The following is a 57,671-nucleotide window of genomic DNA, read 5'->3' as shown; positions in this document are numbered from 1 at the left end:
AAAGTCACTTCACAGCTTGTCAGAACACTTATTTTTGATGCTACATACTCACACCGTTTAGAAAAGAGCAGCTCGCTGGACTCGCCGCTACTCGAAAACAGATTTTCATGGGAGTCATCAGGTAAAAGATGGCTTGACCAATTTATAGAATCAATTTTTTCAAAAATACTTAATTCATTACTGTATGGATTGATAACTCTAGAAATATTTAGTTTTGAATATTCATATTGACTCTCAAAAATTGATGAATAGAACTTGGCGTTCTTAATTTTATTATGAGAAAAGTCCAACTCCTCGCCAAAAATAGTTTTACTGGGGTTTTCTTTGTTTAACAATAAAGCAAAGGTAGTACTAGTGGCGTTTCTTAAGTTAAATTTATCAAAGAGCAACTGTGATATATCAATTCTTTTTGATTCAAAAAGTCTTTCAATTTTCCCACTAGAAAAAGCCCTAACTGTTGATAAATCTTGGGTTATTTGACCAGTGTTAGAAGTACCATAATATCTAGTAACTGATGTAAACCAGAACCATTGTTTTATATGTTCAATATTATTTAAATTGACGTTATCGAGCAACCTAAACATTTCGCAAAGAAAAGTGAACTGCAAACCGTATGGAACAAAACTAAAATCGTAAACACCAATTTCAGATTTTAGAAAATTAACCGCTTTATCAATAGCTTTCCTAGTGTCATCGCAAGCAACCTTTAGTGCTTCTGGTGATTTATCACGTAATTTTCTGATATCGTCTTTATTGACTCCCAAACCAGCAGATGCAGAAATAGATCTTAAAATAATACTGCTATCAACATCATCAAACCCAAGATAATTAGCTACTTCAGTTATTTTCTCAATTTCATTTGAAAGATCAAAGCCGTTACTCCATGTTGCAGCCATCATAAGATCTACGATTGTTAGTTTACGTCCAGTACTGTTAATTCTTTCAAAAATTGGTGCCACCTCTTCTATTGTCATGTCTCCAATTTTTACAACTGCAATTTTATAGTCCTTTATTGATTTTAGAAGCCTCTCTGCATTTCGATATAAACGATCCTTACTTTTACTACTCTCAAATTTCATGCATTGCTTTATGAAATCGCTCGTATTGATCAGCTTATTTAGAGGAAAAAATCTCTCGTCAACAACTAAATCTTTTCCGTTTATGAACTTTTCATCTAGCAAGTCAAATACAATATTCCAGCTACTAGATTTTTCTTTACCATTCCAAAATAGAGCGCCACACAGAGTTGTTAGCCTCTGTTGCCCATCTAGTAAGTAGTTTGTTGGATAAAAATCTGAAAGCGATGTGTCAATTTCAAGATCTAGGATACTTCTCTCACTGATGAGCTTCTGAGAACTGTTCCAAAGTAATAAGCTTCCTATCGGATATCCTTTGTAAATACTGTCAAGCAAGTTGAGCATGTCACTTTGTCGCCAGACAAAAGGTCTCTGAAATTTAGGTAGCTTTATGTCACCTAATTTCACTTGCTGAGCAAGTTCCTCAAGTCTCATAATTTCAGGCTTTGGATCCTTAAGCGACATTTTGGCACCCTTTTTTGAATATATTCATATGGCTTTGGTGGAATACACTTTTAGAATTCATATTTCTTATAATGTCATATTTATGTAAAAGATATCTCATTTTGGATGAATCAAATCCAGCCTGAGCTCCATTAGAGGATTCATATTCCAGTAAACAGTTATAGAAAACAAAGACAAGTTCAATATCAGATATTTGAGAAGCCATGAAAGAGATGTACTCTTTTTTGTTTTTCTCGCTGATAACAGTACTTTCATCAACAAAAAGAACAATATTGTAAAAACTTCTTAAGTAATGAGAAAATGCAAAAAAACCTTCTTTTGATGCATGTATATAAGCTTTTCTAACTTTACGTTCATGAAGGTCAATGCTGTCATCAAGGTAGTTATCAAAGCTTTTATTTCCATTTTTGATGCATTCTTCTATATTTGCTGCATCACTAGAGCTCAGTAGAAGATGAAAATCTTGTGTCGATTTTTCACCGGATTTTAGATCCCTTAAATCTTCTCTACCTAATTTATTAAACGCAAAAAATGCTGAAAAATCTTGATCTGATCGTTTAAAAAATTCAACAAACGAGTTTAGAGCATCTCTTCCGTCCTGCCCTTTAAACTTGAGTTTTTCAGTTGTTTCCATATGTAATTTTAACAACTGAAAAAATGTATTATTAAATCTTTCATGTTTCATGGCGCTTTGAGTTTCTTTCAGATCAGCTCTTTGAATAAGTAATGTGATAATTATTCCGCAAAAAGCCATACCAGAAAATAATGCGTTAACCGCACCAAACTTATCGCCAAAAGAACCTCGTAATGCTTCCAGATTTACCTGAGATTCACTTTCCACTAAAACGTTAGTATCTATCCAATACCAACCAAAACCCCAAATAATAATAGTCAGCAAAAAAACTATTATTATTGTAAAAATCATCTTCATTCGGCATCCTTCAAGCTCAAGTTAAAATTTGTTTTCACTTGCTTGTTAAAAGTTTATTTCAACTACATGTGTAAAATAAGCCAAGCAGAACGTAAAGCAAAGCATTTTCTGGTACAGGAGTGAGCTCAAAATAAAAAGCCTCGCTGTGCGAGGCTTTTTATTTTGAGGTAAAGTTGGGGGTTTACTCCACCGTTACACTCTTCGCCAAATTACGAGGCTGGTCTACGTCGGTGCCTTTGATAATGGCAACGTAGTAGCTTAGCAATTGCAGCGGTATAGTGTAGATAATAGGTGCAATCAGCGGGTGTACGTGCGGTACATTAACCACACGCTGGGTAGCGTCGGATTTGAAGTGGGCGTCGATGTCGGCGAACACATATAAAATACCACCGCGGGCCCGCACTTCTTCCACGTTAGACTGCAGCTTTTCCAGCAATTCATTGTTAGGCGCTACCACAATAATTGGCATCTCAGCATCAATCAGCGCCAGCGGGCCGTGTTTTAACTCGCCAGCTGCATAGGCTTCAGCGTGAATGTAAGAGATTTCCTTCAGCTTTAATGCCCCTTCCATCGCAATCGGGTATTGATCGCCCCGGCCTAAAAACAACGAATGTTGCTTATCGGCAAACTCTTCTGCCAGGTTTTCAATGTCACCGGCCAGTTGCAGGGTTTCTTCCAGCTTGGCTGGCAGCGATTTAAGTGCTGCCACCATGTCTTTCTGGGCTGCCGCGCTTAAGCCATTATATTTACCAATAGCCAGAGTCAGCATCGCCAGACCCACCAGCTGGGTGGTAAAGGCTTTAGTAGAGGCCACGCCAATCTCGGCGCCGGCCCGGGTCATAAAGGCTAAGTCGGATTCACGCACCAGGGATGAACCGGCGACGTTACAAATGGTTAAGCTACCAACGTAGCCCGCTTCTTTTGCTAAGCGCAGTGCAGCTAAGGTATCGGCCGTTTCACCCGACTGGGAAATGCTAACCAGCAGGCTGTTTGGCTGCACGAACGATTTGCGATAGCGAAATTCTGAGGCAATTTCGACATTACAGGAAATGCCACCTAACGACTCTAACCAATAGCGCGCCACCATACCAGAGTGATAGCTGGTACCACAGGCCACAATTTGCACATGCTTAACCTGTTTAAACAGCTCAGCTGCGCCATTGCCAAAGGTTTCGTCCAGTACGCTATCATCGTTTAAGCGACCTTCCAGAGTGTTATTAATCGCATGCGGCTGCTCGTAAATTTCTTTCAGCATAAAGTGGCGATACTGGCCTTTGTCGCCAGCGTCATAGCTAACGGTAGACTCATGTACTTCGCGCTCTATTGCATTGCCATCTTTATCAAAAATGCTGACGCTGTGGCGGGTAATTTCTGCGACATCGCCTTCTTCTAAAAAGATAAAGCGGCGGGTAACCGGCAACAATGCCAGTTGATCAGAAGCAATAAAGTTTTCACCGATACCTAAGCCAATTACCAGCGGGCTGCCTGAACGGGCAACTACAACCCGGCTGCTATCGGTTTTATCCAGCAGCACCGTGCCATAAGCGCCATGCAGCTGTTTTACTGATTTTTGTACCGCGGCCAATAATGAGCCGGCACTTTTCAGCTCTTCTTCTACCAGGTGGGCGATAACTTCAGTGTCGGTATCGGAGGTAAAAATATAGCCTTTGGCTTTTAACGCGTCACGCAGCGGGTTATGGTTTTCAATAATACCGTTATGCACCACGATAATATTGCTGGAAACGTGGGGGTGGGCGTTACGCTCGCTTGGCTCGCCATGGGTGGCCCAGCGGGTATGAGCAATGCCGGTACCGCCCGGAGTGGGCGTTAACGCAACCGCATCCGCCAGCTCTTTTACTTTACCCAGACGACGTAGCCGGGTCAGCTCGCCTGCTGCATTAACTACTGCAACACCGGCCGAGTCATAACCGCGGTACTCCAGGCGGCGCAGGCCTTCAACCAGAATATCCACCACATCACGTTGCGCCACGGCGCCGACGATTCCACACATAATTTGTCTCCATTATTCTGTTAAAATTCAGCTTTATATCAGCGGGTTAATCAGGCATTAACCCTGATAACTTTCACGCCTTGTTCGGTTATTCTGGCCGCCGCGTCGTCGCTTAAACCGTCGTCGCTAATCAGCACTTTAATCATGCTCCAGGGCAATTCCAGATTATGAATTTTCCGTCCCAGTTTGTCAGACTCCAGCATAACAATCACTTCGCGGGCACATTCAGCCATCACCCGGCTCAAACTGTATAATTCATTGTAAGTGGTGGTGCCGCGGGTCAGATCGATACCATCAGCACCAATAAATAACTGATCGAAATCATAAGCCCGTAATACCTGCTCGGCCAGCTGGCCCTGAAACGCCTCGGATTGCGGGTCCCAGCTGCCACCGGTCATCAATAAGGTTGGCTCGTTCTCCAGCTCACGCAGGGCATTGGCAATGCCCAGTGAGTTAGTCATAACCACCAGCCCTTGTTTACCCGCCAGCTCTGGTAGCAAGGCTGCGGTAGTGCGGCCGCTGTCGATAATAATCCGGTAGTGGTCTTTAATCAGATCGGCAGCAGCTTTAGCAATTGCCAGCTTTCGCTTTGAAACTTTTTCAAAACTGGAATCAGCAATAAAATCCTGCGGCACCGGCACAGCACCACCATAGCGACGCAACAGCAAACCCGCTTGCTCCAACACCGTTAAATCTTTACGAATGGTGACTTCTGACGTCTGGAAGCGCTCTGCTAGTTGCTCTACAGACAATTCGCCTTGTTGTTGTAATTGGCTGACGATAAGATGGCGTCGCTGCTGAGTATTGCGTTTATTCATTGGCTTCGCTAATTATCTTTTTAAAGTGATTATTCTTTCGGCTAAGTTTCGAATCGAAAGGTATTTTAGAGATCTGGTAGCAGATTGCAAGCAACTGCTGCAAATTCAAGCAAAAAAAGCTACAACAGAACCGCGCTTCTTAATGATAATTATTTGCATTTAAGGAAGGAGTGGTTTATAGTCTGCCTCGTCATGGACTGACACAGACTGGGCCCCGGAAGGGCCGTCTCTGGTCGTTGTTTTAGTTGTCTTGCACTTTGGGGTGGCTCACGCTACCCCGTTTTTTAATCCTGCAGTGTTTATTTTAATTGCCGCTCGGGCTAAACGTCAGTTTGCCATCCTGCACTGCCATATTTACCGGCACTGCAGTCAGTAATCTTATTGTTGGGTTAGTCTGGTCCAGCCGGTATACCGGATTCGAGGCCAGATAACCATTAACCAGTTGCAACAGTTCATTGCTTACCGGCGCTAAGTTACCGCGATAACCTGCCGCTTCAATACTAGAGTCAAGCAGCTTTACCGAGCGGATAAAAATGGCTTTCTCCGTCGCGTCATAATAAGGCGCACCTTCTATCTGTAACTGTAAACTCGCCGGGTAACTTAAGCCAAACAACGACAGCACCGCTGACGCATCGGTATTAATCCGCACCAGATCACTGCTATCCGGGCCAATATCAACCTGCATTTTTTCTACCGCCATTTTCAGCGGAATACCAGCCACATTCGCCTGGCGCGTCAGTTTCGGTAATTGCGATGTCAGCATCTGCTCCAAATCCGCCTCGCTGACGTTGTAAGTTGATAGCGACCCCAGCTGGGCACAGCCTGCCAGCAACAGAACCAATATTAAACCAATTAAACGATGCATAAGTTATCCCTGTTAAACAAATATCCGGCTAACACAGTACCGGTTGAAGCTTAGTATAACCTGAATAACAGCATGTTAAGCCCTCTGCGGCAAAATGGGATGTGATGCCAGTGTTATTTTTGTTGCAAACTAGCTTGTTCCCAGAATAAACTGTATTGGTGTATTAATACAGTTTATCTGGAGACAGGGATATGCCCGATATTGTTGAAATAACTAACTTGTATCGCAGTTACAAAAATAAAACGATACTGCAAAATATAACTGCCGATGCAAAACAGGGAGATGTAATCGCGTTATTGGGGAAAAATGGGGCGGGTAAAACCACCTTACTGGAAACACTGCTTGGTTTTGCCGTACCTGAACAGGGTGAAGTAACACTATTTGGGACACCAAGTACAGAAATTGACGCCAAAGAAAAGCAAAGGATTGGCTTTGTGCCGCAACAGGACGAGCTACTGGAACAGCTCTCTGCGTCTGAGCATCTGGAATTATTTGGACGCTTTCAACCAAACTGGGATCAGACATTGTGTGACCGGCTTTGCCAAAGCTGGCAAATTCCGCTGACAACCAGGATCAGCAAGTTATCAGTGGGGCAACGCCAGAAACTGGCAATTATTCTGGCGCTTTGTCACAAACCGCAATTACTTATTCTCGACGAACCGGTCGCCAGTCTCGATCCAATAGCCCGGCGCCTGTTTTTAACTGAGTTGGTTAATATTGCTGCCGATCAGCAGAGCGTTATTATCTTCTCTTCTCATATCGTGTTCGATATGGAGCGGGTTGCCAGTAAAGTATGGCTGTTAAAAGACCATCAACTTGCCTGGCAAAGCGAGCTTGACGCCCTGAAAGGGTCAGTGGTACGACTGCATATCAGTGCCTCGCAGTTACTACCTAACCCGTTGACTTTTGCAAATATATTACGCCAACGGGTACAGGCAAGGAACGCAACAATAACAGTGCAAAACTGGCAGGAAGCTCAGTTGGCCATCCTAGAGCAGCAATTACAGGCAAAAATTAGGGTTGAACGCTTAAATCTGGAAGATATTTTTCTGGAAATGCATGAATGTTAAGGATGGCTTGCAATGACGCTGTTTAAAGTGCCGATTTTATTTATTCAACTTGGCCGGATGTTAACCATCCTTGAAATGAGTGTTGGCTGGTGGTTTTTTATCGCCTTTTTCTGGTTCTTCGGGTTTGCCAGCAATGCCAGCTTGTATATCGCAAATATTGTTCTGTTCATGTATTACTATGCGCGCTTATTGCCGGCCATAGCCGCTTTTATGACAGGCAGCTATGGCCGGCTGTTGCTAAGTAAGTCACAATCAGCACTTATCCCTTTTCTACTGATAAGTGTTATTACCTTGCTTACCTCGCCGGGCGTAGTTCAATATACGGCGCTGTTGTATCCACAGGCATTACTAACCTTATTTTGCAGCCATCTGTTGCTACATACTGTTGTATTTGCTGATAAAGGCCGCAGCTCCGCTTCCGGGCTGGTTATCTTTCCGGTATGGCTGGTTCTGTTTAATCCGCAATGGTTTTTACAAACCAATTGGTTAATCCCCATAGTTCAGCCATTACCAATGATCCTGTTTTACACGCTTAGCTTGTTCGCGGCAGTTTATTTGCCAAAACTTTCCGAGCTGCGGCGCTTCGCTGGACAACAACCTGATTATTTCTGGTATTTCCGCTGGCGCGCTATCCCTAAATTTCAGCCTACATTGGCGGCCAGCTATCTGTTTCGGTTTAATGCCCGGCCTTACGCCCGCCTGCTGATGTTTTCAGCTGTTTGCGCCGCCGTGCCATTGCTGCAAAGTGCGGTACATTACTGGTATAACGGCAGTTGGCAGTGGTTTCCTGAACTTGACGACTGGAAAGTGCTGAACCAATTTCTGTTTCTGGTACCTTTGATTTACTGGCTTTATACTATTGATTCTGCAACTGGCAGAACTAAAGCAGCCTGGCTGTATCTGCCTGAATCCAGAAATAAACTGTTCTATTTGTATGAGCGCCATTTTTCAGGCCAGTTCGTTATTTTCACTCTGCCTGTGCTGGTGCTGCTTTACTGTTGGCAACCGCAAAATCCTGTTTTTTTTATAAGTAGCGCTCTCCTGTTGAGTAAGCTTTTATGTGTCACCTACCTGATGCTGTGCTTCCCGAACAATACCAAAAGTGGTTTTATCCTGACCTTTTTATATTACAGTTTATCCGCACATCAGCTGTTTGCAGCCTCACAGCAGGTGCAAATTTACAGTGCAATCTGTCTGTTGCTTGCTGCCCTGGCACTGCGATACTTCGCCATAAATCGCTGGAAAATGTTTGATTACAGCCAGAAAAGGACAAACATAGGGCAGCGTCATGTTTAGTATAAACCCGAGTAGTGGCGAACCTATTTACCGCCAGCTTACCGAGCAAATTAAACGAATGGTGGCAGGCGGTCAGCTAAAAACCGGTGATGAACTGCCATCAGTAAGAGATTTGGCATCGCAGTATGCGGTAAACCCGATGACCATTTCCAAGGCTTACAGTTTATTGGAAACGGAAGGTGTACTGGAACGTCAACGCGGCAAACCAATGACAATTGCCAGCCAGGCTGCATCAGATCAAAGCGAGACGATCCGATTACAGCAACTGTCATCCCAATTAGAGCAGCTAACGTTAGCAGCTAAGCAGTTGCAGCTGCCGAAACAATCGGTATTATTAGCGCTTTCCGACGTATTTGACAGGATGTCTGATGTTTCAACTAAACCCTGACCACTGGCTAAGGCTTAAATCGTTTTATTTTCAATATCCTGGCCGCTGCTATGGAGCATTGTTAGCTTTAGCCGTCGGCGTCTGGTTTGTCACGCAGCAGAATTATATGTCGGCATTGATCATGCTCGGTGTGATAGTTCAGTGCCTTACTTCTCATAAAAGTCAGCAACAATGGCTGAATCAGCATCTGCCATTGTCCCAAATTATCCAATAGCCAGGCGGGCCAATTCACACTGGCTATACCAGCAGGCACAGCCCAATCAGCAAAAGTTATGGTATGCTCAGCCCGCTAAATCAAGATCTGTATAACAGCTAATAAAAAACGAGAACCCACTATGCAACTGATCCTGAAACTGATTGCCGGTATTGTGCTGGGCATGCTGCTAGGCTTATATGCGCCGCATTGGCTGACCCAGGTTTTAATCACCTTTAAAGCCCTATTCGGCCAGTTATTATTTTTTACCATTCCACTACTGATTTTATTCTTTATTACCAGTGGTATTGCTGCCTTGCCACAAAAATCTGGCAAATTACTGGGCCGAACCTTAGGCATTGCTTATTTATCAACAATTTTAGCCGGCACCCTGGCATTTTTGGTCGCGGCAATTGTAGTGCCCATGCTGGCCCCGGCTGGTGAAGCAACATCAACCGGCGTGGTAGCCAATTTAACACCCTATATTGAAATGAATATTCCGCCGGTATTTGGCATTATGACCGCGCTGGCGCTGGCCTTTATTTTTGGTTTAGGTATTGCCGCAACTCAGGCGCAGCAGCTTAAGCAGTTATCCGATCAGGGCCGCGATATCATTCAGCTGCTATTGTTAAAAGTTATTATCCCACTGTTGCCATTCTACATTGCCGGGGTATTTGCCCAGTTAGCCGCAGCCGGTACCGTGTTTCAGACACTGCAAACCTTTGGCGTAGTGCTTATTCTGGCGATTCTGCTGCACTGGCTGTGGATTATTGCACTGTACAGCATGGCTGGGGTTAAAGCCGGCAAATCACCGTTTTTGCTGATTAAAAATATGCTACCGGCCTACTTTACCGCGTTGGGTACCATGTCGAGCGCCGCCACCATTCCGGTATCACTGCAGGCGACTAAAGCCAATGGTGTAAAACCTAATATTGCCGATTTTACTGTGCCGCTGTGTGCAACAACCCATTTGGCCGGCTCTACTATCACTATTGTCAGCTGCGCCGTAGCGGTAATGGTTATGCAGAATGGCCTGGAAATTCCGTCACTGCTTACCATGCTGCCGTTCATTTTAACCTTAGGTGTCGTGATGCTGGCCGCCCCTGGCGTTCCCGGCGGCGCGGTGATGTCGGCCGTCGGCCTGCTGGGCTCCATGCTTGGCTTTGGCGAAGCGGCAGTGGCGATGATGATAGCCTTGTATATGGCGCAGGACAGCTTTGGCACCGCGTGTAATGTAACCGGCGATGGTGCTATTGCGGTGTTGGTGGATAAAGCAGAATAGTCTTGAGAAAGGCTGACAGGTTGCAACTCCCGTTCCGGCTCGCCACAGCAACTCGCCCTTTGCCTGCGGCAGGGCTCAGACACTCTGTAGCGCCCGATCCGGGATTCCAACCCGCAGCCTGACATAGCCTATGTTTTCTATACAGTCCGTTAATAAAACAGCCCGCATTTGCGGGCTGTTTTATTACTAAGTTCAGGCGTTACTTTTTAATCTTAACCGGCCGTTGCCAGCCTTCGATATGCCGCTGTTTAGCACGGGCTACCACTAACTCGCCATCGGCGGCATCCCGGGTCAGCACACTACCCGCTCCAACCGTAGCATTAACACCTACCGTTACCGGCGCCACTAACGAGCTGTTAGAACCAATAAAGGCACCATCGTGAATGGTAGTAACGAACTTATTGGCACCGTCGTAGTTACAGGTAATGGTACCGGCACCAACATTCACCTTGCTGCCAATTACCGCATCGCCCAGATACGTTAAATGGTTAGCTTTGGAGCCTTTACCCAGGGTGGTTTTTTTCATTTCGACAAAGTTGCCGACATGGCTGTCGTCCAGCATAACGCTGTCTGGCCGCAAGCGGGCATAAGGCCCGACTGAGCAGTCGCTGCCCACCGTGGCTTTTTCAATCATTGAGTTCGGCTTTATTTCGGTGTTATCACCAACAGTACAGTCTTTTAAAATGCAATTAGCGCCAATGGTTACGCCTTTACCCAGCACCACCTTGCCTTCAAAAATAACGTTAATATCGATCATCACATCGTTACCGACCTCAACCGTACCACGAATATCCAGGCGGGCCGGATCACGCAAATTAGCACCTGAGAGCATTAGCTCAGCGGCCTTTCGCTGCTGATAGGCTCGTTCCAGCGCAGCCAGTTGTACGCGATTATTGGCGCCTTCCACTTCCATTGCATCTTGTGGCTGGGCGGTAGCAATCTCAACACCTTCACGGTGTGCCATGGCAATAATATCGGTTAAGTAGTACTCGCCCTGAGCATTGCTATTAGATAGCCGGCCAAGCCAGCTTTTTAACTGCTTACCCGGCAGCGCCATAATGCCGCTGTTTACTTCACTAATCAGCAACTGTTCTGGATTAGCATCTTTTTGTTCGACAATACCGACAACCTTACCGCTATTATTTTCACCAGCGCGCATAATCCGGCCATAGCCGGTCGGATTAGCTAAGTTAACCGTTAAAATCGCCAGGCCATTGGCCGGTTTAACCGCTAATAATTGCTGCAGGGTTGTTAGTCGGGTTAAGGGTACATCGCCATACAGCACCAGCACCGTATCGTCATCAGCAATATTCGGGTTGGCCTGCGCTACTGCGTGGCCGGTGCCTAACTGCTCGGCCTGTAATACCCAATGCAGTGGTTGGTCAGCCAGTGCAGCTTTTAACGCATCCGCACCATAGCCATACACCAATTGCGGTTTAGCAGCGCCAAGCGCACGAGCGGTATCAATAACATGCTGCACCATGGGTCGTTCAGCTACTTTGTGCAACACCTTGGGTAAGTCTGATTTCATCCGTGTGCCTTTACCGGCCGCCAGAATCACTACATTTAATGCCATAAAATAAATCCCTGTAATCGTGTCTCGTCGATAGTGCGCTTATTCGAATAGGTACTTATTCTAATAGATCTTGAAGCAGATTACAGGGCTGGGGTGAAGTTTTGCTGAATGAAAAACGCCACCCGGAGGTGGCGTGAAGTATTACAGAATCTTTAACTTTAGTTTTTTTCGGTTTCACCAATATATTTGTCAAAGAAAGCCAGCATTTTCTGCCAACGTTCTACGTTGTTTTCCGGTTTATAAAAACCATGGCCTTCTTTTTCTTTTACCAGCCACTCATAAGGATGATTACGTTTTTCCAGCTCGTCTCTTAATACTTCAGCCTGAATCAAGGGTACCCGTTGGTCTTCGGTGCCGTGAATGATAAAGATGGGCGCCTTTAACTTGTCCAGATTTTTAATCGCAGACTGGGCATCTAACCGTGCTTTATCGCGGCCAATATACATCTCCAGTGTGTTTAAGCCACCCTGTGACTCTGTAGTATCTCCATATTCATACATCAGGTTAAGGTCTGACATGCCGACAAAACTAACAGCACATTTGTATAAATCAGGCTCGCGCACAGCACTCATTAACGCTGCATAGCCACCGTATGAGGCACCATAAATACAAACCCGGCTTTTATCGACAATACCCTGTTCAACTAAATGCAAAACGCCATCGGTCATATCGTCAATCATGCTCGTGCCCCAGTTAAGGTAGCCCATTTGCAAGAACTCTCGCCCAAAGCCACCAGAACCGCGGAAATTAGGTTGCAACACTGCATAGCCGTGCTGAGCCAGCACTTTGGCATCCGGATTGATTTCAAGTAAATCTCGTGGACCGTGTGGTCCGCCATGGGGCAGCATTATCAGAGGCAGATTTTTTGCTTCCTGGCCTTTGGGTAAAGTAATAATGGCATGGATATCTAAACCATCACGACTTTTGTAAATAATCGCTTTAGTTTCCGCTAGTAACTCAGGCTTTAACCAAGGCCGTCCGTTAAGCAAAAAGCTCAGTTGATTATTTTTGGTATCGAACAGATAAAACTCTGGTGGATGATTGGCTGAGCGTGCAGTCAGAACTAATATGCTGTTATCCCGAGTTGCAGAACTAATGGTAACTTTTTTATCAGGAAAGGCGGCTTGTAAGCTCTGAATGTAATTGCTAAATGTTTTATCTTTAACATCAGCAAAAAAAACTTCTTCATGTTTATCATATTCATAAGAAGCACCAATTACTTCTTTTAAGAAGCCAGCTTCAATACTAAACATTGGCGCCACATCCACTTTAGGGTGATGTGCCAGCACCTGTTCATTACCGGTTTCAGGATCCATGATACTGATTGCTTTGGTATCAGTTTTGGTGTCACTTAAACCCACGACCCGCTTATTGTCAGGCAAAAATGCGATAGGTGTGAAACTACCATCACGCTGGCCGTAGCGACGCAGGGTTTGCCAGTCTGACTTTTCATCTTTGCGATACATCATGATCATTTCATTGTCATTTTCCTGGTCTACCCCAATAGACATCCGAGCGACGCCATCATTGTCGGTAATCATGCCAGAGGAGCGCATTGGCGCCCGGGCAATTTGCCGGGTGCGGCCATTCTCAATGTTTAACCGTTTAACCAGGCTAAAAGAACCCCGCCGGCTCGGCGTGCTGGTGACAATAAGTACAAACTTATCTTCTTCTGGTAAATAATTTATTACCTGAGCCGCATCCTTTTCATTCTCGGAGCGATATCCGGTAAGCATTCTGGCGTTTGAACCATCGGCATCTACAGCAAAAATCTCACCGGTACCGACAGGCTGCTCCAAGGCACCAATATCGCGTACCAATGTAATAAGCAGTCGTTCACTATTAGCCCAATTAATAGAGCCAATCGAGTCTCGACCAGTAAAGTTTCTGACACTGATTATTTTATTTGATTTTATATCAATAACATTGAGGTAAACATTACCCTCTTCACTACGGCTGGTCGCAGCCAGATATTTGCCAGTTGGCGAAATTTCAATGTCCAGAAACTGGGATGGCCTGGCATAGTCCTCCAGGGTCAGCTCTGCTGCCTGTGCACCAAAAAAGGCCAGAAAAAGCCAACTAAACAATATTACTCTCATAGGTTGTTACCTCTTTAACCGACTGCATTTAGCACGTCTGGCTGTTCAATTATTATTTATTATTGTTATACAAGTATCAGTGGTGCTAACCAGCCAATGGATGCTGCAATAGTAAAAAGTGCAACAACAGCCAGCTACCGAACCAAAACAAGCCCCAGCCCAACACACGGGCTGGTTCAGGCTTATTTAACAACTTAAACATTACCGCTTTCCTTACTTATTCACAACTGTTCAGTGTTGTAAAAGCGGCAGTTCATTGTTCTGAAGTGATTTCTCTGTCAGCGCTTTGTGCGCATTGTTATAGCTGTCCTGTTTGAGCTGAAGCTGTAATTGAACCAGTGTCTGGTTAAGCTCCTGCTTAACGTCAACAATATCTAATGCCATCATCAGCTGTTGGTTAGGATCAACATTGGTATGGACGGTGATCTCAGCCTTAGCAATGCCAGACGACAACAATAAAGACCCCGCTACCAACATAGTAATAAAGGTGTTTTTCTTAGCTTGCATGGTTGCCTCCTGCGGCGTTGTTATGCGACAGGGCAAACTTTAGTCAGCCGCCAGAGAAACAGCGATAACGGCTTTGCGACTTTACTGTGATGAAATAAGCACTTTAGTTATAACCAGAGTTATAACCATTTAAGCTTATGAAATTAAATTACTTTTCCAAGGTTAACGATGCGATCGTTATTACGTTGAATATTAAAATACAAAACTTTATTACCATCAGGGCTAATTGACAACCGCGGATCAATCTCATTGCGCGGCAAAATTTGCTGCGATAAACCTGGTTGTTGTGCACTGAACTGCCACAGAAAAGTATCAGCCATTTGCATATTACTAAACAGCAGCGTGTTGCCATGAATATTTACCTGATAAGGTACATCAAACATCATTTTGGCATCTTGCTTCACGACTTGCTGTAAAGTGCTGTCCACCCTGTAAAACTGGCCCTGAGGTTCAACTGCCAGGTATTCATTAGCAAATGGGATAAATAGCCGGTAGTTCTGAGTAAATCGTTCTGTTGTCTGGGCAGCTATCAGGTATCGATTAACCAACCAGCGACCAGCCTCATTTTCTGTAAAAAGAATGTGCTGGCTATCTGCACTAAAAAAACCTGACTCGACCACCTGTGTTTGGGCCGTAATAGGCTTCAGCTGGTTATTACTTAACTGCAGCAACCAGAGCCGTTTTTTCATTTTAAGCAGCAAATACTGCTGATCCGGGCTTTGCCCAAGTAGCTGAAAATCACTGTCCAGAATTAGCACTTGCTGCTGTTGCTGACTATTGATGTCGTACAAAAGCAGCTGATATTCGTCACCTTGGCGCAGAGTTAACCAAAGCTTCTGCGGATCCGGGCTATAAGCCAGGTCATGTGGCGGGTTACTAAAGCGATAGAATTGCTGTGTTTGTCTGTCGGGCCAGCTTGCTTCAATATAACTCCGTTCAACAACAGGTCGAACAATAGCCAGCAATTGCTGCTCAGAAGATATAAACAAGCGACGGATGCGGTTCTTACCATCCAAGGTTATTTCGCTAAGCTGCTGGTTGCTTAACTGATAACGCCAGGCAGCGCCTGCCTGATCTAATAACACCAGCTGATCAGCGCTAATCCACTGTATTTGCGTCGCCCGGACAGGCAGTGCAGTTTCCTGCAACAGCTGCTTGCTTGCCAGCTGATATATCTGCAACCGGAACTCATCGTGCTGACCGCGATATCGTACCATCGCCAGTTGTTGTTGATCGGGAGACAGACTGCCTCCAATGTCCACTATCATCGATGCAGCGCTAAAGGTGAGTTGCTGCACCTTGCCACTGGCTAAATCATAACTGTAGTAGTAGCCATTATCACCCTGATGTGCAGTAGCATTAAAAATAAGCCGGTCCAGCGCACTTTGATAAATGACATTTCCCATTGAAAACTGTTGATCTACCAGTAGCTGTGGTTGCGCATTTTCTTTCAAATCCAGCAAATACAAGCGACAGCGCTCGCCAGCTATGTCAATGTAGACCACAGCGCTGTCACTGCGAATAAAACTCAGGGTCGTTACGGCATGACTGCCAATGGTTGGCAGAGGTTTAATCTGGCCGCTAAGGCGGTCATGCAGAAATAACTGCCAACTGCCATGTCCTTTTATACTGGCACTAAATGCCAGAAAACGGCCATCAGCCGACAGGGCCAAATCAACCTTCTCGCCTGGTATATCAATCAGGCTTTCGCCAGCAGCAAGCGCTACAGATGCAAGTGCACTTTGCTGTGGGCTTAGCGGCCTGATACTAAATTGATACCAGCTAATCCCAAGTGAAATAAGTAGCAAAACCATCAAAAAAAACATTACAGGGCCAGGAAAACGCCGCTTTACTAACAGCTTTGCAGCAGGAATGCCTGCGCTAGCCGCTGCAGAACTTAAGGTTTTCTCAGCCGGTTTATCTATCACCACCGGGTTGATAACTAAGGCATAACCCCGCTTCATTTGCGATTTAACAAAGCGTGGGTTGGCGCTATCGGTATCACTCAGTGCCTGTCGCAACTTGCTTATGGTGCGTCTTACTGCGGTATCACTAACCACGCGACCCTGCCACACTTGCTGATGCAACTGCTCGAGGGTAACAAAACGGGGATACTCCTGAATGAGAAGCACTAAAACAGCGAAAACCTTGGGTTCCAGCGGTATGGTTTTGCCATTGAACAGCAGACTATAATTACCGGTATCAAGTGTATATTCAGCCAGCGCATACTTTGCCGGATGTGAAGTAACCAATAGTCAGTCCATTGTGCCAATAAATTAGCTATCGATTATACTCATTTGTAACTAAGAAGAAACCAGCTTGTTTGTATAACGGTTGTAAATGGCTTATATCCTGCCAATAAAAAAGCCACCCTCAGGTGGCTTTTTAACAAGCTTAAACTTACTTTTTGCGCAGTTTCTGAATTACCCGCAGCTGAGCAATGGCTTCGGCCAGTTGCGCTGCTGCTTCAGCGTAATTGAAATCTGCACCGGCGTGTTGCATCGCTTCGGTTGCCCGTTTCTGGGCATCTAACGCAGCCTGCTCATCCAAGTCTTCGCCACGTACCGCAATATCAGCCAGCACGGTAATGCTGTCGGGTTGTACTTCAAGTACGCCACCGGCCACATAAATTACGTGCTCTTCACCGAACTGCTTCACGATACGGACCATGCCAGGTTTCAGAGGAGTCAGTAACGGGGCGTGAAAAGGTAAAATACCTAACTCGCCCTCACTGCCTGTGACCTGCACGGACTCGACAAGGCCAGAGAATATTTTCTCTTCAGCACTTACTACATCCAGTTGCACTGTCATCGCCATTTCGCTCTCCTAAAGCCTGGTTGCTTAAAGCTTTTTCGCTTTTTCGATCGCTTCGTCGATAGAGCCTACCATGTAAAAAGCCTGCTCTGGCATGTGATCATATTCACCTTCCAGAATGCCTTTAAAACCACGGATAGTTTCTTTCAGCGGTACGTACTTACCTGGCGAACCAGTGAATACTTCAGCAACGAAGAACGGCTGAGACAGGAACCGCTGAATTTTCCGCGCACGGTAAACTAAGGTCCGGTCTTCATCAGACAGCTCGTCCATCCCTAAGATGGCGATAATGTCTTTCAGTTCTTTGTAACGTTGCAGTACCGTTTGTACACCACGGGCTACGTCATAATGCTCTTTACCGATAACCAGCGGATCTAACTGCCGTGAGGTAGAATCCAGTGGGTCGATTGCCGGGTAAATACCCAGTGAAGCGATGTTCCGGCTCAGTACTACTGTCGCATCTAAGTGCGAGAAGGTAGTGGCTGGTGATGGGTCAGTTAAGTCATCCGCAGGAACGTATACCGCCTGAATTGACGTGATAGAGCCTGTTTTAGTAGAGGTGATACGCTCTTGCAACGCACCCATCTCTTCAGCCAATGTTGGCTGATAACCTACTGCTGATGGCATCCGGCCTAACAAGGCTGATACTTCAGTACCGGCCAGGGTATAACGATAGATGTTATCCACGAAAAACAGTACGTCACGGCCTTCTTCCCGGAACTTCTCTGCCATGGTTAAGCCGGTTAGCGCTACGCGTAAACGGTTACCTGGTGGCTCGTTCATCTGACCATATACTAACGATACTTTATCCAGAACGTTAGAGTCTTTCATTTCATGATAGAAATCGTTACCCTCACGGGTACGCTCACCCACACCGGCGAATACGGAGTAACCGCTGTGCTCGATCGCGATGTTGCGGATCAATTCCATCATGTTTACGGTTTTACCTACACCGGCACCACCGAACAAACCAACTTTACCACCTTTGGCAAACGGGCATACTAAGTCGATAACTTTAATACCCGTTTCCAACAAGGCGTTTGATGCGGCCTGCTCTTCGTATGAAGGCGCAGCGCGGTGGATTGACCAGCGCTCTTCTTCACCGATAGGGCCCGCTTCGTCAATCGGGTTACCTAATACGTCCATAATACGACCTAAGGTCGCTTTACCGACAGGAACCTGAATGGCTTTGCCTGAATTTCCAACCTGAGCGCCACGACGTAACCCGTCAGTGGTACCCATTGCGATAGTACGAACTGTACCGCCACCCAGCTGTTGCTGCACTTCCAGCACTAACCCAGCCAGATCACCGTCAGTCACGTTTAACGCGTCATAGATGCTAGGTACCGCTTCTTGTGGAAAATCGATATCCACAACGGCGCCAATGATTTGGACGACCTTACCTTGACTCATGATGTTTCCTCAAATTTCTCAAAACTGTTCACCTTAGCCTACAGCTGCCGCACCTGCGACAATTTCGCTGAGCTCTTGGGTAATAGCGGCCTGACGTGCTTTGTTATACACCAGCTTCAGGTCATCCATTAAATTACCGGCGTTGTCGGTAGCGGCTTTCATTGCCACCATACGTGCAGCGTGTTCGCTGGCAACGTTTTCAACAACACCCTGGTAAACCTGTGACTCGATGTAGCGGTCCAGCAACATATCTAAAATAGGTTGCGGGTCCGGCTCGTACAGGTAATCCCAGTTATGCTCTTTTGGCGAAACTTCTGTTTGCGGCAAAGGTAAGAGTTGATCGATCACTGGCTCTTGCTTCATGGTATTAACAAAAGTGTTATATACCAGGAATAAGCGGTCAATACGGCCTTCCAGGTAAGCTTGCAGCATTACCTTAACCGTACCAATCACATCAGCCAAACGTGGTACGTCACCTGAACCCGTTTGTTGTGCTACAACTTTGCCGCCGAAACGCTTAAAAAACGCCGTGGCTTTGTTACCGATAACGGCAAACTCCGCTTCAACGTTCTGGTTTTTCCAGCTTTTCATTTCCAGCACAACTTTCTTAAACTCGTTGGTATTCAGGCCACCGCAAAGACCGCGATCGGTTGAAATAATGATATAGCCAACCCGTTTCACGTCACGCTCCGATAGATACGGATGACGATACTCGATGTTGCCCTGAGCAATATTACCGATAACTTTGCGCATACCTTCAGCGTATGGGCGGGTTGCAGCTACGCGCTCCTGCGCTTTGCGCATTTTGCTGACCGCAACTTTTTCCATAGCACTGGTGATCTTGCGAGTATTATTAATACTCCCGATCTTACTTTTTATCTCTTTACCACCGGCCATGACTGTATCTCCGTTTCATTCAACGAACGGGGTGGCCGTAACCACCCGCGTAATTTACCAAGTCTGAGTTGCTTTAAACTTCTCAATGGCCGCTTTTAGCGACGACTCGATTTGATCGTTGTAGTTACCGGTTTTCGCGATATCAGCCATCAGCTCGGCATGTTCGGCTTTCATATAGCTGATTAAAGCAGTTTCAAAATCTAAGATTTTGGCTACTTCAATATCTTTCAGAAAACCTTTTTCAATAGCGAAAATTGACACACCCATTTCGCCAACGCTCATTGGGCTGTACTGCAGCTGTTTCATCAGCTCAGTAACCTTCTGACCGTGCTCTAACTGGGCGCGGGTTGCTTCATCTAAGTCAGACGCAAACTGCGCAAACGCTGCCAGTTCAGAGTACTGGGCTAATGCCAGACGAATACCACCACCTAATTTCTTGATGATCTTGGTTTGCGCTGCACCACCAACCCGCGATACCGAAATACCGGCGTTAACCGCAGGGCGGATACCAGCATTAAATAAATCAGATTCTAAGAAGATCTGACCATCAGTAATCGAAATTACGTTGGTAGGTACGAACGCAGATACGTCACCGGCCTGAGTTTCAATAATTGGCAATGCGGTTAAAGAACCGGTTTTGCCTTTTACTTCACCATTGGTTAAGCGCTCAACATAGTCGGCATTAACCCGTGATGCCCGCTCAAGCAGACGTGAGTGAAGATAAAATACGTCACCCGGGTAAGCTTCACGGCCTGGCGGACGGCGTAACAGCAATGAAATTTGACGGTAAGCAACAGCTTGCTTAGACAAATCATCGTATACAATCAGCGCATCTTCACCGCGGTCACGGAAGTATTCACCCATGGTACAGCCAGAGTATGGCGCCAGGAATTGCAGGGCAGCCGCTTCAGAAGCAGAAGCAACCACTACAATGGTATTGGCCAGTGCACCGTGTTCTTCCAACTTGCGTACTACGTTGGCAATGGTAGAAGCTTTCTGACCAATGGCAACATAAACACATTTAATACCGGTGTTTTTCTGGTTGATAATGGCATCGATTGCTAAGGCGGTTTTACCGGTCTGACGGTCACCGATTAACAATTCACGCTGACCACGACCGATAGGGATCATGGCATCAACCGACTTGTAACCGGTTTGCATCGGCTGGTCGACTGACTGACGGTCAATTACGCCAGGCGCAATTTTCTCTACTGGCGCGTAGCCTGCAGCTTCAATCGGGCCTTTACCATCAATAGGCGCACCTAAGGTATTTACCACACGGCCTAACAGCTGTGGGCCTACCGGTACTTCTAAAATACGGCCGGTACTTTTAACTTTAGTGCCTTCGGTTAAGTCCGCATACGGACCCATTACTACGGCACCAACAGAATTGCGCTCTAAGTTCAACGCGATAGCATAACGATTGCCAGGAAGCTCGATCATCTCACCTTGCATACAATCAGCAAGGCCATTAATCCGGATAATACCGTCAGTTACCTGAACAATAGTACCTTCGTTACGAGCTTCACTGACCACTTCAAACTGAGCAATACGACTTTTGATCAGTTCTGAGATTTCAGTGGAATTCAGTTGCATACTCTATTCCCCAATTACGACTGCAGCGCAGTTGCTAAACGATCCAGCTTACCGCGGACCGAGCCATCAATTACCATGTCACCTGCTTTGATCAGCATGCCGCCGACCATGTCAGGATTGACGCTACAGTTCAATTTAACTTTGCGTGCCAAACGTTGCGATAATGCAGCTATCAGCTTTTCTTGTTGAGCTTTATCCAGGGCGGTAGCAGAAACTACGTCTACGGTAATTTCTTTTTCATACGCCGCTTTATGTTCAACAAAAGCAACCAATACTTCAGGCAACGCCAACAAGCGGTGATTTTCTGCCAGTACTTTTATAAAGTTCTGGCCCTGCTCATTGAGTTGCTCACCACATACCTGAAGAAACAGGTCGGCTTGCTTTTCAGCAACACCAGAAGTACGCAGTAATGCTGCAACCTGGTCGTTTTCTGCTACTTGAGCAGCAAAAGCCAGCATTTGCAGCCAGGCATCTAACGCATTTTGCTCTACAGCAAAATCGAAAGCCGCCTTAGCGTACGGACGAGCGATATTCGTCAAATCAGACATAGCTCATCCCCATTACAGTTCTTGTACCAGTTTTTCCAGAATGTCGCTGTGAGCAGCTTCGTCGATAGAACGTTGCAGAATACGTTCTGCACCGGCTACCGCTAAGGCAGCTACCTGCTTGCGTAAATCTTCGCGTAAACGGTTTCGTTCCGCTTCAACTTCGGCTTTGGTCTGCGCCAGGATCGTATCCCGCTCAGCATTCGCTTTGTGTGCCGCTTCTTCAATCATTTTCGCTTCGCGTTTTCTCGCTTGCTCAATAATTTCAGCAGCTTGTGCTTTAGCATCTTTTAACTGATCTTTAGCTTTGTCCTGGGCTAGTGCCAGGTCTTTTTCAGCCCGATCAGAAGCCGCTAAACCGTCAGCAATTTTTTGCTGGCGCGCTTCGATGGCATTCATCAATGGCGGCCATACAAACTTCATACAAAAAAGTACGAAGACGGCAAAAGCGATTAATTCACCTAACAGAGTGGCGTTTAAGTTCACGTCCGCTCCTCCTTATTTAGTTGTTCGACGAATAAAAACCTTCAATTACATTGCGAACAACATGTACATGGCGATACCAACACCGATCATAGCAACGGCATCGATAAGACCAGCAAGGATGAACATTTTTACTTGCAGTGAAGGAGCCAGTTCTGGCTGACGGGCACACGCTTCTAAGAACTTACCACCCATGTTACCGAAACCCAGTGCTGTACCGATAGCACCAAAACCGATTAATAACGCTACAGCGATTAATTTGATAGCTACTGCAATTTCCATTTTTATCTCCGATATTTCTATAGTTAAAGTTAAAGTTAAAGTAAAAAATTAATGGTTATCCGAACTGGCCATACTTAAGTACACAATGGTCAGCATCATAAACACGAACGCCTGTAATACAATGACCAGAATATGGAACACAGCCCAGACAAAGTGCAACGGCAGTTGCATCAGGCCCACAGCGCCAATAAGAATAAAGATCATTTCACCGGCATACAGGTTACCAAATAACCGCAATGCCAAAGAAAATGGCTTAGCGACCAAGGCTATGGTTTCCAACAGTAAATTGGCTGGGATCAAGATAATTTGTAACACTACATTTTTGCTGCTAAACGGGTGCAGGGTCAGTTCTTTTACAAAACCCATTACACCTTTTATCCGGATAGAGTAACCGATCATCAAAATAAACACGCCAATGGCCAGCGCGGCGGTCATATTGATATCAGTGGTAGGAACAATCTTCATATAGACATCGTGCGAGTCCATACCAAAAAAGGTAGCACCAACCCAACCAGCAAAAGCGGGCAGGAAATCAACCGGCACTAAGTCCATCAGGTTCATTAAAAACACCCAGACAAAAATAGTTAATGCCAGTGGTGCGATTAATTTACTTTTACCATGAAAAGTGTCTCTGACGTTGGTCGCAACAAGCTCAACCACCATTTCGACAAAGCATTGAAGTTTCCCTGGTACACCAACCGTAGCTTTATTCGCCACACTGCGGAATATCCACAAGAATAATATCCCCAGGCCGATCGACCACGCCAGGGTATCAATATGCCATGTCCAGAACCCAGCCTCGCTACACGCTTTGTTAAATGCGACACTGCCATCGACAGTACACATTTTTGCGTTAGTAAGGTGGTGCTGAATATGGCCAGACAGTGTTAACTCTTCACCTGCAGCCATGTTTCATCCCAATAGTTTAAAGTTTAAAGAAAAACGGTGCTGTCCATTGTGTCAGCAGGGTGATCAGGAAACCAGTAATAAACGCCTCTGGCACTAAATGCTCCTGTTGTAACACCACTGCGCACAATATAACAGTTAACAAAACTTTTAAGCTGTGGCCGCGCATCAACGCTGCCGCTACTCGTTGAGCCTGCTCTGCGCCACTGTATCGAAACGCAAAGAAAGCGAAAACAAAATTTGGTACTGCTGCCGCTAAGCCACCTTTAAAGGCTGATTTCGCTGCGATACTGTCAGCCAGCAAAAAAAACGCCAGTGCGATACAACCGGCGACTACCACCTGAGCCAGCACGGCGAAATACGCTGATTTCCTGGCCTGAGCTACAATATTTTCTGCCACTGTACCCCTCGTTGTAATAGCCCATACAGGGGTAGAAAAAACTTGCGAAAGTATACTTATTTGCCCCCGATTTGCAACAAAAAGCGGTTTTAGTCGCAGGTTGTCCTTATCTTGGCTAAATAAAATGCTTAATCCTGCTCGCTTAATTGCATTTTGGCTAAAATACCGTCCAGCTCAGCCAGGCTACTGTAATTAATTACCAGGTTACCCTTACCTTTTTTGTTATACATAATTTGCACCGGCGCCGCAAAACGCTCACTCAAACGTTGCTCTAAGGCATCGACATCAGGGTCTTTAGCCTTAGATGCTGCCGGGGCTTTTGGTTCCAGTATGCGCCGGACCAGGCTTTCAGTTTCGCGCACCGTTAATTGCTTATGCGCCACCAACCGCGCGGTTTCAGACTGGCTGTCATCGGTTAATGCCAGTAACGCCCGGGCGTGGCCCATTTCAATATCGCCGTGTTCCAGCAATACCTTAACATCGTCGTTAAGGGCATTTAAACGCAGTAAATTGGTTACCGTCGCCCGGGATTTGCCTACGGCATCGGCCACTTGCTGATGGGTGAGTTCAAATTCGGTCAATAACCTATCCAACGCCACAGCTTCTTCCATCGCATTCAGATCTTCGCGCTGAATGTTTTCAATTAACGCTATCGCCACCGCTGCTTCGTCGGGCACGTTTTTAATCAGGCAGGGTACTTCTGATAGCCTTGCCAACTGAGCTGCGCGCCAGCGCCGTTCACCGGCGATAATCTCATAACTATTATCGCTAACAGCACGCACCACGATTGGTTGAATAACGCCCTGGGCCCGGATTGAACTGGCTAAATCTTCCAGTGCATCCTGCGACATATCTTTGCGTGGTTGATATTTGCCAGGCCGTAAAAATTCGACAGGTAATTTTTGCAGTTCAGCCGACTGCTGATTGGCACTGTTTTGCTCCGTCGTTTTATTCGACGTAAGTAAAGCATCTAAGCCCCGGCCTAAACCGCGTTTTTTCACCGACATGCGCAAAAATATCCTTTAACTTATCGTGGTTATGCTGAGGTGGCCTTGCCACTGGTTTTTTTTTCTGAGCGGCGCAGAATTTCACCGGCTAATGCCAGATATGCTTTGGCGCCGGTTGAATTTTTATCGTAGTACATGACCGGTGTGCCAAAACTTGGCGCTTCGGCAAGGCGGACATTGCGTGGGATCACAGCGCGGTACACTTTGTCACCAAAATGTTGTTTTAACTGCTCCGACACATCGTTTGCCAGGCGGTTACGGGGGTCGTACATGGTCCGCAAAATACCTTCAATTTTTAAGTCAGCATTTATCACCGCCGCCAGCTTATTGATGGTATCAACCAGCGCCGTAAGGCCTTCCAATGCAAAATACTCACACTGCATGGGAACCAGTACCGTATCAGCAGCTGCCATGGCATTAACGGTTAACATATTTAGTGAGGGTGGGCAGTCGATAAAGATAAAATCATAGCTACTACGATAGTCTTTTAAGGCAGTTCGTAAGCGAAGCTCTCTGGCAAACACATCCATTAATCGCACTTCGGCAGCAGTGACATCAGAATTGGCAGCAACCAGATGATAACCCCCGGTAGTTTCTTTTACCACAACCTCCAGCAAGGGTTTCTGCTCGATCAGCAATTCATACGCAGTGGCGTGTACTTCATATTTATCAACGCCGCTCCCCATAGTCGCGTTACCCTGCGGATCCAGGTCTATCAACAGCACTTTGCGCTTAGTAGCCGCCATTGACGCCGCTAAGTTAACAGCGGTGGTGGTTTTTCCTACTCCACCTTTCTGATTAGCAATGGCGATGATTTTACCCACAAGGCTCCCTCATTATGGTTAAGTGCTGGTCATGATAACCAGATGCCGGCTGGCATCAAGTTCTGGTACCTGCAATGGTATAACTGCGCTTACTTTAACAAAATCCGGCAAAGCTGCAATTTCTTCTTGCACTGCGGCGCCTTTCATTGCGTAAAAGCTACCCGTAGCGGCCGGTAAATGCCGGCACCATTGCAGCATATCAGCAGTAGATGCAAACGCCCGGCTTATCACGCCATCATATTGTTGTATCGGCTGATGCTGCTCAACCCGGCTTTGCAGAGGATGAATATTGGTTAGACCAAGCTGCAATTTTACCTGATTTAAAAAACGGATCCGTTTGCCCAGGCTATCAAGCAGGGTAAAATGTTTTTGTGGGTAGTAAATAGCCAGCAACACACCTGGTAGTCCGGGCCCGGTGCCAACATCAATAAAATGTTCCCCTTGCAGATGGGGAGCCACAACCAGACTATCCAGTACGTGCTTAACCAGCATGTCGGCTGGATCGCGAACCGAGGTTAAATTGTATGCACTGTTCCATTTATGGAGTAGCTGCACATAATCAATGCACTGTTGCAGCTGTGTGTCGCTTAATTGCAAGCTGGTCTGTGCTACCAGCTGGCGCAGTTTATCAAGCATATCGATCCTTTCAGGCTCATTTATGTCTGGTTAAGCAGATTTTCGAAGTAAACCCTGTTTTTTCAGGTAAACCAGAAGCAATGAAATCGCGGCAGGGGTAATACCCGATATACGTGATGCCTGACCCACGGTAGCCGGCTGGTGTTGATTTAATTTCATAATTACTTCGTTCGATAATCCTTTGACCGAACTGTAATCAAAAGAACCAGGTAATTTAGTCGCTTCATTACGCTGTTGCTTAGCAATTTCATCCTGCTGACGGTTAATATAACCTTCATACTTAATTTGAATTTCTACCTGTTCGGCAGCAATAGGATCTGCTAGTGCCGGGCCCAAATCTGCAATATTGACCAATTGTTGATAAGTCATTTCCGGGCGGCGTACTAATTCTTCTAAGCTGGCCTCACGGCTTAGCGGTTTTTTCAGCAGCTGATTTACCGCAGCTAATGCCGGATGCTGGAGATTGATCCAACTTTGCCGCAAGCGCTGCCGCTCCAGCTCGATTTTTTCCATTTTTTCGTTAAATGCCTGCCAGCGTTGTTCATCAACCAGTCCCAGCTCATGTCCTTTTGCTGTTAAGCGGGCATCGGCGTTATCTTCACGCAGCATTAAACGGTACTCAGCACGGCTGGTAAACATCCGGTAAGGCTCTTTAGTGCCCTGAGTAGTTAAATCATCAACCAGTACCCCTAAATAGGCCTGGTCGCGGCTTGGTGCCCAGGCGTCACGCTCAGTGGCAAACAGGCCAGCATTTAGTCCTGCCAGTAATCCCTGGGCCCCGGCTTCTTCGTAACCGGTAGTACCATTGATTTGACCGGCAAAAAACAGGCCTTTAATAAATTTAGTTTGCAAAGAACTGGTGAGATCGCGCGGATCAAAAAAGTCGTATTCGATGGCGTAGCCTGGCCGGGTTATATGGGCATTTTCCATGCCTTTAATAGACCGTACTATTGAAAGCTGAACATCAAAAGGCAGACTGGTAGAAATACCGTTAGGATACAATTCATGAGTCGTCAGGCCTTCTGGTTCAATAAAGATTTGGTGTTTATCTTTGTCGGCGAAACGCATCACTTTATCTTCAATAGACGGGCAATAACGTGGACCTATACCTTCAATTACCCCGGTATACATTGGCGAGCGATCCAGATTATCCCGGATAACCTGATGAGTGTGCTCATTGGTGTATGTGATGTAGCAGGGAATTTGTGGCGGATGATCGCTGTGCCGGCCTAAAAACGAAAATACCGGGGTAGGGTTATCACCGGGTTGCGCCTGCATTGCTGAAAAATCGACTGTTCTGGCATCTATTCGCGGTGGAGTACCGGTTTTTAAGCGATCGACCCTGAATGGTAATTCCCGTAACCGTTTTGCTAACGCAATTGATGGTGGATCGCCGGCTCTGCCTCCGGAGAACTGTTCTAAACCAATATGAATTTGGCCGCCTAAAAAGGTACCTACAGTAAGTACTACCGCTTTGGCGCGAAATTTTAAACCCATTTGGGTAATTACGCCTTTTACTTGATCGTTTTCAACTATCAGATCGTCACACGCTTGTTGAAAGATCCGCAAATTAGGCTGATTTTCCAGGGTTTGCCTAATTGCAGCCCGGTATAGCTGGCGGTCAGCTTGTGCCCTTGTTGCCCGCACGGCCGGTCCTTTTGAACTATTCAGCGTGCGAAATTGAATGCCGCCTTTATCAGCCGCTATTGCCATAGCACCGCCGAGTGCATCAATTTCTTTAACCAGATGGCCTTTGCCAATTCCGCCAATAGCCGGATTACACGACATCTGACCCAAAGTTTCCAGGTTATGAGTTAACAATAATGTCTGTAAGCCCATACGGGCAGCAGCCAAAGCAGCTTCGGTGCCAGCATGGCCACCACCGACAACGATCACATCAAAGGATTCTTGATACAACATATCTGCCTCAACTCTGGCTAAAAAGCCGCTTAAAAATAGGGCACGTATTGTAGCGCGATCCAGCCATTTGTGAAACGTCTAAAACGGATCTGGATCGCGCTAATATATATAAGATCTTTTTAAAGATCTTTTTATTACTACTACTATTAAGCACGCTGTTTTCGGTGGATAAGCAATTATTACAATATGGGATCAATGGCTTAAATAAGATCAGATCCTGTGATCAAGGTTGGATCAACCCTGGTTGAACAGGTGGACAATTGTGCTACTTATGCACAGGTCTCGGCAATATTTTTTTTATTCAGGGTATAAATACAGGTTAATAACCGGATTAAACCATAGTTATACACATTTCAATTTTTTAATTTTAAACATTGTTGATAACATGAGGATAAAGATCTTATCTTAAAACGTATTGATCTGCGTTATAGCTGCATTTTATCAACGCTTTATCATAAGAATGTTAAGCCGGTTATGGCATAGCAAGGTAGAGTGGCCCCTGGTTGGTTTTATTGCTGAGGTCAACCGGGAGCAGTGATTTGTTTATCTGTTCTTCCTGAGATACTTGTGTTTTGGCGAGTGGTGATCACTCGCCTTTTTTTATGCTGTTAACCAATTGTGGTAACCATGCCAGTGCCTGTTCTTCAGGTAAATCAGCAGCTAATACATCAATTTCCAGGTTTTCGATTAAAGGTTTTGCACCGTGTTGCTGTAAAAGCTGACGGAGTGTTTTACCGGCATAACAAAAAGTATCGTAACTGGAGTCACCTAAAGTGATCACGGCGAAAGAAAGTGTGGTAAGATCACACCGATCTTGTGCTAATTGATCCGCAAAGGGTTGAATATTATCAGGCAGATCTCCTGCGCCATAGGTGGATGTGATCACTAACCAGACTTTAGTCGGGCTTAGCTGATCCAAATCGGGTTGAAGATGAAGTTTTGTTTCATATCCCGCTTGTACCAGTGTTTCAGCAACTTGTTCTGCCACATATTCCGCTGCGCCCATTTGGCTGCCAACGAGGATTTCTATCATGGATTCCTCCAGGTGGTAAATGTTTGGCTATACTACTGGAATAAAATCGGGGAAAGCTATGTCTTTTGCCCGTTTTCGTGTTTTTACTGCATTGCAGGCCAGGTAAAAACAACAATAGCACTTACCAACAAGCCTGCGTGTGATTGAGGTTATAACAACGTATGTCTGAAACTTTGTCTTTTTCCCAGCTAATGCTGCCGGAACCGCTGGTTCGCGCGGTCACTGAACTTGGTTACGAAACTCCATCGCCTATTCAGGCGGCGGCTATTCCAAAACTATTAGCTGGTGAAGACGTGTTAGGCCAGGCGCAAACAGGTACCGGTAAAACCGGCGCTTTTGCCCTGCCTTTACTTGCGCGGCTAGACCCTGCGCAAAATGATCCACAAATTCTGGTGCTGGCACCTACCCGCGAGCTGGCTATTCAGGTAGCTGAGGCCTTTCAGGCTTATGCGCGCTATATGCCGGCGTTTCATGTGTTGCCTTTATACGGCGGTCAGAGTTATACCAATCAGCTTAAATCACTGAAGCGAGGTTCTCAGGTTATTGTCGGTACCCCCGGCCGGATACTTGATCACTTAGACCGCGGTACCCTTAAGCTGGATAAGCTGCGGGCAATTGTATTGGATGAAGCCGATGAAATGTTACGCATGGGCTTTATCGATGACGTACAAACCATTATGGATGCCACACCGAAAGGTCGTCAGGTGGCAATGTTCTCTGCAACTATGCCGGCGCAAATCCGTGCTATTGCCCAGAAACATTTAAAAAATGCTGAAGAAATTAAAATTGCCTCGAAGACCAGTACTGTCGAGCGGATCAGTCAGCGTTATGTATTGCTTGATTCAAATCAGAAGCTGGATGCACTAACCCGCTTACTGGAAGGCGAAGAGTACGACGCCAGCATTGTTTTCGTTCGGACTAAAAGTGCCACTGAAGAAATTGCAGAAAAACTGGGCGCCCGTGGTTACGCCGTTGCCTGTTTAAATGGTGATATGAACCAGGCCCATCGTGAGCAAACTATCCGCCGGATGAAAGCCAGTCAGCTGGATATCATAGTGGCAACAGATGTTGCTGCCCGTGGTCTGGATGTTGAGCGGATTAGCCTGGTGGTTAACTATGATATTCCGTACGACAGCGAAGCATATGTGCACCGGATTGGTCGTACCGGCCGTGCGGGTCGTGAAGGTAAAGCAATATTATTTGTATCGCCACGTGAGCGTCGCTTATTGCGGACTATCGAGCACGCTACCAAGCAACCGATTGAGCAAATGTCGCTGCCTACCGGCCAGGTGATTGAGCAACGCCGGATAGAATCTTTCCGGGAACAGTTGGCGCAAACTATTGAAACTCAGAACCTGAGTTTCTTTCAGGAGCTGGTAACTGACTGGCGTGAAAAGCTGGAAACTACCGATGTTGATCTGGCAGCCGCTTTACTGTTTTTGGCTCAGAAAGATCAGCCATTAAATGTCGCCAAGCAATTTCCGGAATTACGTCAGCCGCATGCCCGTGGTGAACGGGAAGAGCGGCCACGGCGTGAGCGTAGCGACCGGCCGGAACGTTCAGCTGAACGTGGCGGCGAGCGGCCTGAGCGCGGCCCGCGGGTTCGCCGCGAAATGAAAGGTGATTACAACAATTACCGGATTGAAGTTGGCAAAGAGCACGGCGTACGCGCTGGTGATATTGTTGGCGCTATTGCCAATGAAGCCAATATTGACAGCCAGTTTATCGGTAATATTAAACTGTTCGATCACTTCAGTACTGTTGAATTGCCAGCCAATATTCCGGCTGAAATTTTCCAGCACCTGAAAAAAGTTTACGTACGTAAGCAAAAACTGAATATCAGCATTGATACCGGTAGTGCTGCTGCTAACCCTGGTTCAAACAGTGGTGGCGAGAGACGCAGTGGTCCTGGCCCACGGCCGGGGGCCGCACCACGTGCACCCCGTAAACCCCGCGACTAAACATCCTTAGTCAGCTAAAAAATCAGGCCCCGCATATTGCGGGGTTTTTTTTGGCGACAGATTAACCAATTTACGTGCTGAAGCTGCTTGTTTGCCGACCCGAACTTTCCTATTGTAATCGGCTTGTTGTAAGCGCCTAATTTTTAAAAGAGAGTTTGCTGATTATGTCTGCTGTGCCGTCCCGTATTTCCCGCTGTTCCCCCCCTTTGTTAGTAATCTGCAGTCTGTTAGCTGCATTGTTTTGCAACAGTGTCGCTGCCGATAGTGCTATTCGTCAGACTAAAGGTGACTTTGAAGATAAATTCCGGCAACTGGATGAAGTTCTGCCAACGCCGAACATTTATCGTAATGCAGCCGGAGAGCCTGGTCAGCAATACTGGCAACAGCAGGTAAATTATAAAATGGACGTGGTGCTGGATGAAGCTAAACGTCAGTTAAGCACTAAGCAGCAAATCAGCTATCAGAATAACTCGCCTTATACCCTGAAGTATTTGTGGCTGCACCTTGATCAGAATATTTTTAAAAATGATTCGATGGCTGAAATGACCACTGATTTTGGTGGTGTTGGCCGTCGTGGACCGGCCACTTCTGTCGGTGATGGTGAGATCACCGCCCGGCTAAGTCTGGAAGAGTTACGCCGGCAGCAGTTTATGGCCGACAACGAGCTGGGCTTTCAGATCGCCAACGTAAAAAGCAGCAACGGAAAAGCACTGCCGATAACCATGGTAGGCACCTTGATGCGAATTGACCTGCACACGCCATTAAAACCGGGACAAAAAGTCGATTTCAGCCTGGATTTTGCTTTTAATATCGTTGAAGAAGATGCTGTGTCCGCCCGGGCCGGCTACGAACACTTTCCGGACGATGCTCGTGAAGGCGGTAACGATATATTCTTACTGGCGCAATGGTTTCCGCGCTTAGTGGCGTATACCGATTATGAAGCCTGGACCAATAAAGAGTTTTTAGGCCGGGGCGAGTTTACCCTGGAATTTGGTGATTACGACGTTAAATTAACGGTACCGGCTGATCATATTGTCTCTTCAACCGGCGAACTGCAAAACAGCAGTAAAGTGCTCAGTCGCGAACAATTAAACCGGCTGGAACAAGCTAAAACGGCTAAGCGGCCGGTTTTTATTGTTACCGAACAGGAAGCACTGGAAAACGAAAAAGCCGGTACAGACCAGACAAAAACATGGCATTTTAAAGCCGGTAATGTACGGGATTTTGCCTGGGCGTCATCACGTAAGTTTATCTGGGATGCCAAAGGCTATCAGCAAGGTGGCAGTGAGCAGCCGTTTGTGATGGCAATGTCATTTTACCCGAAGGAAGGTGGCGAGCTATGGCAGAAATATTCCACCGAAGCTGTGGTGCATACCATGGAAGTGTATTCCCGCTTTTCGTTTGATTATCCCTATCCGGTGGCGCAATCGGTTAATGGCCCGGTTGGTGGCATGGAATACCCGATGATTACCTTTAACGGCCCGCGCACTAAGTTACAGGACGATGGCAGCCGCACTTACTCACAAGCCGAAAAACGCTTTTTGATAGGTGTCGTTATCCATGAAGTTGGCCATATTTATTTTCCGATGATTGTAAATTCTGACGAGCGGCAATGGACCTGGATGGATGAAGGCTTAAACAGCTTTCTGGATGGCGTAGCTGGCAGGGAGTGGGACCCGACGATTCCATGGGGTGTGGAGCCGCGCGATATCGTTGATTATATGAAATCCGATATCCAGGTACCTATTATGACCCAGTCTGACAGCGTGTTGCGGTTAGGCCCTAATGCCTATACCAAGCCAGCTGCAGCGCTGAATATTTTACGGGAAGTGATCCTGGGCCGGGAACTGTTTGATTTTGCCTTTAAAGAGTATGCCGCTCGCTGGAAGTTTAAGCGGCCGACCCCGGCTGATTTTTTCCGGACTATGGAAGAGGCCAGTGGCGTTGATCTGGATTGGTTCTGGCGTGGCTGGTTTTACAGCACCGATCATGTCGATATTGCGCTGGATAAGGTGTTTCAGCTGCGTTTAGATACTAAAAACCCGGATATTGATTTTCAGCGTCAGCGTCAACAGGAGCTGGATAAGCCGGTTTCGCTATTTGTGGAGCGCAATAAAGCAGAGAATAAAGTGTTGTGGGTCGATCAGAATCCGGACGTGCGCGATTTTTACGATGACAACGACCGTTTCACCGTTACCAACAAAGAGCGTAATGCCTACAACAAGTTTTTGCATGAGCTCGAGCCCTGGGAGCGTAAAGCCTTTGAGCGAGCTGTTGCCGAAGATAAAAACTACTATGTGCTCCAGTTTAGCAACAAGGGCGGCTTGGTAATGCCGATTCTACTGCAATTAAATTATGCCGATGGCAGCAGCGAGCAGCAGTATATCCCGGCAGAGATCTGGCGTCGTAGCCCGAAAGCCGTCAACAAGTTAATCGTTACTGCTAAAGACAAAGTGCTGCAGGAAGTGATCGTTGATCCGAAATGGGAAACAGCAGATGTGGATATTGAAAACAACTTTTACCCACGTCGGATAGTGCCATCACGAATAGAAGCTTATAAGGCAGAGAAAAGCAAAGCGAAAGTCAGCCGCGATATTATGCAGGACAGTAAAACTGAGTTAAAAGATCCGGCAAAAAAATCAGAAACTGATAACTCAGCAGAGCAGGGCGGCAACTAATGCGCGGCCTGCTGAGTCTGCTGTTGCTGGTCTGCTGCTGTGGCCAGCTGGCAGCCCATGAGATGAAAACAGCGCTGAGTAAAGTGCTGTTTAATTCGCGCACTGGCAATATTGAAGTAATGCATCGTTTTTATGTGCATGATGCTGAGCATGGCGTAAAGCAACTGTTCGACAAAAACGCCGATTTACTGAACAAGCAGCAGACTCAGCAATTATTTAACCAATATGTGGCTGAACACTTTCGCATCAGTTCGCTGAGTGGTGACGCTATTCCGTTAACGCTGCTTGGCGGTCAGCTGGACGGCCGCTTTTACTGGGTCTATCAGGAAGCGCCGATAGTGCCGGAGTTGCAGGGGCTGACAATCCAACACAGCTCGCTGCAGCAGCTGTGGCCGGCGCAGGTGAATACCGTTAATATTGAGGGCAGGGGCGAGATCAGAACGCTAAGTTTCGACAATAAAACCACCAGCTTGCAGTTAAGTTTTCAGCCATAGCTTTAAAAACTGCGGGTTTGCCGCTATATAACAGTTTATAGCTGAAAACCGGAGCCTGGAATGATTGTTGCCTGTCCGAATTGTAATGGCCTTAACCGTTTACCGGCCGAGAAACCGGCCCTTCATGCCAACTGTGGTAAGTGTAAGCAGGCATTGTTTAATGGCCTGCCGCTGGAGCTGACCAGTACTAATTTTGCGGCCCATGCCAGTAAGGCAGAGTTGCCGTTAGTGGTTGATTTCTGGGCGAGCTGGTGTGGCCCGTGTAAAAATTTTGCACCGGTATTCACTCAGGCCGCCCGGCAGTTGGAGCCACAATTTCGATTCGGCAAAATTAATACCGAGCAGCAGCAACAATTGGCTGCGCAGTTTAATATTCGCTCTATTCCTACCATAATGTTATTTAAGCAAGGCAAAGTGCTGGCCCAGCAAGCGGGCGCTATGCCCGGTCAGGCCTTTAATCAGTGGCTATCTCAGCATAAGTGAGTATTTACTAACATAATTTATTGATAATGGAGGCAATATGACGGAAGCACGCTTCACCCTCAGCAGCCCTGATCTGCAGGAAGGTCATTTTATGGCCAAAGATCATGAATTTGATGGCTTTGGCTGTGATGGTAATAACGTTTCACCGGCGCTTGAATGGCAAAACCCGCCCCAGAACACTAAAAGTTTTGCTATTACTGTGTTTGACCCGGATGCACCGACCAGTTCAGGTTTCTGGCACTGGTTGGTAACGGATATTCCGGCCGATGCCACTGGTTTTGCTCAGGGCGTTGGCAATGGCCGTTTACCGCCCGGCTGTCGCACGTTTAAAAATGATTATGGCAGCAAAGAATTTGGCGGCGCCTGCCCGCCAGAGGGGCATGGTATGCACCGTTATCAGTTTACGGTATGGGCCTTACCGGAAGAAACTCTGGCGGTACCGGATGATGCCAGTGCCGCTGTGGTCAGTTTTATGCTAAATGTCAATGCTCTGGCTAAGGCAACATTAACAGCAACCTATGCCCGCTAGGGTTTTTAACATGTTAAGACTAAGGCCGCATATCGCGGTCTTTTTTTCCGGGCTAAGCTAAGCATCTGGTTCAGGTTACAAGCAACGGATAGGTTATTCTGTTACCGACATCACAACGCTTTTACGTGCTTTTGGCCGGCTTGTTCAGTCAGTTGCTTTGCCTCGGGGTAGCGCGCTTTGCCTACACGCCGTTATTGCCCATTATGCAGCAACAAACCCAGCTGGACGATGCCACCGGCGGCTATCTGGCGGCCACAAACTATTTAGGTTATATGGCCGGTGCACTGCTGGCAGCCAATCTGAATAACCTTCAGTTAAAAGATACTCTGTACCGGCTTGGCTTGCTGTTAGCGATTATGAGTACTTTGGGTATGGCTTTAACTCAAAACATTTACCTGTGGGCATGCTGGCGCTTTGTGGCAGGGCTGAGCAGCGCGGGATCAATGCTGATTGCTTCCGGCCTGATTATGCATTGGTTACTTAGTTATAAACAACGGGCTGAGTTGGGTATTCACTTCGCTGGTCTGGGTTTGGGTATTGCCCTGTCTGCGCTATTGGTGGAACTGATGCTGCAGTTCGGGTTTAACTGGCGCGCTCAGTGGCAATACTTTGCCTTGCTGGCTGTGTTACTAGCCATTCCAGCCTGGCGTTGGTTGCCCCGCCCTGAATTGGCCAGTAGCCCGCTAAAATCAGTACCTAGCGATTCGCCACCATCAAAACGCTTTATGCAGCTGATGCTGGCAAGCTATTTTTGTGCCGGCTACGGCTATGTAATAAGTGCTACTTTTATCGTGACTATTGTTGAGCGCATGCCGGGGTTAGCAGGCAGTGGTAACGTCAGTTTTATTGTGCTGGGCTTGGCAGCTGCGCCGGCGGTGCTGCTATGGGATTTTATCGCCCGTAAAACCGGCTACCTGAAAGCGATAACCCTGGCACTACTGGTGCAATTTTTGGCTATCTTATTGCCGCTTTGGCTTAGCTCGCTTAGTGCGGTGTTATTCAGTGCTGCTTTGTTTGGTGCGACTTTTGTTGGCGTGGTCAGTTTGGTGCTAACGATGGCCGGGCGCTTATATCCCAGTAAACCAGCGAAACTGATGGGTAAAATGACGTTAGCTTACGGCAGTGCTCAGGTTGTCTCGCCTGCTATTACAGGGGGTTTGGCCGAAGTAAGTGGCCACTACACCTTAGGTCTCTATTTAGCGGCTGGTTTTGTCGGCCTTGGCGCGCTGCTGCTTACGGTACTAATCGTAACCGATCGCACCGCGCAGCAACTTGATACCCGTCAATAACTATTTACCTATGCAGAACGAGCTAAAGATCCGCCCTAATAAATCATCACTACTAAACTCGCCGGTAATTTCATTTAAGTGCTGCTGAGTCAGTCGTAGCTCTTCAGCCAGAATTTCGCCGGCGATATAACTGTGCAGTTGCTCTTGGCCTATAGCCAAATGCTCGGCGGCACGCTCCAGTGCGTCGAGGTGGCGGCGGCGGGCCAGAAAGCTGCCTTCGGTACTGGCGTCAAAGCCTATGCACTGCTTTAAATGCTCGCGCAGGGCATCGATACCGGCGCCGGTTTTCGCTGATAGCCGGTATACAGGCGTGGTGCTGCTGGTATCCGGTGTCGACTCTGCGCTGAGCATCTCGCCGGTTATATCGGCTTTATTGCGAATAACGGTAACGCCTAAGCTCGCGGGTAGGCGGTCAATAAAGTCTGGCCAGATAGCGCGCGGATCGGTGGCGTCTGTGGTAGTGCCATCGACCATAAACAGTATTCTATCGGCCTGTTCAATTTCCTGCCAGGCGCGCTCGATGCCGATTTGTTCTACCTGATCGGTCGCTTCGCGCAGGCCGGCGGTGTCGATAATATGCAGCGGCATGCCGTCAATATGAATATGCTCGCGCAGCACATCGCGGGTGGTGCCGGCGATCTCGGTAACAATGGCGGCTTCGCGACCGGCCAGGGCATTTAACAAACTGGATTTACCGGCATTGGGCCGGCCGGCGATTACCACTTTCATGCCTTCACGCAATATGCTGCCTTGCGCGGCCTGCTTGGTTACAGTAGCAAGATAGTCAATTATCGCCGCTAAGTCAGTAGCGACTTTGCCATCGGATAGAAAGTCGATTTCTTCATCCGGGAAGTCTATTGCGGCTTCGACGTACATTCGCAAATAGATAACTTTTTCGACCAGTTCATGAATGCGACGTGAGAATTCGCCCTGCAGTGATTGGATGGCACAGCGCGCGGCCTGCACGCTACTGGCGTCAATTAAATCGGCTATGGCTTCAGCCTGGGCTAAGTCGAGCTTGTCGTTTAAAAAAGCGCGCTCGGAGAATTCGCCGGGGCGGGCGATGCGCACGTTTGGCTGGGCCAATACCTGTTTTAATAACATATCAAGCAACACTGGGCCGCCATGGCCCTGCAGTTCTAATACGTCTTCGCCGGTAAAGGAATTAGGGCCGGGGAAGTACAGGGCGATGCCCTGATCCAGTACCTTGGCTTCGCTATCAAAAAAGGGCAGATAGTCGGCATGGCGTGGCTTAGGCAGCTTATGCAGGATGGCCTGCGCGACCGCTTTACTATCCGGGCCGGAAATACGAATAATACCAACACCGGCCCGGCCGGGGGCAGTGGCTAAAGCGGCGATAGTGTCAGTAGTAAACATAGTTGCTCTCTTAATGGAAAAAGCCTGTCGCATTATGCTGACAGGCTATTGATATTGCTCAGGGTATGAGCTGGGAAATTCCTGCTTCGCCGCCTTCGACAGCACGTCGCTTCTTGTTTGAAACAACGATGCTGTCTCAGCCTGCGCGGCTTCTCTGCTGCTGCTGCGCAGGAACACTCAGCTCACACCTTGCGGTATTGGTGTCATGCCTTCTTAGTATGTAAGCCTTTCTTTTCCATACCTTTGTAGATATACAGCATCTGCGCCAGTGAAATCAGGTTACTGACCAGCCAGTACAGCACCAGACCGCTTGGGAACCAGATAAAGAACACTGAGAACGCGACCGGCATCCACATCATAATTTTCTGCTGCAGCGGGTCGGTAACCTGCATCGGCGTCAGTTTTTGCATGGCAAACATACTTAAACCGAACAACACCGGCAAAATGTAATAAGGATCTTTAGTTGATAAATCCGTTATCCACAGCATAAAGGGTGCGTGGCGCAGCTCAACGCTTTCGACGAATACCCAGTATAAGGCTAAGAATATTGGCATTTGTACCAGCATCGGTAAGCAGCCACCCATAGGGTTTACTTTTTCTTTGCGATACAGCTCCATCATTGCCGGGCCCATTTTCTGGCGGTCGTCTTTATAGCGGGCCTGTAGCTCTTCAATTTTTGGCTTTAAGTTGCGCATCTTAGCCATCGATTCATACTGAATTTTGGTCAGCGGGTACATTACGCCTTTCACCATGATGGTGATCAGAATGATGGCCAGGCCCCAATTGATTACGAAGCTTTGGATGGTGGTCAGTAACCAGAACAGTGGTTGGGAAATAAAAAACAGGAAACCGTAATCGACCGTTAAGTCCAGGCCGTCTGCCAGTTCTGCCAATTTATCCTGTTGTTTCGGACCGGCATAAAAGGTGCTGCCAACCACAGTACTCTCACCTGGCTGTAGCTCTATCACATCGCTGCGGCTACCAATAACGCCTTTACTACCGGATATCATACTGTACAGCCGGTTTTGCTGTTGTTGATCAGGTACCCAGGCTGCCACAAAGTAGTGTTCCAGCATCGCTACCCAGCCACCAGTGGTATTAATGGCCAGGTTCTTTTTGGCCATATCGTCAAACTTATACTTCTCGTACCGATCTTCGCTGGTGCCGTACGCTGCACCGCGGTAAATTGGCATCATCATGCTGCTGCTTTCACCGTTATCAATATTTTGCACCAGGTGCTGATAAGGTTGAATGCTTTTGCTGACGTCGCTTTGGTTTTGAATAGAATATTCTACCCGGACATCATATTGGCCACGACTGAAAATAAAACGCTTTTCAATTTGCAGGCCATTAAAGTTAGTCACCAACGGTACCACCAGCTCATCACTGCCTTCAGAGAGTTGATACTGCTGTTTAGCAAACTGATAAGGCTGACGGGTATTGGTTTGGTCATCCGGGCCGTCTGCACCGATCAAGCCTGATTGGGCGGTATACTCAAAGCCAGGCAATTTGCGCATTAATACATAGGGTTCATCGCTGTTTTTGGTTAAATCGTACTCAGGTAAAGTAACACCAATGATGTCACCGCGACTGGTATCAATGGCAACATTTAATACGTCTGTCGCCACCGTAACTTGCTGAGCTGTAGGTGTCGCAACTGCGGTTACCTGACTTGGTGCATCATCACCGGTTAGCCGGATATCACCATTACTGTCGGTACTGCTGCCAGGCGTTATATTCTGCGACTGCTCAACTGATGTTGGCGCGGCTATTGGTTTTGGGCCATAATCTTTTTGCCATTCCTGCCAGAGGAAAAAACTGACGATTGCCAGGGCAATTACTAAAAAACTGCGTTGTGAATCCATGGGTTAGCTTTTCTCATTATGCTTATCAGGAACGGGATCATCACCGCCCTTATGTAAGGGGTGACATTTTAATATGCGTTTGCCTGCTAACCAAGCACCTTTTACCGCACCAAAGCGTTCAATAGCAGTAATGGCATAGTGTGAACAGGTTGGGTTGAAGCGGCAACTCGGCCCTAGCAGCGGGCTTAACACCAGCTGATAACCTCTTACCAGTATTAACATCAGCTTGATTGTAAAGCGATGTACTGGCGAGCGATTTTGCTCCATAGCCGTTCCAGTTGTTTCAACAGTTCACTATTCGGGGTGTTACTGATATCACCCTTTACCATTAATACCAGATCGACGCCGGGCAACTGGTGTTGATGCAAACGAAAGCTGTCACGCACACAACGTTTAATACGATTGCGTTGCACGGCCAATTTAACACGTTTTTTAGCGATAGTAAGGCCTAATCGCGGATGTGTAAGCTGATTTGGTTTTGCAAGAATGGTAAACAGGGGAGAAGCAACCCGAAATGGGTGTTGGAATACATTGTCGAATTGACTGGGAGTTAACAGGCGTAACTCCCGGCCGAAGTTCAGGCTGACCACGCAGCGCTTAACAGCCGATTACGCTGATAAACGCTGACGGCCCTTAGCACGACGACGCGCTAAAACCTGACGGCCATTTTTAGTGGCCATACGAGCACGGAAACCGTGGTTGCGCTTGCGTTTTAATACGCTTGGTTGAAACGTTCTTTTACTCATAATTTCATCCGTCCGGTCGAAATATTTACTAAGATTACCTGTGTTTTAGCAAATACACCAAAACGCAGCTGACAAAAATGAGCGCGAATTTTAAGTACTTCAGGGCCTAAAGTCAATGCGATCCTCGCTTTTATTCTGATCTGATCGTTGTTTATATCGCCAACTTAATAAGTTTTCCACAGCTACACTGATCTTGCTGAATAAAATGTGAGTTACTTATTTTTTAAGCCATAAACAGCAGCCGATTCTGATCGGTATTATTAAATAGAATAAGGCTTTTAAATTCAATAAAAACAGTTAGTTGTGTTATTTGTTGCCTTGGTTGAGTTTTTTTTGAAAAGTCAACGTTGAAGTTGTGGATAAGATCATAGGATAATGGCCGACTTGCGTAGGGACACCAGCCTAACTTATTTTTTTAATCAGGGCTTCAGGAGAGACGGTGTATCAATCTGTTTGGCAAAATTGTTTACAGGCTTTGCAATCCGAACTGCCAGCCCAACATTTCAGTATGTGGATCCGGCCATTACAAGCCGACAGCTCTTCTGATTCTCTGATCTTGTATGCGCCAAACCGCTTTGTATTGGATTGGGTACGTGAGAAATATTTAAACCGGATCCTTGAATTGATCCAGGACTATTGTGGTGATGATGCACCGCGACTTAAGTTTGATGTTGGTAACAGTCAACAACAAACAAAACGTCCACCGGGCAATAGTCATTTACCGCAACCGGAACCCGGCACCACCAATGTTGCACCAGCCCCACGTGAAGCCGCTGAGCCTGCACCCAAAAGCATAGTGCGTAGCAATGTCAGAGCAAATTATACTTTTACTAACTTCGTTGAAGGTAAATCTAACCAACTAGCACGCGCCGCTGCCAGTCAGGTTGCGGATAACCCCGGAACGGCTTATAACCCGTTATTTATTTATGGCGGTACCGGCCTGGGTAAAACGCACTTATTACACGCGGTTGGTAACGGTATCCTGGCAAAAAAACCTGATGCCAAAGTAATTTATATGCACTCAGAGCGCTTTGTGCAGGACATGGTTAAAGCTTTACAAAACAATGCTATAGAAGAGTTTAAGCGCTATTATCGGTCGGTGGACGCCCTGTTAATCGATGATATTCAGTTTTTTGCTAACAAAGAACGCTCACAGGAAGAGTTTTTTCATACTTTTAATGCACTGCTTGAAGGCAACCAGCAAATTATTTTAACCAGCGACCGTTACCCTAAAGAGATTGACGGTGTCGAAGACCGCTTAAAATCCCGGTTTGGCTGGGGCCTGACGATTGCTATTGAACCGCCAGAGTTGGAAACCCGGGTGGCAATTCTGATGCGCAAGGCCCAGGAAAACCAAATTCGTTTGCCAGAAGAAGTCGCCTTTTTCGTCGCTAAGCGCCTTCGCTCAAATGTACGGGAACTTGAAGGGGCATTAAACCGGGTTATTGCTAACGCTAATTTCACCGGCAGACCCATCACCATAGATTTTGTGCGGGAAGCGCTGCGTGATTTACTCGCGTTGCAGGATAAACTGGTTACCATTGAAAACATCCAGAAAACGGTAGCAGAGTATTATAAAATCCGGGTCGCCGATTTATTATCTAAACGGCGTTCGCGCTCGGTAGCGCGGCCGCGACAAATGGCGATGGCGTTATCAAAAGAATTAACCAACCACAGCTTGCCGGAAATTGGCGATGCGTTTGGTGGCCGCGATCATACAACGGTATTACATGCCTGTCGCAAAATTGAATCTTTAAAAGAAGAAACTCACGAAATTAAAGAGGATTTTCAAAACCTCATTCGCACGTTGTCTTCATAGCCGGTTATAACACCAGGGTCATCCTAATTAGGGTTAAGCTATGCAATTTGTTATTAACAGAGACGCCTTACTCAAACCACTGCAAATGGTATCGGGTGCTATCGAGCGGCGTCACACCTTACCTATTTTATCCAATGTGTTGCTGGAAGTAACTGAGCAACAACTGGCACTTACCGGCACCGATTTAGAGGTTGAATTAGTCGCCACTACCGATGCCGTGCAGGTGCAACAAGTTGGCCGGGTCACGGTGCCTGCTAAGAAGCTGCTGGATATTTGTCGTAGTTTGCCCGAGAACAGTGATATTAAGGTGGTAATGCAGGCTGAGAGCTGCATCTTAACCTGTGGAAAGACAAAGTTTACGTTATCTACCCTTAGCGCTTCTGAATACCCTAACCTTGAGAGCTGGCAGGGAGAGGTGGATATTAGTATCAGCCGCCAGCAATTACGGAAATTACTGGACGATACGGCTTTTTCAATGGCTAACCAGGATGTGCGGTATTATTTAAATGGTTTGTTGTTTGAGGTCGATAATGGCAGCCTGACCGCGGTTGGAACTGATGGGCACCGGTTGGCATTAAGTAAGCTGGCGTTGCCGGGGGTAAATTTACAGCAAAAACAGATTATCATTCCACGCAAAGGCGTACTTGAAATTATGCGTTTATTGGCGAACGATGATCAGATAATCCAGTTAAGTCTTGGACAGAATCATATAAGGTTATCCGATCAGGGGTTTACCTTCAGTAGTAAATTGATTGATGGTCGTTTCCCGGACTATCGCCGTGTATTACCACGCAACAGCACGAAATTAGTTACTGCCCATCGGCCGGTGATTAAAGATGCCTGTACCCGTGCCTCTATTTTGTCAAATGAGAAGTATCGTGGCGTGCGCTTTACGCTAAGTAATGATGAGCTGCAAATCATGGCAAATAACCCTGAGCATGAGCAGGCAGAAGAAGTTATCGAGGTAGAGTACCAAGGCGACCCGTTGGAAATTGGGTTTAACGTTGGCTATATGCTGGATGTATTAAATACCCTGAATACCGATTTGGTCATCTTGCATTTGAACGATGCTAACTCCAGCACCCTTATTGAGGGCGTTGGCAATGAAGGCGCCAGCTACGTTGTTATGCCAATGCGATTATAAGTAATGGCGTTGCTGTCGTTACAACTTAGCCAGTTTCGCAATATCGCGACACTGGCTTTTACCGCCCACCCGGAATTTAATCTTATTTATGGTGAAAATGGCAGCGGCAAAACCAGTTTGCTGGAAGCTATTTATTATCTGGCTCATGGCCGTTCATTTCGTAGCCGCGCCCATCAGCGGTTAATTAAAGATGATGCAGAGCATTTTACCTTACATGCTAAAGTCAGCAATAATCAGCAGGGATACAGCTTGGGGTTGCAGCGTAACCGATCTGCTGAATTGCTGCTGCGTCTTAATGGTGCTAACGTGCAGCGTCTGGCCGAATTTGCCAGTTTGTTGCCGGTTCAATTGCTAACCCCTGATAGTTTCAAATTGTTTTTTGGCGGACCGAAAGAGCGGCGGCAATTTTTCGATATGGGTGTGTTCCACGTGGAACCTGGTTTTTTCCCGGTATGGCTGCAGTTCAGTAGAGTACTAAAGCAACGGAATGCGTTATTAAAACAGCGTCGGCGCTACGATGACGAATTTGCATATTGGGATCAGCAGTTTGCTAGCCTTGCCTGGCAGCTAAACAGTCAGCGCCAACAGTATATAGATCAGTTGAGCGAGGCCTATAGTCAGTTAATTGCAGCTAATCCGCTGCTAGCTAATGTTAGTATGCAGCTACAATGCGGCTGGCCAGAACGGATTGATAGTGAGCAGGCTTTACTGAATTTGCTGCAGCATAATTTTGAACAAGATAGCAGGCAAGGGTTCAGCCAGTATGGGCCACAAAAAGCGGATTTAAAGTTAAAAAAAGCCCAGTTGCCAGTGGAAGAAGTATTATCCCGTGGCCAACTAAAAGTGTTATTATTTGCACTTAAAATCGCCCAGAACAATGTAATCAGTAATAGTGGCCATAAGCAGCCATTGTTACTTATTGATGATTTGGCGTCTGAACTGGATGCCAGTTCTACCCAACTTGTTTTTGAGTATTTAACCCAGATTAATTCACAGGTATTTATTACTGCAATTAATGCTGATCAGGTTTCACCTTATATTGCTACCGAGCGTAGCAAGATGTTTCACGTGGAACACGGTCAGATAACAGCACGGACAGACGAAGATGGCCGAACAACATAATTACGATTCCTCAAGTATTAAAGTATTAAAAGGGCTGGATGCCGTTCGTAAAAGACCAGGCATGTATATCGGTGACACCGACGACGGAACTGGTTTGCATCATATGGTATTCGAGGTAGTCGACAACTCAATCGATGAAACGCTTGCCGGCTACTGCACTGATATCTGGGTAACGATTCATAGCGATGGTTCTGTGTCAGTTCGCGATAATGGTCGTGGTGTGCCAACCGAAATGCACGAAGAGGGTGTGTCGGCTGCCGAAGTTATTATGACGGTGTTGCATGCTGGCGGTAAATTTGATGAAAACTCTTATAAAGTGTCAGGCGGATTACACGGTGTGGGTATTTCCGTGGTTAATGCGTTGTCCGACAAATTAGAGCTGACTATCCGTCGTAAAGGCCAGGTCCATAACCAGATTTATCATTTAGGTGTGCCGCAGGCACCGCTGGCAGTAATTGGCGAAACCGAAGATACCGGCACCGCAATCCGATTCTGGCCAAGCCCAACAGTATTCAGTGATATCGACTATCACTACGATATTCTGGCAAAACGGTTGCGTGAACTGTCATTCCTGAACTCTGGGGTCAGCATTATTCTGACTGATGAGCGGAATGATAAAAAAGACCACTTTAAATATGAAGGTGGTATTGAAGCATTTGTGCAGTACTTAAACCGTAGCAAAACCAGTGTCCACCCTAAAGCGTTTTATTTTTCTGATCAACGTGAAGATGGCATTTCTGTAGAAGTAGCCATGCAGTGGAACGACAGTTATCAGGAAAACGTATTTTGTTTTACTAATAATATTCCCCAGCGGGATGGCGGCGCTCACTTAGCTGGTTTTCGTGGTGCACTGACGCGTGTACTGAATAACTATATTGAGCATGAAGGTTATGCCAAGAAAATGAAGGTACAAGCCTCGGGTGATGACGCTCGCGAAGGCTTAACTGCAGTAGTCAGCGTTAAAGTGCCAGATCCAAAATTCAGCTCGCAAACTAAAGATAAGCTGGTATCAAGTGAAGTACGCTCTGCCGTTGAAGGTGTAATGGGCGAGAAGCTAAACGAATACCTGTTAGAAAACCCGGGCGATGCCAAGATTATTGTTGGCAAAATTGTCGATGCAGCCCGCGCCCGTGATGCAGCGCGTAAAGCGCGGGAAATGACCCGCCGCAAAGGTGCCTTAGATATCGCAGGCTTACCCGGTAAACTGGCAGATTGTCAGGAAAAAGACCCGGCTTTTTCTGAACTTTACATCGTAGAGGGTGACTCTGCGGGCGGCTCTGCCAAGCAGGGGCGTAATCGCAAAAATCAGGCGATATTGCCACTGAAGGGTAAAATTCTGAACGTAGAAAAAGCCCGCTTTGACAAAATGCTGTCGTCGCAAGAAGTCGGCACGCTGATCACTGCCCTTGGTTGTGGCATTGGCCGGGAAGAATATAATCCGGATAAAACCCGTTACCACAGTATCGTACTAATGACCGATGCCGACGTCGACGGCTCGCACATCCGCACCTTATTACTGACTTTTTTCTACCGCCAAATGCCTGAGTTAATTGAGCGTGGTTATATTTATATTGCCCAGCCACCATTGTTTAAAGTGAAAAAAGGCAAGCAAGAGCAATACATTAAAGATGAACCCTCGTTAGTTGAGCACTTAACTACTCTGGCGCTGGATGAAGCAACCTTACATGTAAACGCTGACGCACCAGGTATCGGTGGCGAGCACCTGGAAAAACTGGTGCGCTTGTATCACAAAGTTACCGCCATTATTAACCGCTTAAGCCGGAAAATACCTTACAACCTGTTAAATGAGCTTATTTATGTAACAGGACTGAGCCCGGATAATGTTAAAGATAAGACCGTGGTTGAAGCCTGGGTAAAAACTCTGGCCAAACGTCTGGACGAGAAAGAAGGTGACGGCTCCAGCTATAAGTATGACGTGATTGAAGATCGGGAACGCCATTTGTTCCAGCCTAAAATCATTATTCGGCAGCACGGTATCGATAACGAATATGCACTGCACTACGATTTTATTACCTCGCGTGACTATCAGAATATTGTTGCTCTGGGTGATGAAATTCGTGAGTTGATAGAAGAAGGTGGTTATATTCGTCGCGGTGAGAAAGTTAAACCGGTTGAAACCTTTGTTGAAGCGTTAGATTGGTTAATGGCGGAATCAAAGCGCGGCCTGTACATTCAGCGTTATAAAGGATTGGGCGAGATGAACCCGGATCAACTGTGGGAAACCACCATGGACCCGCAAAACCGGCGGATGCTGCAGGTTACTATCGAGGATGCGGTAGGTGCCGACCAGCTGTTTGCTACCTTAATGGGTGACCATGTTGAACCGCGACGTGCCTTTATTGAAGAGAACGCGCTGTACGTTGCCAACTTAGACGTATAGTTTTTTTACCAGATAACAAGACAGGGGCTACGGCCCCTCAGTCATTTTAGCGAGTTAGCAGCGCATGCATAAATACGATATTAAAACCTTTCAGGGCCTGATTTTAGCCCTGCAGGATTACTGGGCGCGCCAGGGCTGCGTTCTGGTGCAGCCACTGGATTTAGAAGTGGGGGCCGGTACTTTTCACCCAATGACCTTTTTACGCTCATTAGGGCCAGAACCAACTAATGTGGCCTATGTGCAGCCGTGTCGTCGGCCTACCGATGGCCGTTATGGTGAGAATCCGAACCGCTTGCAGCATTATTATCAGTTTCAGGTGATTTTAAAGCCGTCGCCAGACAATATTCAGGAACTGTACTTAGGTTCGTTGCGTGAACTGGGCATCGACACTCTGGTGCACGATATCCGCTTTGTAGAAGACAATTGGGAATCTCCAACGTTGGGTGCCTGGGGTTTGGGCTGGGAAGTATGGTTAAACGGCATGGAAGTCACTCAGTTCACTTATTTCCAGCAGGTAGGTGGTTTGGAGTGCCGACCGGTAACTGGTGAAATTACCTATGGTTTAGAACGTCTGGCGATGTATATCCAGGGCGTTGATTCTATTTATGACCTGGTGTGGACCGACGGGCCGTTAGGCCGGGTAACCTATGGTGATGTGTTCCATCAGAACGAAGTAGAACAATCTACCTATAACTTTGAACATGCCGACGTGCCAGCATTATTCGCCCAGTTTGACCAGTGTGAAAAAGAAAGTCATTACCTGATTGAACAAGGCTTAGCGTTACCAGCCTATGAGAAAGTAATGAAAGCTTCACACGCGTTTAATATGCTCGACGCGCGGCATGCCATCTCAGTAACTGAACGTCAGCGTTATATTCTGCGAGTTCGTACTTTGGCTAAAGCCTGTGCCGAAGCCTATTTTGCCAGCCGTGAAAAACTAGGCTTTCCGCTATGTAAAAAAGACCAGCCATCACAGCAGGAGGCAAAATGAGCGCACAGGATTTTCTGGTAGAAATTGGTACCGAAGAGCTGCCACCAAAGGCCTTAAAAATACTTGCTACCGCCTTTGCCGATAATATTGGCGCAGAGCTGGCCAAACAAGAGCTAAACCACGGCGACATCGTCTGGTATGCCGCACCGCGGCGCTTAGCCGTGCGGGTTAATGGCCTGGCAGCAAGTCAGAGCGACAAAGTTGTTGAGAAGCGCGGCCCGTCCATTGCTGCCGCTTTTGACGCTGATGGCAAGCCAACCAAAGCCGCCGCTGGCTGGGCGGCAGGTTGTGGCATTAGTGTTGAGCAAGCGGAGCGCCTGGAAACCGATAAAGGTGCCTGGCTGCTGCATAAACAATTGCAAAAGGGCCAGCAAACGGTTGCGCTATTAGCCGATGTTATCAAAGTGGCGCTGGCCAAGCTACCGATTGCCCGGCCAATGCGCTGGGGTAATTCAGATGCAGAGTTTATCCGGCCGGTGCATACTATTGTGATGCTCTATGGCAGCGAGGTAGTGCCAGCCACTATTTTAGGCCGCAGCAGCAGTAATAAAAGCTATGGTCATCGCTTCCATGCGCCGGCACTGGTTGAAATTGCCAATGCCGATGCCTATTTGCCAATTTTACAACAAGCTTATGTGGTAGCCGATTATCATCAGCGCAAAGCCACTATCGCCCAACAGGTCAAAGCAACAGCAGATAGCTTAAATGCCACGGCCCAAATGGATGATGCTTTGCTCGAAGAAGTAGCCTCGTTGGTGGAATGGCCGGTGATATTAGTTGGCAGTTTTGAACAAAGCTTTTTGCAGGTGCCAGCTGAGCCGTTAATTTCGACAATGAAAGATAACCAGAAATACTTTCCGTTGCTGGATAAGCAAGGCAAGTTAATTAATAAGTTTATCTTCGTCACTAATATCGAAAGCAAAGATCCGCAGCAAATTATCAGTGGCAACGAAAAAGTAGTACGACCGCGGTTGGCCGATGCTGAGTTTTTCTTTAAAACCGACCGTAAAACCAAGCTTATTGAGCGGCTGGACAGTCTGAAGACCGTATTGTTTCAGCAGCAGCTGGGCACACTGGCGGAAAAGTCAGAGCGAATAAGTTCTGTTGCTGGTTCTATTGCTGTAAAGATTGGCGCCGACCAGGCTGCCGCCAAGCGGGCAGGTTTATTATCTAAGACTGACTTAATGAGTAACATGGTCGGTGAATTTCCGGAAGTGCAGGGCATTATGGGTATGCACTATGCCAGGCTGGATGGTGAAGACGAAGCTGTTGCTCTGGCTTTGAACGAGCAATATATGCCACGCTTTGCCGGTGATCAGTTACCAAGCCGCTTAGAAGGTGCTGCGGTCGCGATTGCCGATAAGCTGGATACCTTAGTGGGCATTTTCGGCATTGGCCAGATACCAAAAGGCGATAAAGACCCCTTTGCGCTGCGCCGGGCAGCCATTGGTGCGCTGCGGATTATGGTTGAGAAACAACTGCCTCTGGATCTGGTTGAGATTATTGCCTTTAGCCAGCAAACCTTTGGCAATAAGTTAACGAATATCAAGGTTGCTGATGAGGTACTGGACTTTATGCTGGGGCGCTTTCGTGCCTGGTATCAGGACGAAGGTTACTCCGTTGATGTTATTCAGGCGGTATTGGCGCGCCGACCCACCAGCCCGAGTGACTTTGACAAGCGGGTAAGTGCGGTTGCTGAATTCAGTAAACTGGATGCCGCAGCAGCTTTAGCGGCCGCCAATAAGCGGGTAGCCAATATCCTGGCAAAAGTATCGGATGACATACCAGAGCAAGTGAGTACTAACTTACTGCAAGAGCCAGCGGAGATAGCGCTTCATCAGGCAATTAATGCTGAACAAGCTTATCAGGGCGAGGGCCATAACTATAGTGACAGCCTGGCCCATCTAGCCGGTATGCGTGGTGTGATCGACAGCTTTTTTGACCAGGTAATGGTGAATGCCGATGATAACGCCGTGCGCTTTAACCGCCTGGCGTTGTTAAAACAACTGCGGGAATTGTTTCTACAGGTAGCCGATATTTCTGTATTGCAGTAACACTGTTTTCAGTGTCTGACATAAATAAAGCCAGCTTAACCGCTGGCTTTTTGATAGGAAAAATAGAAAACGAACAACCTGCTAACCGTGATAATCTCTTTCGAAGGGTAAGGACTACTTTGAGTGTTTCGGTTTAACTTGAAGTTGCTCCATATCAGCTTCAGAATCATAATTCAGCGCAAAGTTTAGCTGTACATGTATGCCCTTATTGGCTGTGGAGTCAGCCACAGGCGCATAACGCCAACGTTGCAGTGCTTTGATTGCCTCTTGCTCAAACACTCCTTCAGGCTGTGCATGAACGACAACTATGTTACTGGTAGAGCCGTCGGCTTCAACATTAAACTTTAATTGCACTAAACCCTCGATACGGTTTTCAGCGGCTTTAACTGGATACCTGGGCTCAATACGTACCACAGGTTTCGGGGCTGTTTTAACAACTTTATCAATGTTGTCGGCCTGCACTGGCTGCTGCCAAAACATAGCAGCAATACCCAAGCTTGCAAGTAAGAACAGCAAGGGCGCTTTACTGGCACCATGCTGTTGATTGAGTTGTAACAAACGTTCTTTCATAGTTTTTTTTGCTCCGTAGTGATGACAAAGAGGTTGGAAACTCGCTGGTGGTAAAGGAACAGACTGCATTGCGGCCAACAGCGCATTGGCATAGCAAAAATGCATTGACACGGGTTGTTTTTCTAATACATCTGCATCGCAGGCGAGTTCCTGGTCGGCACGGTAGCGGCGGTAAGCCAGCCAGACCAATGGATGAAACCAGAACAGGCTGAGTAGACCGAAGGACAGCAAGTTGGCGTGTAAATCGCCCCGCTGCCAATGCCGTAACTCATGCTGCAGGATTAAACGTCGTTGCTGCCGGCTAAATCGCTGCCGAAAGTCTGCGGGCAAAATTAATATCGGCTTGAGCAGCCCGGTAATGGCAGGGCCATGTTGCTTATCACTGAAGCAATAGTTAAGTTTGCCGTGAGTCAGCTTGCGACAACTACTGAGTTGCCGCTTTAGCTGCACTGAACATAGTAAGTACCAGCTAGCCATCATTACTACGCCTGTCAGCCAGAGCCAGGTTAAACCAGACAGAGCAGAACTACTATCCAGTTGTTGTACCTTGCCAGCAGTGACCAGCATGGTATCAACAACAGCAAAGTTAAGGCCGCTGCTAATATTAACTTCAGGGAGTAAAGGCAGGAATAGGGTGCCAGGCATTGCCAGCCATAGCAGGTAACAACTCCGGGCGCCAAAATATCTTAATAAAAATGGATGACACAGCAATAGTAAACTACAGACCACTGTCAGCGACAGGCAGCTTTGCCAAAGCCATAACATCATGATTTATCCTCCTGCTGCTGCTCAAGCTCCGCTACCAGCTGTTTTAACTCAGCTAAATCTGCTGCACTAAGCTCATTTTTGCGGGCAAAGCTTGCGACTAACGGAGCAACCCGGCCTGAAAATAACCGCTGCACAAAATTGCCGCTGGCTTGTTGCTGATAAAGTTGTTGATCGATGGACGTGCTATATAAATAAGACCTGCCTTGCTTCTGGAACGAAAGTGCACCTTTGGCTACCAATCGGTTTAACAAGGTCTTAACCGTTTTTTCATGCCAATCTTTATGTTGCTGCAAGCGTTGTATAACATCTGAGGCAGTGCAAGGATCTTTTCCCCAGATCACCTGCATTACTTCCAGTTCTGTATTACTAATATCAATTGTCATAAAATCACCTTCGATTACAATCGTAATTTAAATAAGATTACACCTGTAATTTAATTTGGCAAGTTTTAACCTAAATTTTTTACGCGCTAGTAAGCTGAAATTTAAACACAGACCCTGAAGGAAGTTAGCTAAGCGGAATTAAAAAATAAAAAACGTGTTAGCGTGAACCAGGTATTACTTAGCGTCGTCTTTTAACGGTAAACCAACATTAAGGGTGAAAATGCAGCAGGCGCAACTTGATTTACTGGTGCTGGCAATGCAAGACGGCGATAAACGCGCTTTTGGCTTGTTGTACCAGCATTATCACCGTGACTTGCGCCGCTTCGCCGCCTATTTACTGGCAAACCCGACGGTAGCTGAAGATCTGGTGCAGAACGTCTGGTTAAAAGTCAGCCGGCGGATAGCCCGCCTGAATGACCCAGCGGTATTTACCAGTTGGTTATACCGGGCGGTGCGCTGGGAAGTGCTGGATTATCAGAAGCAAGCAGTAAATTGTAAACAGCAGACAATCGATAGTGAGGCTTTAGCAGCCCAGGTAAGCCCAGCTAACAGCCTGCATCATACTGACGACATCGGTGATTTAAGCAAAGCGCTAGCATTACTGGCAGCCGAGGAACGGCTGGTATTGCAGCTGCATTATCTGCATGAGTTAGAGCTTAGCCAGATAGCGTTAATCGTCGACATACCGCTAGGTACCGTTAAGTCACGCTTACATCGGGCACGGCAACAGTTGTATCAGCAGCTGCAATAACACTTTGAATTTTGTTTTAAAAACCAACAAGGAACAGGCAATGACAACCGATCACGACATCAAGCAACAACTGGCCAGACAGGCCGCAGAACTGGATAAGTTAATGCGCGAAGAGCAGGGGCTGGAGAAGGTATTAGCTTCTGGTTTTAAGGGGGGACTTGGCGGTATTATGATAATTGCCTACATACTGGCAACGGTGCTGGCAGTAGCAATTTTTTATTGTGGCTATCATTTCTTTACTGTGGCACCGGAGCAACAGTTATTCTGGGGCGTGTCATTGTTGTTAGTATTTCAGGCCCAGGTCGCGACTAAACTGTGGATCTGGATGGAAACCAACCGCAGCTCGACGTTGCGTGAGCTGAAAAGGCTGGAGCTGGCCGTAGCAAAAATCACGGCAGGCTAGCAAACCAGATTACGGCCACTGTGTTTGGCCAGATATAGCTGCTTATCGGCATGCTCAATGGCAGCCGCAAGACTGGCACTATCGGTACACCCCGCGACCCCGAAGCTAGCGCTGACCGGTAATGCCAGCTCGCCAAGTTGCAACGGATTGTCCAGTAATGCCTGGCGAATTTTTTCTGCCACCCGCATGGCGTCATCAGTGTTGGTTTTGGGCAGGAAAAATAAAAATTCCTCGCCACCTATCCGACAGGCAATATCCTGTTGGCGTAAATTAGCACGAAATAAATCGGCAAGATGACGCAGCACCGCATCGCCGGCGGCATGACCATGCTGATCATTTAATTGTTTGAAATGGTCAATATCAAAAATAATTACCGCCATTGGCAGAAACGCATCAGCTTGCTGCTGTAAACTAATGTTCAGCGACGAATCAATAAATCGGCGGTTTAGCAGTAAGGTAAGTGGATCGGTATTGGCCTGTACTTCTTTACTTTGCTGCAGTAAGTCCATGGCTTCATGGCTGCGTTCGCGGTAATGGTCATTAATCCAGCAGACGATAATTACGATAAGTAACGACGCGATAAAGCGGCTTGCTTCGGCTTCTTTATAATCGGCGATAACCATCTGCGGAACAAACAGCATAACCCCTAATATAATAAGCAGTAAGGCGTTGCTGAACAGGGCTTTTTTTACCCCAAGTAAACCAAATAAAATAGCAGGGAAAGGGAACACCCAGTACAGCGCCGTATTATTAAAGCCACCCTGGTAAACCAGGCTTAGGACAAAAAATCCAACCAGAACGGCTTCAATGTTACAGGCCAGGTTTAAATTGCCTGACCAGCGGAAATAACTGATATTAATAAGAAAGGTTGCGCCGGTGCCAAACAGAATAACGGGTAGCAGCAATTGTTCATTGCCCAGGTTTTTAAACCCATAAATAAACATCACCAACGAAGTAATATAACTGACAAAAGATAAAATATAACGCCGGCGCCTGGCGTCAATTTTTTCAGCCTGCCGGGCACTGGCCTTGTTCAGAGCTACTTGCAACAGCATCACTCCTGTTTTCTGTTTATCCTAGCATACAAACGCCATGCAGCAGCAATACTATGTTACAGGGTGCGCTACTGTTGTTTTGCCTGCTCAACTAAGGCTCTGACATCAGCCAGTAGCTGCTGGGCATCGTACACTATGCCGTCTTTAATGGTGTAGCGCACGCCCTGGGTACGGATGGCCTGATTGTCGGCATTCAGCCGGTAGTGGCCGGTGCCATACAGTACCTTAAAATTCGCCAGGGGGTTTTCAGCAACGATAACCAGATCAGCCTTTTTACCCGGTACCACGCTACCAATATCCTGCTCCAGCCCCAGGGCAATGGCGCCATTAAGGGTGGCAGCCTGAATGACTTCCAGCGCATTAAAGCCGGCTTCGCGCAGCAGCTCCAGCTCCTGAACGAAGGCAAAGCCATAAATTTTATAGATATAACCGGCATCCGAGCCCACGGTGATCCGGCCACCCTGGTTTTTATAGTCATTTAAAAACTGCATCCAGATCCGGTAATTGTCCCGCCAGGCAATTTCATTGTCTGTTGTCCAGTCAAACCAGTAAGAGCCATGGGCATAGCGGCTGGGGGTAAAAAATTTGGTCAGGGTTGGCAGGGTATAATCCTGGTGCCACTCAGCATTGCGCTGGGCAGCAGCGTCCCGGCTTGCTTCATAAATAGTAAGCGTAGGGTTAATAGTAAAATCGAGCGCTATCAGCTCATCACGTACCGCATTCCACTTGTCAGAGCCAGGTTTTGCGGCCTGACGCCACAACTCACCGGCAGCACTAAAACGGTCTTGTTCGTTCTGGTAATTATAATCAGCCGGATAATTCTGAATAGTCTGGCCGCTAAACAGCGCTTCCGGTAAGCCATACCAATGCTCCATAGAGCCTAAGCCCATCCGGGCGCTATCCAGCACATTGGTGCGGGCCACATTCAGTTGGGCATGGTGCATCATTGTGCCCAGCTGCTGTTTGTTTGCTTCATCCAGTGCAGCGGCAATTATGCCGGGGGTGGCACCAAAAAACTTAATACCGGCTGCACCAGCTTTTTTAATATCGCGCACCCATTTACGGGCTTGCTCAGGGTTAAATACCGCCTGGGCTAAGCCCTGGCCAAAACCAACGTAAGGCACTATTCGCGGTGCTACTATCCGGTTCTCAGCCGAGGCTTTAACGTGCTTTAAGGTCCAGGCCAGGCCATTAAAACTGCCGGGTTCCCGCACGGTGGTAATGCCATGCGCCAGCCAGAGTTTAAATACATACTCAGCCGGAATACCGTTGGCCGAGCCACCAATATGGCCATGCATATCAACAAAGCCAGGCAGAATATACATGCCGCTGACATCCATTTCAGTGTCGCTTGGGCCGGCTTTAGGCCTGCCACCGTCCAGCACCGGTACATCGGGATAGCCAACAACACTAACCTGAGTTATCCGATCGTTTTCAATCACAATATCCACCGGGCCAATCGCCGGTGCGCCTTCACCGCTAATCAGGTTGCCACCACGTAAAATTAATCGTTTATAGGGGCCGTCACCTTCCGCTTGCTTGCGCTCAGGGGCAGAGGGCGTACGTTCGGTGTCATTGGCAGATACAGGCAAACAAGTGGTGCTGATAACCAGCAGTAGGGTGCTAACAAGCAGACGCATGGCAAGTCCTTTCAGATTATAAGGGATAGCTGATAAAACTCAGTGTGCCAAGGCTTTAGCCGCCGCGCCAGTGCAACGCGGCAAAATGCCTTAACTAAAGCGTGAACGGTAAATATCAGCTACCGCTAAAACGAAGGCGACGTCCTCCTCTGTCCAGCGTTTTATTGTGACTGTTTGCTCGCAGCAAATAATGCCAGTAAGTTTATCCCCCTGATAAATGGGAACGTCGAGTAATGATTTAACATTAAGCGGTTTTAGAAATAATTCGGTTAAATCTTTAGTTGCCGGATCATGCATGGCATCGCTGGCCTTGATGACCCGCCTTTTATCCAGCGCAGCAAAGTAGCCCGGGAAACTCCAGCGATCAAGCAGCAGGGCCTCCTGACTGAAACCACCATTTTTATCCAGCAATAATTCACAGCGCAGTAAATCATCATCGGTATATTGCCACAAACCAACCTGCTGAATATTAAGACCGTCAAGGCAGCACCTTAGTACATGCTGACGAGCTTCGTCTTCACTGATATCAGGGTTATAAATAGTTTTGTGAAGTTGATCAATTTGGGCGGAATACTGCGACGACATAATAGTGCGGTGTCCAAATCAGATGTAAGGTAAACATAACCATAGCAAAAGGAGTCAGCGCCGCCACTGTATTTAGCAATTTGCTACAAATAACTTAGCTCTTAAAATCTATTCCACTAACAACGTTCATTTATCAGTTAGAAAGAAATGCTGGCATTATTCGATATCGCCTAATTTCGACATGCCAAAAGACGACTTTGTTGCTGCTTTAGATAAACTGGCGCAAAATGCAGGCATTAAAGTAAAAGGGAAATCTTATGCCACAGGTTGATGTCAGGACTCTCTCGGTCTGCATTCAGGCGCTGCAAACGGCAATAAAACATAATGACTTTTTGTCGCAATCGGCCACTGTCGATGCCGACGATTATGAAGAAAGCTCATATATGTTTGAGCTGGAACTAGCCAAGCTGGTGAAACTTTATCGGCAGGAAGAAGTCACTGATAATGTAAATATACCCCTTGCTGAGTTGCTAAAACCGCCGTTTGATAGCCCAAAAGAGTGATAATTATAATTAAAAAGTAAGGCTCGCTAAGCAATGTCAAAAGAAGTCGCGCGTTATTCTCTACAACAAATTCGGCAGAGCAAGAGTTTGCCTATTCCATCATAAAGTCATTGCCGTTCCCTGTTTTATAAACTAAGTTAGAACCTGCAAGTCGCCTGAGAGCGACAAAGGATTGAATCACAGGGAAGCCCGCCTTTGAAAAAACTGCTACTAATAGCGCTGATTGCCTTCGGTGCCTGGAATTACTATCAAAAACAAAGCACGCTTAAGCCAATTGCTGAGCCCGCAACACGGGTGCTACCTGACTACACTGTGCCCATCCAAAAAGCCCGTGAAGTTGCCGCTAAACAGAGTATCCGCTGTGATGGCCGCCAGCATTGTAGCCAGATGACTTCCCGCGCCGAAGCTGAGTTTTTCTTGCGAAACTGCCCGGATACCAAGATGGATGGTGATAGGGACGGTATACCTTGTGAAAATGATTCGAGGTTTTAAATAGCTAGCGTTTTATAAGTGGGTAAGTACCGAATAATTTTCGGCCTTTTTTCGACGACTTCACGAACAACCTTCAGAATAGATTCGTCCAAACTGGCATATACGTGTTGTGCTTCCTTACTTAGTTTAAACCTGTTCGGTTGATATGTGAGTTCAGTAACTTTAGCACTGCCATGAGTAAGGTGTATTTCCCAGGCCCCAAACTGGATAGTTGTCAACGGCAATCCAATTTTGA

54 protein-coding genes (1 of these 54 running past the window's edge) are annotated in these 57,671 nt (G+C 46.9%); 20 read left to right on the top strand and 34 right to left on the bottom strand.

The window, feature by feature from the left end; all coding sequences use genetic code 11:
- The 5 genes from B2Q61_RS11765 to B2Q61_RS11745 form a co-directional block, all read right to left on the bottom strand.
- Nucleotides 1–1,541, bottom strand: the 5' portion of a protein-coding gene (locus tag B2Q61_RS11765) for a GmrSD restriction endonuclease domain-containing protein (RefSeq protein ID WP_290620763.1). 52 nt of this gene lie to the left of the window's left edge; the window shows 1,541 of its 1,593 coding nt (coding positions 1–1,541); its start codon is at nucleotides 1,539–1,541; its stop codon lies beyond the left edge, outside the window.
- Entirely contained in the window at nucleotides 1,531–2,472 is a 942-nt protein-coding gene (locus B2Q61_RS11760; protein ID WP_290620765.1) for a putative phage abortive infection protein, read from the bottom strand. Before B2Q61_RS11760 ends, B2Q61_RS11765 begins: the two co-directional genes overlap by 11 nt.
- A 181-nt stretch (nucleotides 2,473–2,653) precedes the next feature.
- Complete coding sequence (gene glmS, locus B2Q61_RS11755; RefSeq protein ID WP_290620767.1) at nucleotides 2,654–4,483, bottom strand: glutamine--fructose-6-phosphate transaminase (isomerizing); 1,830 nt, start codon at nucleotides 4,481–4,483, stop codon at nucleotides 2,654–2,656.
- A 50-nt stretch (nucleotides 4,484–4,533) separates the two neighbouring features.
- Complete coding sequence (locus tag B2Q61_RS11750) at nucleotides 4,534–5,301, bottom strand: DeoR/GlpR family DNA-binding transcription regulator (protein ID WP_290620769.1); 768 nt, start codon at nucleotides 5,299–5,301, stop codon at nucleotides 4,534–4,536.
- Nucleotides 5,302–5,605: 304 nt separating this feature from the next.
- The gene (locus tag B2Q61_RS11745) at nucleotides 5,606–6,166 is read right to left on the bottom strand and encodes a DUF1439 domain-containing protein (protein WP_290620771.1); all 561 of its coding nucleotides are present in this window, start codon (nucleotides 6,164–6,166) and stop codon (nucleotides 5,606–5,608) included.
- A 191-nt stretch (nucleotides 6,167–6,357) separates the two neighbouring features.
- On the opposite strand from B2Q61_RS11745, the gene B2Q61_RS11740 reads away from it, so the two are divergent.
- The 4 genes from B2Q61_RS11740 to B2Q61_RS11725 all read left to right on the top strand — a co-directional run bounded on the left by B2Q61_RS11740 (nucleotide 6,358) and on the right by B2Q61_RS11725 (nucleotide 10,395).
- Nucleotides 6,358–7,236 (top strand): ABC transporter ATP-binding protein, encoded by an 879-nt coding sequence (locus B2Q61_RS11740; protein WP_290620773.1) that lies wholly within the window; start codon nucleotides 6,358–6,360, stop codon nucleotides 7,234–7,236.
- Between the two features lie 12 nt (nucleotides 7,237–7,248).
- Nucleotides 7,249–8,532 (top strand): hypothetical protein, encoded by a 1,284-nt coding sequence (locus B2Q61_RS11735; RefSeq protein WP_290620775.1) that lies wholly within the window; start codon nucleotides 7,249–7,251, stop codon nucleotides 8,530–8,532.
- Nucleotides 8,525–8,920, top strand: a complete 396-nt coding sequence (locus tag B2Q61_RS11730) for a GntR family transcriptional regulator (protein ID WP_290620777.1) — start codon at nucleotides 8,525–8,527, stop codon at nucleotides 8,918–8,920. Before B2Q61_RS11735 ends, B2Q61_RS11730 begins: the two co-directional genes overlap by 8 nt.
- A 335-nt stretch (nucleotides 8,921–9,255) precedes the next feature.
- Entirely contained in the window at nucleotides 9,256–10,395 is a 1,140-nt protein-coding gene (locus B2Q61_RS11725) for a dicarboxylate/amino acid:cation symporter (protein WP_290620779.1), read from the top strand.
- A gap of 199 nt (nucleotides 10,396–10,594) precedes the next feature.
- Here B2Q61_RS11725 and glmU read toward each other — a convergent pair whose 3' ends face one another.
- The 18 genes from glmU to mioC all read right to left on the bottom strand — a co-directional run bounded on the left by glmU (nucleotide 10,595) and on the right by mioC (nucleotide 29,333).
- Nucleotides 10,595–11,971 carry a bifunctional UDP-N-acetylglucosamine diphosphorylase/glucosamine-1-phosphate N-acetyltransferase GlmU gene (gene glmU, locus B2Q61_RS11720; RefSeq protein ID WP_290620781.1) on the bottom strand — a complete coding sequence of 459 codons (1,377 nt, stop codon included), beginning with the start codon at nucleotides 11,969–11,971 and terminating at the stop codon, nucleotides 10,595–10,597.
- 158 nt (nucleotides 11,972–12,129) lie between these two features.
- Complete coding sequence (locus tag B2Q61_RS11715; protein WP_290620783.1) at nucleotides 12,130–14,070, bottom strand: alpha/beta hydrolase family protein; 1,941 nt, start codon at nucleotides 14,068–14,070, stop codon at nucleotides 12,130–12,132.
- Nucleotides 14,071–14,301: 231 nt separating this feature from the next.
- Entirely contained in the window at nucleotides 14,302–14,577 is a 276-nt protein-coding gene (locus B2Q61_RS11710; protein WP_290620784.1) for a hypothetical protein, read from the bottom strand.
- 143 nt (nucleotides 14,578–14,720) lie between these two features.
- Nucleotides 14,721–16,829, bottom strand: a complete 2,109-nt coding sequence (locus B2Q61_RS11705; RefSeq protein ID WP_290620786.1) for a winged helix-turn-helix domain-containing protein — start codon at nucleotides 16,827–16,829, stop codon at nucleotides 14,721–14,723.
- Nucleotides 16,830–16,977: 148 nt separating this feature from the next.
- On the bottom strand, nucleotides 16,978–17,394 hold the full coding sequence (locus tag B2Q61_RS11700; RefSeq protein WP_290611986.1) for a F0F1 ATP synthase subunit epsilon: 417 nt from the start codon (nucleotides 17,392–17,394) through the stop codon (nucleotides 16,978–16,980).
- 24 nt (nucleotides 17,395–17,418) lie between these two features.
- Nucleotides 17,419–18,804, bottom strand: a complete 1,386-nt coding sequence (atpD, locus tag B2Q61_RS11695) for a F0F1 ATP synthase subunit beta (RefSeq protein WP_290611985.1) — start codon at nucleotides 18,802–18,804, stop codon at nucleotides 17,419–17,421.
- 33 nt (nucleotides 18,805–18,837) lie between these two features.
- Nucleotides 18,838–19,701, bottom strand: a complete 864-nt coding sequence (gene atpG / locus B2Q61_RS11690) for a F0F1 ATP synthase subunit gamma (protein ID WP_290620788.1) — start codon at nucleotides 19,699–19,701, stop codon at nucleotides 18,838–18,840.
- A 54-nt stretch (nucleotides 19,702–19,755) separates the two neighbouring features.
- Complete coding sequence (gene atpA, locus B2Q61_RS11685) at nucleotides 19,756–21,297, bottom strand: F0F1 ATP synthase subunit alpha (protein WP_290620790.1); 1,542 nt, start codon at nucleotides 21,295–21,297, stop codon at nucleotides 19,756–19,758.
- A 14-nt stretch (nucleotides 21,298–21,311) separates the two neighbouring features.
- Nucleotides 21,312–21,845, bottom strand: a complete 534-nt coding sequence (atpH, locus tag B2Q61_RS11680) for a F0F1 ATP synthase subunit delta (RefSeq protein ID WP_290620792.1) — start codon at nucleotides 21,843–21,845, stop codon at nucleotides 21,312–21,314.
- Nucleotides 21,846–21,857: 12 nt separating this feature from the next.
- Entirely contained in the window at nucleotides 21,858–22,328 is a 471-nt protein-coding gene (gene atpF, locus B2Q61_RS11675; RefSeq protein ID WP_290620794.1) for a F0F1 ATP synthase subunit B, read from the bottom strand.
- Between the two features lie 45 nt (nucleotides 22,329–22,373).
- Entirely contained in the window at nucleotides 22,374–22,607 is a 234-nt protein-coding gene (gene atpE, locus B2Q61_RS11670; RefSeq protein WP_062483651.1) for a F0F1 ATP synthase subunit C, read from the bottom strand.
- A 48-nt stretch (nucleotides 22,608–22,655) separates the two neighbouring features.
- Nucleotides 22,656–23,516 (bottom strand): F0F1 ATP synthase subunit A, encoded by an 861-nt coding sequence (gene atpB / locus B2Q61_RS11665; protein WP_290620799.1) that lies wholly within the window; start codon nucleotides 23,514–23,516, stop codon nucleotides 22,656–22,658.
- Nucleotides 23,517–23,532: 16 nt separating this feature from the next.
- Nucleotides 23,533–23,913, bottom strand: a complete 381-nt coding sequence (locus B2Q61_RS11660) for an ATP synthase subunit I (protein WP_290620801.1) — start codon at nucleotides 23,911–23,913, stop codon at nucleotides 23,533–23,535.
- Nucleotides 23,914–24,041: 128 nt separating this feature from the next.
- A complete protein-coding gene (locus B2Q61_RS11655; RefSeq protein WP_290620803.1) occupies nucleotides 24,042–24,920 on the bottom strand; it encodes a ParB/RepB/Spo0J family partition protein in 879 nt (292 codons plus the stop codon).
- A 29-nt stretch (nucleotides 24,921–24,949) separates the two neighbouring features.
- On the bottom strand, nucleotides 24,950–25,744 hold the full coding sequence (locus B2Q61_RS11650) for a ParA family protein (RefSeq protein WP_290620805.1): 795 nt from the start codon (nucleotides 25,742–25,744) through the stop codon (nucleotides 24,950–24,952).
- A gap of 18 nt (nucleotides 25,745–25,762) precedes the next feature.
- Nucleotides 25,763–26,380, bottom strand: coding sequence for a 16S rRNA (guanine(527)-N(7))-methyltransferase RsmG (gene rsmG / locus B2Q61_RS11645; RefSeq protein WP_290620807.1), 618 nt, complete (start codon nucleotides 26,378–26,380; stop codon nucleotides 25,763–25,765).
- Between the two features lie 30 nt (nucleotides 26,381–26,410).
- Nucleotides 26,411–28,300 carry a tRNA uridine-5-carboxymethylaminomethyl(34) synthesis enzyme MnmG gene (gene mnmG, locus B2Q61_RS11640; protein ID WP_290620809.1) on the bottom strand — a complete coding sequence of 630 codons (1,890 nt, stop codon included), beginning with the start codon at nucleotides 28,298–28,300 and terminating at the stop codon, nucleotides 26,411–26,413.
- Nucleotides 28,301–28,886: 586 nt separating this feature from the next.
- A complete protein-coding gene (gene mioC / locus B2Q61_RS11635) occupies nucleotides 28,887–29,333 on the bottom strand; it encodes an FMN-binding protein MioC (RefSeq protein ID WP_290620811.1) in 447 nt (148 codons plus the stop codon).
- Between the two features lie 161 nt (nucleotides 29,334–29,494).
- On the opposite strand from mioC, the gene B2Q61_RS11630 reads away from it, so the two are divergent.
- The 6 genes from B2Q61_RS11630 to B2Q61_RS11605 all read left to right on the top strand — a co-directional run bounded on the left by B2Q61_RS11630 (nucleotide 29,495) and on the right by B2Q61_RS11605 (nucleotide 36,767).
- Nucleotides 29,495–31,294 (top strand): DEAD/DEAH box helicase, encoded by a 1,800-nt coding sequence (locus B2Q61_RS11630; protein ID WP_290620813.1) that lies wholly within the window; start codon nucleotides 29,495–29,497, stop codon nucleotides 31,292–31,294.
- 164 nt (nucleotides 31,295–31,458) lie between these two features.
- Nucleotides 31,459–33,972 carry a M1 family metallopeptidase gene (locus B2Q61_RS11625; RefSeq protein WP_290620815.1) on the top strand — a complete coding sequence of 838 codons (2,514 nt, stop codon included), beginning with the start codon at nucleotides 31,459–31,461 and terminating at the stop codon, nucleotides 33,970–33,972.
- The gene (locus tag B2Q61_RS11620; RefSeq protein ID WP_290620817.1) at nucleotides 33,972–34,466 is read left to right on the top strand and encodes a DUF6702 family protein; all 495 of its coding nucleotides are present in this window, start codon (nucleotides 33,972–33,974) and stop codon (nucleotides 34,464–34,466) included. The genes B2Q61_RS11625 and B2Q61_RS11620 overlap by 1 nt, the downstream gene beginning before the upstream one ends.
- A gap of 60 nt (nucleotides 34,467–34,526) precedes the next feature.
- Entirely contained in the window at nucleotides 34,527–34,949 is a 423-nt protein-coding gene (gene trxC / locus B2Q61_RS11615; protein WP_290620819.1) for a thioredoxin TrxC, read from the top strand.
- A gap of 37 nt (nucleotides 34,950–34,986) precedes the next feature.
- Complete coding sequence (locus B2Q61_RS11610; protein WP_290620821.1) at nucleotides 34,987–35,478, top strand: YbhB/YbcL family Raf kinase inhibitor-like protein; 492 nt, start codon at nucleotides 34,987–34,989, stop codon at nucleotides 35,476–35,478.
- A 125-nt stretch (nucleotides 35,479–35,603) separates the two neighbouring features.
- On the top strand, nucleotides 35,604–36,767 hold the full coding sequence (locus B2Q61_RS11605) for a YbfB/YjiJ family MFS transporter (protein ID WP_290620823.1): 1,164 nt from the start codon (nucleotides 35,604–35,606) through the stop codon (nucleotides 36,765–36,767).
- Here B2Q61_RS11605 and mnmE read toward each other — a convergent pair whose 3' ends face one another.
- The 5 genes from mnmE to rpmH all read right to left on the bottom strand — a co-directional run bounded on the left by mnmE (nucleotide 36,768) and on the right by rpmH (nucleotide 40,755).
- Nucleotides 36,768–38,144, bottom strand: coding sequence for a tRNA uridine-5-carboxymethylaminomethyl(34) synthesis GTPase MnmE (gene mnmE, locus B2Q61_RS11600; RefSeq protein WP_290620825.1), 1,377 nt, complete (start codon nucleotides 38,142–38,144; stop codon nucleotides 36,768–36,770).
- Between the two features lie 203 nt (nucleotides 38,145–38,347).
- Nucleotides 38,348–40,009, bottom strand: coding sequence for a membrane protein insertase YidC (yidC, locus tag B2Q61_RS11595; RefSeq protein WP_290620827.1), 1,662 nt, complete (start codon nucleotides 40,007–40,009; stop codon nucleotides 38,348–38,350).
- A gap of 3 nt (nucleotides 40,010–40,012) precedes the next feature.
- Complete coding sequence (gene yidD, locus B2Q61_RS11590; RefSeq protein ID WP_414631482.1) at nucleotides 40,013–40,231, bottom strand: membrane protein insertion efficiency factor YidD; 219 nt, start codon at nucleotides 40,229–40,231, stop codon at nucleotides 40,013–40,015.
- Nucleotides 40,231–40,599 carry a ribonuclease P protein component gene (gene rnpA, locus B2Q61_RS11585; RefSeq protein WP_290620831.1) on the bottom strand — a complete coding sequence of 123 codons (369 nt, stop codon included), beginning with the start codon at nucleotides 40,597–40,599 and terminating at the stop codon, nucleotides 40,231–40,233. Before rnpA ends, yidD begins: the two co-directional genes overlap by 1 nt.
- Before the next feature lie 18 nt (nucleotides 40,600–40,617).
- Nucleotides 40,618–40,755, bottom strand: a complete 138-nt coding sequence (gene rpmH, locus B2Q61_RS11580; RefSeq protein WP_083923053.1) for a 50S ribosomal protein L34 — start codon at nucleotides 40,753–40,755, stop codon at nucleotides 40,618–40,620.
- Between the two features lie 439 nt (nucleotides 40,756–41,194).
- On the opposite strand from rpmH, the gene dnaA reads away from it, so the two are divergent.
- The 6 genes from dnaA (at nucleotide 41,195) to glyS (ending at nucleotide 50,286) form a co-directional block, all read left to right on the top strand.
- Entirely contained in the window at nucleotides 41,195–42,574 is a 1,380-nt protein-coding gene (gene dnaA, locus B2Q61_RS11575) for a chromosomal replication initiator protein DnaA (protein ID WP_290620833.1), read from the top strand.
- 40 nt (nucleotides 42,575–42,614) lie between these two features.
- Complete coding sequence (gene dnaN, locus B2Q61_RS11570; RefSeq protein ID WP_290620835.1) at nucleotides 42,615–43,718, top strand: DNA polymerase III subunit beta; 1,104 nt, start codon at nucleotides 42,615–42,617, stop codon at nucleotides 43,716–43,718.
- 3 nt (nucleotides 43,719–43,721) lie between these two features.
- On the top strand, nucleotides 43,722–44,840 hold the full coding sequence (recF, locus tag B2Q61_RS11565) for a DNA replication/repair protein RecF (RefSeq protein ID WP_290620837.1): 1,119 nt from the start codon (nucleotides 43,722–43,724) through the stop codon (nucleotides 44,838–44,840).
- Nucleotides 44,824–47,241: a DNA topoisomerase (ATP-hydrolyzing) subunit B gene (gyrB, locus tag B2Q61_RS11560; protein WP_290620839.1), complete on the top strand. Its 2,418-nt coding sequence runs from the start codon at nucleotides 44,824–44,826 to the stop codon at nucleotides 47,239–47,241. Before recF ends, gyrB begins: the two co-directional genes overlap by 17 nt.
- Nucleotides 47,242–47,305: 64 nt before the next feature.
- On the top strand, nucleotides 47,306–48,232 hold the full coding sequence (glyQ, locus tag B2Q61_RS11555) for a glycine--tRNA ligase subunit alpha (protein WP_290620841.1): 927 nt from the start codon (nucleotides 47,306–47,308) through the stop codon (nucleotides 48,230–48,232).
- Entirely contained in the window at nucleotides 48,229–50,286 is a 2,058-nt protein-coding gene (glyS, locus tag B2Q61_RS11550) for a glycine--tRNA ligase subunit beta (protein WP_290620843.1), read from the top strand. The genes glyQ and glyS overlap by 4 nt, the downstream gene beginning before the upstream one ends.
- A gap of 114 nt (nucleotides 50,287–50,400) precedes the next feature.
- On the opposite strand, the gene B2Q61_RS11545 is transcribed toward glyS, so the two are convergent.
- Together B2Q61_RS11545 and B2Q61_RS11540 are read right to left on the bottom strand one after the other, a co-directional pair.
- A complete protein-coding gene (locus B2Q61_RS11545) occupies nucleotides 50,401–51,624 on the bottom strand; it encodes a TonB family protein (protein ID WP_290620845.1) in 1,224 nt (407 codons plus the stop codon).
- The gene (locus tag B2Q61_RS11540) at nucleotides 51,621–52,007 is read right to left on the bottom strand and encodes a BlaI/MecI/CopY family transcriptional regulator (protein ID WP_290620847.1); all 387 of its coding nucleotides are present in this window, start codon (nucleotides 52,005–52,007) and stop codon (nucleotides 51,621–51,623) included. The genes B2Q61_RS11545 and B2Q61_RS11540 overlap by 4 nt, the downstream gene beginning before the upstream one ends.
- A 220-nt stretch (nucleotides 52,008–52,227) precedes the next feature.
- Here B2Q61_RS11540 and B2Q61_RS11535 point away from each other — a divergent pair, with 220 nt between their 5' ends.
- The gene (locus B2Q61_RS11535) at nucleotides 52,228–52,758 is read left to right on the top strand and encodes an RNA polymerase sigma factor (RefSeq protein WP_290620849.1); all 531 of its coding nucleotides are present in this window, start codon (nucleotides 52,228–52,230) and stop codon (nucleotides 52,756–52,758) included.
- A 40-nt stretch (nucleotides 52,759–52,798) separates the two neighbouring features.
- On the top strand, nucleotides 52,799–53,161 hold the full coding sequence (locus B2Q61_RS11530; protein ID WP_290620851.1) for a DUF6768 family protein: 363 nt from the start codon (nucleotides 52,799–52,801) through the stop codon (nucleotides 53,159–53,161).
- Here the strand turns inward: B2Q61_RS11530 and B2Q61_RS11525 are convergent.
- The 3 genes from B2Q61_RS11525 to B2Q61_RS11515 all read right to left on the bottom strand — a co-directional run bounded on the left by B2Q61_RS11525 (nucleotide 53,158) and on the right by B2Q61_RS11515 (nucleotide 56,441).
- The gene (locus B2Q61_RS11525) at nucleotides 53,158–54,210 is read right to left on the bottom strand and encodes a GGDEF domain-containing protein (protein ID WP_290620853.1); all 1,053 of its coding nucleotides are present in this window, start codon (nucleotides 54,208–54,210) and stop codon (nucleotides 53,158–53,160) included. The two genes, B2Q61_RS11530 and B2Q61_RS11525, sit on opposite strands and share 4 nt — an antisense overlap.
- 74 nt (nucleotides 54,211–54,284) lie before the next feature.
- Complete coding sequence (locus B2Q61_RS11520; RefSeq protein ID WP_290620854.1) at nucleotides 54,285–55,856, bottom strand: amidohydrolase family protein; 1,572 nt, start codon at nucleotides 55,854–55,856, stop codon at nucleotides 54,285–54,287.
- A 90-nt stretch (nucleotides 55,857–55,946) separates the two neighbouring features.
- Nucleotides 55,947–56,441: a GAF domain-containing protein gene (locus B2Q61_RS11515; RefSeq protein WP_290620856.1), complete on the bottom strand. Its 495-nt coding sequence runs from the start codon at nucleotides 56,439–56,441 to the stop codon at nucleotides 55,947–55,949.
- Between the two features lie 257 nt (nucleotides 56,442–56,698).
- Between B2Q61_RS11515 and B2Q61_RS11510 the strand changes: the two genes are divergently transcribed.
- Nucleotides 56,699–56,944: a hypothetical protein gene (locus tag B2Q61_RS11510; RefSeq protein ID WP_290620859.1), complete on the top strand. Its 246-nt coding sequence runs from the start codon at nucleotides 56,699–56,701 to the stop codon at nucleotides 56,942–56,944.
- Nucleotides 56,945–57,139: 195 nt separating this feature from the next.
- The gene (locus B2Q61_RS11505) at nucleotides 57,140–57,436 is read left to right on the top strand and encodes an excalibur calcium-binding domain-containing protein (RefSeq protein WP_290620861.1); all 297 of its coding nucleotides are present in this window, start codon (nucleotides 57,140–57,142) and stop codon (nucleotides 57,434–57,436) included.
- Here B2Q61_RS11505 and B2Q61_RS11500 read toward each other — a convergent pair.
- Nucleotides 57,433–57,671 (bottom strand): hypothetical protein (locus B2Q61_RS11500; RefSeq protein WP_290622123.1); only part of this gene is annotated, 239 nt, incomplete at its 5' end. The two genes, B2Q61_RS11505 and B2Q61_RS11500, sit on opposite strands and share 4 nt — an antisense overlap.

The organism is Arsukibacterium sp. UBA5043 (assembly GCA_002415085.1).
Classification (GTDB): Bacteria; Pseudomonadota; Gammaproteobacteria; order Enterobacterales; family Alteromonadaceae; genus Alishewanella.
Note: the sequence above shows the minus strand (reverse complement) of the source record. Positions and strands in the feature narration are given on the sequence as shown.

What these genes read in the sequence shown, in the direction of transcription:
- B2Q61_RS11760 (WP_290620765.1), bottom strand. Translation starts at nt 2,472, where the DNA reads ATGAAGATGATTTTTACAATAATAATAGTTTTTTTGCTGACTATTATT.
- glmS (WP_290620767.1), bottom strand. Translation starts at nt 4,483, where the DNA reads ATGTGTGGAATCGTCGGCGCCGTGGCGCAACGTGATGTGGTGGATATT.
- B2Q61_RS11750 (WP_290620769.1), bottom strand. Translation starts at nt 5,301, where the DNA reads ATGAATAAACGCAATACTCAGCAGCGACGCCATCTTATCGTCAGCCAA.
- B2Q61_RS11745 (WP_290620771.1), bottom strand. Translation starts at nt 6,166, where the DNA reads ATGCATCGTTTAATTGGTTTAATATTGGTTCTGTTGCTGGCAGGCTGT.
- B2Q61_RS11740 (WP_290620773.1), top strand. Translation starts at nt 6,358, where the DNA reads ATGCCCGATATTGTTGAAATAACTAACTTGTATCGCAGTTACAAAAAT.
- B2Q61_RS11735 (WP_290620775.1), top strand. Translation starts at nt 7,249, where the DNA reads ATGACGCTGTTTAAAGTGCCGATTTTATTTATTCAACTTGGCCGGATG.
- B2Q61_RS11730 (WP_290620777.1), top strand. Translation starts at nt 8,525, where the DNA reads ATGTTTAGTATAAACCCGAGTAGTGGCGAACCTATTTACCGCCAGCTT.
- B2Q61_RS11725 (WP_290620779.1), top strand. Translation starts at nt 9,256, where the DNA reads ATGCAACTGATCCTGAAACTGATTGCCGGTATTGTGCTGGGCATGCTG.
- glmU (WP_290620781.1), bottom strand. Translation starts at nt 11,971, where the DNA reads ATGGCATTAAATGTAGTGATTCTGGCGGCCGGTAAAGGCACACGGATG.
- B2Q61_RS11715 (WP_290620783.1), bottom strand. Translation starts at nt 14,070, where the DNA reads ATGAGAGTAATATTGTTTAGTTGGCTTTTTCTGGCCTTTTTTGGTGCA.
- B2Q61_RS11710 (WP_290620784.1), bottom strand. Translation starts at nt 14,577, where the DNA reads ATGCAAGCTAAGAAAAACACCTTTATTACTATGTTGGTAGCGGGGTCT.
- B2Q61_RS11700 (WP_290611986.1), bottom strand. Translation starts at nt 17,394, where the DNA reads ATGGCGATGACAGTGCAACTGGATGTAGTAAGTGCTGAAGAGAAAATA.
- atpD (WP_290611985.1), bottom strand. Translation starts at nt 18,804, where the DNA reads ATGAGTCAAGGTAAGGTCGTCCAAATCATTGGCGCCGTTGTGGATATC.
- atpG (WP_290620788.1), bottom strand. Translation starts at nt 19,701, where the DNA reads ATGGCCGGTGGTAAAGAGATAAAAAGTAAGATCGGGAGTATTAATAAT.
- atpA (WP_290620790.1), bottom strand. Translation starts at nt 21,297, where the DNA reads ATGCAACTGAATTCCACTGAAATCTCAGAACTGATCAAAAGTCGTATT.
- atpH (WP_290620792.1), bottom strand. Translation starts at nt 21,845, where the DNA reads ATGTCTGATTTGACGAATATCGCTCGTCCGTACGCTAAGGCGGCTTTC.
- atpE (WP_062483651.1), bottom strand. Translation starts at nt 22,607, where the DNA reads ATGGAAATTGCAGTAGCTATCAAATTAATCGCTGTAGCGTTATTAATC.
- atpB (WP_290620799.1), bottom strand. Translation starts at nt 23,516, where the DNA reads ATGGCTGCAGGTGAAGAGTTAACACTGTCTGGCCATATTCAGCACCAC.
- B2Q61_RS11655 (WP_290620803.1), bottom strand. Translation starts at nt 24,920, where the DNA reads ATGTCGGTGAAAAAACGCGGTTTAGGCCGGGGCTTAGATGCTTTACTT.
- rsmG (WP_290620807.1), bottom strand. Translation starts at nt 26,380, where the DNA reads ATGCTTGATAAACTGCGCCAGCTGGTAGCACAGACCAGCTTGCAATTA.
- mnmG (WP_290620809.1), bottom strand. Translation starts at nt 28,300, where the DNA reads ATGTTGTATCAAGAATCCTTTGATGTGATCGTTGTCGGTGGTGGCCAT.
- mioC (WP_290620811.1), bottom strand. Translation starts at nt 29,333, where the DNA reads ATGATAGAAATCCTCGTTGGCAGCCAAATGGGCGCAGCGGAATATGTG.
- B2Q61_RS11630 (WP_290620813.1), top strand. Translation starts at nt 29,495, where the DNA reads ATGTCTGAAACTTTGTCTTTTTCCCAGCTAATGCTGCCGGAACCGCTG.
- B2Q61_RS11625 (WP_290620815.1), top strand. Translation starts at nt 31,459, where the DNA reads ATGTCTGCTGTGCCGTCCCGTATTTCCCGCTGTTCCCCCCCTTTGTTA.
- B2Q61_RS11620 (WP_290620817.1), top strand. Translation starts at nt 33,972, where the DNA reads ATGCGCGGCCTGCTGAGTCTGCTGTTGCTGGTCTGCTGCTGTGGCCAG.
- trxC (WP_290620819.1), top strand. Translation starts at nt 34,527, where the DNA reads ATGATTGTTGCCTGTCCGAATTGTAATGGCCTTAACCGTTTACCGGCC.
- B2Q61_RS11610 (WP_290620821.1), top strand. Translation starts at nt 34,987, where the DNA reads ATGACGGAAGCACGCTTCACCCTCAGCAGCCCTGATCTGCAGGAAGGT.
- mnmE (WP_290620825.1), bottom strand. Translation starts at nt 38,144, where the DNA reads ATGTTTACTACTGACACTATCGCCGCTTTAGCCACTGCCCCCGGCCGG.
- yidC (WP_290620827.1), bottom strand. Translation starts at nt 40,009, where the DNA reads ATGGATTCACAACGCAGTTTTTTAGTAATTGCCCTGGCAATCGTCAGT.
- yidD (WP_414631482.1), bottom strand. Translation starts at nt 40,231, where the DNA reads ATGTTAATACTGGTAAGAGGTTATCAGCTGGTGTTAAGCCCGCTGCTA.
- rpmH (WP_083923053.1), bottom strand. Translation starts at nt 40,755, where the DNA reads ATGAGTAAAAGAACGTTTCAACCAAGCGTATTAAAACGCAAGCGCAAC.
- dnaN (WP_290620835.1), top strand. Translation starts at nt 42,615, where the DNA reads ATGCAATTTGTTATTAACAGAGACGCCTTACTCAAACCACTGCAAATG.
- recF (WP_290620837.1), top strand. Translation starts at nt 43,722, where the DNA reads ATGGCGTTGCTGTCGTTACAACTTAGCCAGTTTCGCAATATCGCGACA.
- gyrB (WP_290620839.1), top strand. Translation starts at nt 44,824, where the DNA reads ATGGCCGAACAACATAATTACGATTCCTCAAGTATTAAAGTATTAAAA.
- glyQ (WP_290620841.1), top strand. Translation starts at nt 47,306, where the DNA reads ATGCATAAATACGATATTAAAACCTTTCAGGGCCTGATTTTAGCCCTG.
- glyS (WP_290620843.1), top strand. Translation starts at nt 48,229, where the DNA reads ATGAGCGCACAGGATTTTCTGGTAGAAATTGGTACCGAAGAGCTGCCA.
- B2Q61_RS11545 (WP_290620845.1), bottom strand. Translation starts at nt 51,624, where the DNA reads ATGATGTTATGGCTTTGGCAAAGCTGCCTGTCGCTGACAGTGGTCTGT.
- B2Q61_RS11540 (WP_290620847.1), bottom strand. Translation starts at nt 52,007, where the DNA reads ATGACAATTGATATTAGTAATACAGAACTGGAAGTAATGCAGGTGATC.
- B2Q61_RS11535 (WP_290620849.1), top strand. Translation starts at nt 52,228, where the DNA reads ATGCAGCAGGCGCAACTTGATTTACTGGTGCTGGCAATGCAAGACGGC.
- B2Q61_RS11530 (WP_290620851.1), top strand. Translation starts at nt 52,799, where the DNA reads ATGACAACCGATCACGACATCAAGCAACAACTGGCCAGACAGGCCGCA.
- B2Q61_RS11520 (WP_290620854.1), bottom strand. Translation starts at nt 55,856, where the DNA reads ATGCGTCTGCTTGTTAGCACCCTACTGCTGGTTATCAGCACCACTTGT.
- B2Q61_RS11515 (WP_290620856.1), bottom strand. Translation starts at nt 56,441, where the DNA reads ATGTCGTCGCAGTATTCCGCCCAAATTGATCAACTTCACAAAACTATT.
- B2Q61_RS11510 (WP_290620859.1), top strand. Translation starts at nt 56,699, where the DNA reads ATGCCACAGGTTGATGTCAGGACTCTCTCGGTCTGCATTCAGGCGCTG.